Raw genomic sequence first — 57,194 nt, forward strand, 5'->3', positions numbered from 1 at the left:
CTCGACTTCGCCGATCCACATGCGGCCGGGATCTATCACACCGTCGCCGACGGAACCGCGACCGTGCACAACCGCGGCGACGAGTCGGTGGGGGTGCTCACGCTCGGTGTCGACGGCCCCCTCGATCTGGTGGTGATCGGGCCGGGGGAGTCGGCGCCGTTGCCGCCGGTGGACCTGCTCTGCTACGTTCAGCGGCCGCGGGCGGCCGGGCGGCCGGTCATCTTCGGTGCACTCTGGATGCGGGGCGGTCGGGCGATGCCCACGACGCTGCCGATCCCGAACCGCCGGGAATTCCTCGACCAGCGATATCTGACCCCGTGGAGTGCCGACTACACCGGCGGCTACACCCGTTCGGATCATCTCGACGCCGACGACGCCGGGGTGTCGTTCCAGTACCGGACCGGCGCGTCGACGCTGACCGTGCGCAACAGCGGTGACAGCTGGGTGGCGGTCAGTCGTAGCCCGGCGCGCGACGAGCAACGTGGTGGGCACGAGGACGGCGGGAATCTGACCGAGCTGCCGCCGGGGACCAAGGCCACCTTCGCCCTCGATGCGACTGCGGCCACCGGCCAGGTGTTCTCGATTCTCGGTCCGCGGACCGGTGGTTCACCGGGCCGTCCGCCGTATATGTCGGCGTCGGGGACCATCCATCCGGGGTGGCCGGGCCGTCCCGGCCTCGCCACCCGCTACGGGTCGATCGTGGTCATGCTCGGCTCGGTGGTCTATACGGCGGTGCCGAAACGGAATCTGTACCTGGCGTGGTCGGATCGCCGACGCGCACGCCGTGGCGGCAGCTGATCGGTCGTCGCCGAGCGCGGTCGGTCAGCCGACGTGGCGACGAAGTTTCGCCGACAGACGCGGGATGAGATCGCCGTCGGAGTCGACGCGTTCCTCGACGTAGGCGAGGTCGCCGTCCTCGACGAGACCGTACAGCCGCTTCGCGCCGCCGGTGCGTTTACCCGATTCGGTCTTGATGACGACGTCGGTGGCGAGCTCCCAGGCGGTCTGGTTCAGCGGGGTGCCGTAGAAGAGTTCGATCGACCCCTCGGCATGTGCGACGAGCAGTTCGATGCTGTCGTCCTCGCTGATCCGCCAGAAACCGGACTCACGCAGGTCGGGGCGCACGAAGTTGGCGTCGGCGTCGATCACCCAGGACCGTGCCTCCCAGGTGAGGAAGTTCTGACCGTCGTGTCCGACGACGATCTGCTGGGAGAAGAGGTAATCCTCCCCGGTCTCGGGGTCGTTCGCCTCGCCCTCACCGCGCCACACGCCGACCATGGGCAGCAGTCCGAGGAGGCCCGGGTGCAGGTCGGCACCCAGTCGCAGGTTGGCGGTGTCGGCGGCCAGCGGAAGATCGTCCCAGGTGGGGAGATTACGTTCCCGGCTGCCGGATTCGACGGCGCGCGCCTCGGCCTGGCCGATCGCCTCGTCGCCGGACCGGTGCCGTCCGGGTGTCACGCCGCCGGCGTCAGCGCCGGGGTCGGTGCTCACGACTCGTCGTTGACCAGGCGGTACAGGGTGTAGATCGCGAACCACAGGATCAGGACGGACGCAGCGCCCAGCAGAATTTCGAAGAAGAGGACCACGGGGATGATCTTACCGCCGCATCGTTGCGCGGTACGCATCGCGGGTGGGATTGCCGTCTGAATCACAGCGTGCCCGATCACGGACGCCGGAAATGCGACGAAGGGGCCCGATCACCTCGCGGCGACCGGACCCCTTCATAGGCATGGGTGCGACTAGCGCATCACTTGCTGACGGCGATGTCGTGCTCGTGCACGCCCGGGCCCTCGGGGCTGACGGTGGTCTCACCGTTGCCCACGGCGCTGAGCGCACGCAGCGTCCAGGTGCCGGGGGCGGCGAAGAACCGGAAGTCGCCGGTGGGGCTGGCGACGACCTCGGCGGTGAACTCACCGGTCGAATCCAGCAGACGCACGAAGGCGCCGCCAACGGGGTTGCCCGCACCGTCGGTGACCTGTCCGGTCAGGACGGTTTCCTTCTCGACGTCAACACCTGCGGGCAGTTTCTGACCCTGTTTGGGTGCAGCACACATAGTTACTTTCCTTCTCCGAGCTCAACCGGGACGCCGACCAGCGAACCGTATTCGGTCCAGCTGCCGTCGTAGTTCTTGACATTCTGGTGGCCGAGGAGTTCCTGCAGCACGAACCAGGTGTGGCTGGAACGCTCACCGATGCGGCAGTAGGCGATGGTCTCCTTCTCGCCGTCGAGGCCGGCCTCGGCGTACAGCGCGGCGAGTTCCTCGTCGCTGCGGAAGGTGCCGTCCTCGTTGGCAGCCTTGCTCCACGGCACGTTGATCGCGCCGGGGATGTGGCCGGCAACCTGGCTCTGTTCCTGCGGCAGGTGGGCCGGGGCCAGGATCTTGCCGCTGAACTCGTCGGGGCTACGCACGTCGACCAGGTTCTTGTTGCCGATGGCGTCGACGACCTCGTCGCGGAAGGCGCGGATCGAGACGTCCGGCTCGCCTGCCTTGTAGTCGGTGGCCGGGCGGGTCACGGTCTCGGTGGACAGCGGGCGTCCGTCGAGTTCCCACTTCTTGCGGCCGCCGTCGAGGAGCTTGACGTCGTTGTGGCCGTACAGCTTGAAGTACCAGTAGGCGTAGGCCGCGAACCAGTTGTTGTTGCCGCCGTACAGGATGACCTGGTTGTCGTTGGCGATGCCGCGCTCGGAGAGCAGTGCCGAGAACTGCTCGGCGTCGACGAAGTCGCGGCGGACCGGATCCTGCAGATCCTTGCGCCAGTCGAGCTTGATGGCGCCCTCGATGTGGCCGCCGTCGTAGGCCGAGGTGTCCTCGTCGACCTCGACGAATACGACGTTGTCGGTCTTCAGATTCTGCTCAGCCCAATCGGTGCTGACCAGGACGTCCGAACGTGCCATGGTGATTCCCTCCCATGCATTTCTGCGGGTTCTTGTGTGCGGGGTTTCGAAGGTTGCGGCGGATTGCCGAACCGGGGTGTGAAGCGGTGGGACATGCCGGGAGACGATGTCCCTGGGGATGGCGAGATGAGCGGCCGTGACGGGACCGGAAGGGCACGTCGACGCCAATGAGAGCACCGGCCGTCATCGACGGATCACGCGGACCGCGGGGGTCGGAGCGTCACCGTCAGCGGTGCATGCGACAGCAACAGTTGGCGACTCGACAGAAGTCGATCGCCCGGCGGCGGGTGAGCATCAACTCACGGCGCTGTTGCATGCCACGAGGGTACAACAGCGACGGAGTGTGCTTCGAACCCGTGGGGGCGTATCCGGGCGTCCGTGCTGTTCGGGGTTCAGAACTCGTCGAGGCGCAAGTGGGAGCGGCCGGTATCGGCCCGCAGCAGCAGGTCGCCGCCCAGGCTCTCGGCGCGCTGTGGCGCCAGTCCCCAGGGCAGCGGGATCGTTGGCAGTTCGAGCGAGAAGCGGGCCAGCACCGCCGACCGCATCTCCGGGGGGACGTCGTCGTCGGCGTGGCGTTCGGGGCCGGTGTAGAAGTCGGTGGCCCGTATCACCAGGCGTCCATCGACGACCAGTAGGTCGACCGACACGCTCACCCGCGCTTTCGGGCCATCGAAGGCCGATGCCGAGGGCGGATGCTGCGGATCATCTCCCGCGGACGGCGGGAGGGCGACGGTGCCGGTGAATACCACCCCCGACGAGCGGCTGGGAGCGCCGTCCTGTGGTCCGCCGCCACCGGCCTTGCCGTCGGGCGCGGGGGTGGAGACGGTGAGGTCGGTGATTCGTAGGTAGCGGGCCACGGTGACCGCGTCGAGTTTGGTGTACGCCGACACCGAGTCGGTGTCCACGACGTCGTCCGGGGCGAACCGGCTGCTCTGCACTCGCAGGGCGCCCAGCGTCGCCCCGAGTTCGCCGCGGCAGCCACCGAGTCCGGCACATCCGGGCAGTGGAACGTCGCGGGCGGCGATGATCGCGCCGGTGAACTCGCCCTGGGCAGCGTGGGTGAGGAACGGAAAACCCTGCAGCGTCACCTCGGGGTCGATGGTGACCCGGGGGGAGGCGGCGATCGCACGCGACATCTGGAACTCGCTGCGGGCGGCGACCGCGAAGTCGACGAGGGTGGCGACGAGCAGCGCCACCACCGCGCCGATCGCGGTCACGACCATGGTCCGGCGCACTCGCAATGACCGTCGAGAGCTGACCGGCTGGTCCGGTTCGCTCACGGATGCACCTGCCTTGTTAACAGCGAAACTCGCCAATGGCGCTATTCTGTCACCTATCGCGCACACGTCGGTAAGGCACCGTAAACAAATACGGTGGGCCGACGGGTGGCGGGGGTGGTCACTCGTCGAGGAGTCTCGCACGGCGACGATCGACCGCTGCCGGTTCCATCGAGGAACCGGCCTGGGAACCATGGATAGATCGGAGTGGCTGATGGATCTTCTTCTGTTGACAGCCGATCCGAACCCGGAAGCAGTGCTGCCGTCGCTGTCGCTGCTCCCGCATACCGTGCGGGTCGCGCCGACGGAGGTGTCCTCGCTCATGGAAGCGGGTAACTCCGACGTAGCGATCGTCGATGCACGCACAGACCTGGCCGCCGCGCGCGGCCTTTGTCGTCTCTTGGGTAGTACCGGTTCGGCGGTACCGGTCGCGGCGGTGCTGACCGAGGGCGGTCTGGTGGCGGTCAACGCCGACTGGGGTATCGACGAATTCCTGCTGCCGGCTACCGGCCCTGCCGAACTCGACGCCCGACTCCGGCTGCTGCTGGTGCGGACCCGCGGGGTGAGCGCCGAGGAGGCTTCCGGCAAGGTCACCCTCGGGGAACTGGTGATCGATGAGGGCACGTACACCGCCCGGCTGCGTGGCCGTCCGCTGGACCTCACCTACAAGGAGTTCGAGCTGCTGAAGTATCTGGCGCAGAACGCCGGACGTGTCTTCACCCGCGCACAACTGCTCCAGGAGGTGTGGGGATATGACTTCTTCGGCGGTACCCGCACGGTCGACGTCCACGTGCGACGTCTGCGCGCGAAACTCGGCAGCGAACACGAGTCGCTGATCGGTACGGTCCGAAACGTCGGCTACAAGGCGGTCCGGCCCAGTCGTGGTCGCGGGGCCGGGGCGAACGCCGGCGGCGAGACGCCGGCCGGCCCCGGTGCCGAAGCTGCTGCCGACGGTCTTTCCGCCGGTGACGATTTCGACGATGTCGACGGGCCGGATTCCTTCGACCAGGAGTTCACCGCCAGCAATGGGAACTGATACCGCCGGACCGATCGTCGCCGACCGGCTGGAGTCCGCCGACGTCGCGCGGGTCCGCCGCATCATCGCGGATGCGACTGTCGCCGATGGTGTTTCACCGCTGTCGGAGCAGGCCGTGGCCGCTGTCGACAGCCTCGCTCCGGCGGTGACGCATGTCGTCTCCGCGGCGGGATACGCCAACATCGTGCCCGGCCGCGACGGCGAGGCGACGATGATCGAGGCCGTCGTCGACCCGGCGTCCCGCCGCCTGGGTCACGGAAAAGCGTTGGTGACAGCGGCTTTCGTCACCGCAGCCGAGCTGTCGGCGCCCGGTGGTCCGGAGCCTCGGATATGGGCGCACGGGGATCTGCCGGGCGCGGTGGCGCTGGCCTCCTCCCTCGGATTGATGCGGTTACGTGAGCTGCTACAACTGCGCCGCGGACTCGGGAACGGGGCACCCGAACTGCCCGAACTCGTGGTCGATCCGTCGATGGTGGTGCGCACCTACGCCGGTGACGCCGACGACGCGGAGATCCTGCGGGTGAACAATGCCGCCTTCGACTGGCATCCCGAGCAGGGCGGATGGTCACCGGCCCAGATCGCCGAGCGGGTGGCGGCCCCCTGGTTCGACCCGGCCGGGTTGTTCCTGGCCTTCGACGCCGCCGACCCCGATCGTTTGCTGGGCTTCCACTGGACCAAGACACACGATGAGGACCTCGGTGAGGTCTACATCGTCGGTGTCGATCCGGCCGCGCAGGGGCGTGGCCTCGGCCGACTGCTGACGCTCGCCGGCTTGCATCATCTCGCCGACTCGGGCCGGCGGGAGGTCAATCTCTATGTGGAGGGCGACAATACCGCCGCGCTGCACACCTATGAGCGTCTCGGGTTCACCCGCTACGCGGTCGACGTCGCATACGGGCGCGCCTAGGGTCGCCGCTCGGCTCAGGGTGTCGGTGTCGCCGCCCGCCGGTGCGTCAGCCGCGGCAGCAGCAGATCCGCGACCCGACGGGCCTCAGCGGCCAGCGGCCATCCGGACAGGATCCAGATGTCGATCCCGGCCTGTTCGGCAACCTGATTCATCGCCGCGGCAACATTGTCGGCGCTGCCCACGAAATAGGTGCCAGTACCTTTGCCCGCCAGGTCGAACGGCGGTTCGGCGGAGGTCCAGGTGGTCAGTCCCGCAGCCATATTCGGGGCGAACTCGAGGAGTTCCCGGCCCGGAATCCGGCCGGCGCGCAGGGCGTCGATACGTCCCTGGACGAGCGGGTCCTCGCTGCTGATCTCGGCCAGCCCCGGATATCCGAAGCTGCGCAGATTGCGGTCGGCGGTCGCCAGCACGGTTTCCGGGCGGGTGTGGGCGAGTTGCCATTCGAAGCGGTTCCACGCCTCGTCGTCGGTGTCACGGACGATCACGCTGGCCAGCACGCCGAAGCGTAGTTCGCGTCCGCGGTCGGCGGCCGCCGACCGAACCCGGTCGAACAGGGCGGCCAGCGTGGCCGGGCCGGACATGAACGACAGATAGACGTCGAGGACGTCTGCGGCGTGGGCGATGCCTTCCGGGGATGCCCCGGTGCCCCACACCTGGATGCCGCCGGGTTGCCGCGGCCCGGGGATGGCGGGTTTGTAACGCGGTCCGTAACTGAAGAATTCGCCGTCGTAAGGTTCGGGGTCGTCGGCGTAGAGCCGTTTGACGGCCGACCAGTATTCGGCCGACAGCCGGTAGCGCTGTGCCTTCGAGGAGAACTGTCCGTACCGATGCAGTACCGCGTCGGCGCCGTTGACCTGGTTGTAGATGAGTCGGCCACCGGAATACTGGTCGAATACCTGGGCTTCCTCGGCCATCAGCACGGGCGGCTTGACGCCGGGATACTCCGGGACCAGAAACCGGAGGCTCTCGGTATCGGCGACCAGCGAGATCGCCTCGCGCGCAGTGGTCAACGCACCGTAGAAGCCCAACTCGTCCAGGGTGCGAGCCTGGTGTCGGAGCGCGGCGAAGGTGGGTTCGAAGCGATGGTCGGGTTCCCAGGGGACCTCGCCGTCGGCGGGGTTGATGTACCACAGGACCTCGGGGCCGGTTCCGGGGTCGCGGCCGGTCACCGTTCGTCGCAGAACTCGGTGATGGGCAGGCCGACGTGGCGGGATTCGCTGGGGACGTGGCCGAGCAGCAGGTCGCCGGGCTTGAGTTCGGTGACGTTGTTGACCGAACCGCCGGGGCCGAGCAGTCGCACATGCCAGTCGTCCTGCGCGATCACGTTGACGGTACGACCGTCGGGCGCGGCGGCGGTGACCGAGATCAGCGGGCGCCGTTCGATCTTCACCCGGCCGATGCGGACCTCGCGTACCTCGCCGGTGCTGCGGATGGCCAGGATGGGCTGGCCTGCCGCGAGTTCACTGACATAGCGGGTGCGGTTGCCCGGGGTCAGCACATAGGAGTGCACGGCGCCGGCGTTCCAGCGGAACGGCCGGGTCGGCATATACGGCAGCGGATGGGTCTCGCTGCAGGACAGGAACATTCCCGTCGAGAATGAGCCGATCAGGCAGCCTTCGTCCTTCTCCAGCAGCGAGCAGGTGTCGATGCAGGCGCGTTCGCCCATGCCGATGTGCTCGACTTTGGTGACGGTCAGTTCGGTGAGTTCGAGGCTGCTGGCAGTCGGTTTGATGACCTCCGCCAGGGTGGTCACGTCGTCGGCGTTGCGGGGGGTCAGGAGCAGGCCGTCGGAGCCGTGCTCGAGGACCAGTTTGACGATTTCGGCGTCCTCGATGTCGTTGACGACGGTCACCGTGCGTCCGCCGGAGTTCTCCGCGGCGGCGATGACGATCTCGAGGGGGATCTTGGTGGGGTCGGTGAAGGTGAGGACCGTCCACGCAACCTCGCGTACGGCGACGCAGGCGTCTCGTAGGGTGTCGGCGTCGGAGACGACGACGTGCACACCTGTTTCGGTGGTGCGCAGATCCGCGTCGGGTGCCAGACCGTGGTCGCGCAGGGCGAGGTCCACCTGACCGTCGAGGAGTTCGGCGGGGCCGGCGTAGATCTGGCGGACGGTCGGGGGTAGATCGCCGAGGAGGCTCAGATCGTCGGAGACGATGCCGTCGATGCGGTGATGAATGGCGGCGGCGACCACGGCGGCGACCTGCTCGCCTGCGACGCCCCGGGTATCGATCCAGGCGAAGTGGCTGCCACGTTCGACGGCGTCGGTGCTCTCGGGTGCCCCGACGATCGGGTCGATGTCGTCGGTAACGATCTGGTTGGTGCTCATGGCGATGTCATCCTCGGTGTTGACTGGTGAAGCGGTATGGGTGCTGGTACGGCAGCCAGGTTCAGGCGAATTCGAGTGCGGGAGTGTCGTTTCGCGGCGGAGTGGTCAGCCCGTGTAGGTGATCGGCGAGGGCGCGGGCGACTCGTTCGGGTTCGTGGGCGCCGAAGATCTGCCTGCCGAAACTGAGGCCTGCGACTCCCGACCGGCTGACCTCGATACCGAAGGCGATCGCGGCGTCGTCGTCGGGCGCGGTCGGGCCACCGGCGGCCAGCACCGGCAACGGACACGAGCCGACCACCTCGGCCATCGCGGCCGGGTCGCCGCTGTAGTCGACCTTGACCACGTCGGCACCGAGGTCGGTGGCGATCGCGGCGAGGTGGGCCAGCGTCCGGACGGATCGGGATTCGGCGATCGCGGGGCCGCGCGCGTACATCATGGCGAGCAGCGGCATGCCGAGGCGGTCGCACGCGTGCGCGGTCGCCCCGAGGTCGGCCAATTGCTGCGGTTCGGATGGCGACCCGACGTTCACGTGCACGCTGACCGCGTCGGCGCCCAGGCACAGTGCTTCCTCCACCGAACTGACCAGGACCTTGCTGGTGTCGTCGAGTGCCATGCTGGTTCCCGCCGACAGGTGGACGACCAGGCCGAGTCGCCCGAAGCGATGCGCGGCGATGGTGCGTGCGCGACCCTTGTGTACGACGATGGCGTCCGCGCCTGCGGTCGCGAGGGTCGCGGCGGTGCGGTCGGCGTGATCGTGGCGACCAAGGGGGCCGAGGGTCACCGAATGGTCGATGGGCACGATGAGGGCGCGTCCGGACGGGGATGAGAACAACCGTCCCAGGCGGAGTTCTTTGCCCGACAGGCCACGTCCGCATGCGGTTTCGCCAGGTAACATATGCGCTCCGAGACTTGTTGCGCTCTTACGTGACGAGATGGCTCTCGCGCTTTCGGAGCAGGCAAGTGGGTGATCGCTAATCAGGTTAGCCTATCCTTCTAATGGGCTGGCGACCGGACCGGCTCGGCGATGGAGTGAGATGACTTTCCCGATCGAGGACTACCTGACACGGATCGGACTCGCGACCGAGATCTCGGCGCAGACGCCGGTGGCCGGACACGCCGACCGGGCACACGTGATCGAGCGCATCGCCCGTGCGCAATATGCGGCGATACCGTTCGAGAACCTCGACATCCATCGCGGCATCCCGGTCACCGTCGCACCGTCGCAGATCGTCGCCGATCTCCTCGGTCGACGTCGTGGCGGGATCTGCTACCAGCTCAACGGCCTGCTGCTGCTCGCGCTGCGCGCCCTCGGCTTCGACGCCGCGGCCATCGGCGCCCGGGTGATCGTCGGGGGCCGACCCGGCCCGCCGCTCGGGCATATGGCCGTGCTGGTGGACGACGCGGGTGGACGGTTGCTCGTCGACGTCGGATTCGGTGGTGAGATGGTCTGTCGGACAATCAATCTCGATGACAACGCGATGCTCGACATTCAGGCCGGGCAGGGTTGCTACCGGCTCGAGTCGACAGTTCGTCAACTCGCCGACTTCGAGGCGATGGCCTGGTGGCACAGCACCTCGCCGCAGGCCCGCTTCACCGGATCGCTGATCGCCACCCTGGTGCGCGACGGCCGGCGCACGACGCTCGCCGGATCCGATCACCCCGACCGCTATCGCATCCTTCGGGCGCCCGCGGCGGCTGGTCCCGCCCTCGCCGACTCCGACGCCAGCGACTCCGACGACCGAACCGAGAGCCTGCTCGACGCCGCGTCGGCGAGGGCGGTGCTCGACGCCGACCTCGGCGTCGACCTCGGGGACCTGCCGCCCGGCGACAGCCGGGTGGCCGGGGTGATCGTCGCCGATCACTCCGGACGCCACGGTGTCGGGAACGGCAGTCCGAGGTAGACCTCGCCGAGTGCGCGCTGCTCGGCCTCGGAGTCGATCCACCGGCGCATCCGGGCTCGCCGCAGCTCCCAGCTGTAGGGATTGTCGTCGAAGCGGTGAAGGGTCGTGGTCAACGTCCAGGAGAACAGCTGTGCCTGCCAGATGCGGGGAAGTGCCGTCTCGCCGTAGGACTCCAGATGGGTCCGGTCGCGATGGCCGTAATAGTGGCCCAATGCGTGGGAGAGCACGCAGGCATCGGAGATCGCCAGGTTGAGGCCCTTGGCGCCGGTCGGGGGGACGATATGTGCCGCGTCGCCGAGCAGAAACAGCGAGCCGAACTGCATCGGCGTCGTCACCACGCTGCGCAGCGGCGCAAGGCTGCGGTCGAAGATCTCGCCGGTCTCCAGCTCCGGATGGTCGCTCGACCGGCTGCGACGTCGCAGTTCGGACCAGATGCGCTCGTCGGGCCAGTCGTCGAGGGTCGTGTCGGCCGGTACCTGCAGGTACTGGCGGGTGATCTGGGTGCCGCGCATGCTGTGGACCGACAATCCGTCCGGATGCGCGCAGTACATCCCCTCCGCGGTGGTCGGGGCGGTGCGGGCCAGGATGCCGAGCCAGGCGAACGGATGCGTCCGCGTCATCACCTGGGTGTCGGCGGGCATCAGGGTCGGGGTGATGCCGTGCGATCCGTCGCAGCCCGCGATGAAGTCGGCCTGGACCCGATGCCGGCGCCCCGCTTGGGTGTATTCGACCACCGGGGTGGCCGAATCCACCCCGGTGACCGCGACATCGGAGGCGCCGAAGACCATCGGTGCGCCGTCGCCGCGCCGCGCGTCGATGAGGTCGGCGACGATCTCGGCCTGGCCGTAGACGAAGGCGTTGCGGCCGGTCAGCGCGTGGAAGTCGAGGTGGTGGGTCTGTTCGTCCAGGCGGAGGTAGAAGCCATCGTGGCGCAGCGCCTCACGATGCAGACGGTCGGCGACGCCGAGTTCGGTGAGTACGTCGACCGTCGACTGTTCGATGACCCCGGCCCGGACACGTTCGCGTACGTAGTCCTCAGTCCTTGTCTCGACCACGATCGCGTCGACGTTCTGCAGACTGAGCATGCGGGCCAGGGTCAGTCCGGCCGGTCCGGCCCCGAGGATGACGACCTGATGACGTGTGGTGACCGTGTCCACGGAGGCACTCCCAACTGTATGAGCTTTGCCTATCCTAATTGCCGACGATCGGCCCCGGTCGGGCGCATCCAATTCACCTCTCGTTCACCACGCGTAGGGGACCAGTCCATCCGTGCCACCTAGTTTCAGATCCGACAGACCGGGCGTGGTCGCAAACCCGACATGCGACACCCGATACGAAAGGCACTCCCTCAGGTGAAACTCAAGCGGACCCCCACCATCGCGGCGATCTCCACCATTGCCGCCGTCGCCCTGGCCACCTCGGCGTGCAGCAGCGACGAGACCAAGAACATCACCGGCGAGGGCTCCACCGCGCAGCAGAAGGCGATGCAGCACTTCAGTGACCTGCTGGCCGAAGGCGGCGACGTCACCCTCGACTACACCGGCAGCGGTTCCGGCGACGGCATCAAGAAGTTCCTCAACGCCGACGTCGACTTCGCCGGCTCCGATTCGCCGCTGAAGCCCGAAGAGGCGGCCAAGGCCAAGACCCGCTGTGCGGGTAACGACGCATGGCACCTGCCTCTCGTCGTCGGTCCGGTCGCCATCGCCTACAACCTGCCGGGCATCGACAACCTGACCCTGACCCCCACCGTGGTCGCCGACATCTTCACCAAGAAGATCACCACGTGGAATGACCCGAAGATCGTCGCGCTGAACCCGGGCGTCGACCTTCCGGCACTCGCGATCGAGCCGGTGCACCGCAGCGACAGCTCAGGTACCACCGACAACTTCCAGAAGTTCCTGAGCAAGTCCGCGCCGGCGGCGTGGACCCTCGGTGCGGGCAAGACCTTCCTCGGACAGGGTTCGGGTGCGGCCAAGTCGACGGGCGTCGCCCAGGCCGTGCAGCAGGCCAAGGGCACTGTCACCTACGTCGAGTGGGGCTTCGCGACGCAGTACAAGCTGGGCGTGGCGAAGCTCAACTTCGGCTCCGGCCCGGTCGCCCTGACCGCCGAATCGGCCGGTAAGGCGCTCGACGCGATCACCTTCAAGACCCCCGGCAGCAAGGACCTCGTCGTCGACAGCGACGCCCTGTTCGCCTCGAAGGCTCCGGGCGCCTACCCGCTGGTGCTGACCCCGTACTCGATCGTCTGCTCGGCAGGCTATGAGAACAGTGACACCAGCGCCGCGCTGAAGGATGCCTTCACCAAGATCCTCAACGACGGACAGGCCGGCCTCGCCGAACTCGGCTACGTGCCGCTGCCCGCCGGGTACAAGAGCACCCTGCAGGGGACCATCGACGCGCTGACCGGCAACGGCGGCGGCAACGCCTGATCGGGACCACCCGTAGATGTCACGAGCGCGGAGCCGCAGCGTTTGCGGTTCCGCGTTCGTGGTTGAGACACTGACCGACGACACTGATGTGTCCACCAGATGGCAGGAAAGCCCCGGTGACCAGAGCCGAATCAATTGAGGGGCGTATGACCTCGACCAGCCGCGACGATACCGGCCACGTGCCCACGGGTACCGGCCCGTCGGCGTCGGGATCATCACCCACCGAACCGTCCACCAGCAACCTGACGAGTGGCGGACACCACCGCTTGGCCGACCAGATCTTCCGTTCGCTGGCGGTCGGGTCCGGCTTCGCCGTGACCGTCGTGATCGCGCTGATCGCAGCATTCCTGCTGGCACAGGCGATCCCGTCGCTCATGGACAACACCGAGAACTTCTTCACCTACACCGGCACCTGGCGGACGCAGGGTGAACTGGCCTTCGGTATCCCACAATTCTTCTACACGACGGTCCTGGTGTCGGCGATCGCACTGCTGATCGCGATGCCCGTCGCACTCGGCATCTCGGTGTTCATCACCGAGTACGCGCCGAAACGTCTGGTCGGACCCGTCGGTTACACCGTCGACCTGCTCGCCGCGATCCCGTCGATCGTCTACGGACTCTGGGGCATCCTGGTGCTCGGCCCGGCGATGGTGCCGGTCAATCGCTGGCTGGTCGACAATCTCGGCTTCCTGCCGTTCTTCCAGGAACCGACGAACCGCATCAACATGTCCACCGGCGGCACCATGCTGACCGCGGGCATCGTGCTGGCGGTGATGATCCTGCCGATCATCACCGCGGTGACCCGTGAGGTCTTCACCCAGACCCCCGTCGGCCATCGTGAGGCGGCATTGGCGCTGGGGGCCACCAAATTCGAGGTGGTCCGGCTGGCCGTGCTGCCCTTCGGTATGTCCGGCTACATCAGCGGCGCGATGCTCGGCCTCGGCCGCGCGCTCGGTGAGACGATGGCCCTGCTGTTGATCATGTCCCAGGTCGGTCCGATCGACTTCAACCTGATGGAGAGCGGGCAGACCTTCGCGACCAAGATCGCCAGCGACGCCGCCGAATTCGATTCGCCGGCCACTACGGGCGCCTACATCGCCGCGGGTCTCACCCTCTTCGTACTGACCTTCATCGTGAACGCGGCGGCCCGCTCGGTCGCCGGAAAGAAGGCATGACATGCCGCTCGACGCCGCAACCATCGAACCCGTCAAGCGTGTCCCGTCCGGGTTCATCCCCCTCTCCCGTCGTCGTCGCGTCACCGACAAGACGGTGCGCGTCCTGGTCATCGCCTCGCTGCTGATCGCGTTCGTGCCACTGGTCTGGCTGATCGTCACCCTGGTGGCACGCGGACTGGGCCCGATCCTCGACATCAACTGGTGGACCCAGCCTGAACCCGGGGCCAACGGCGGCGCCGCGAACGCCATCGTCGGCACCCTGATCCAGACCGCGCTCGCGGCGGTGATGGCCGTTCCGATCGGCATCTTCGTGGCCATCTACCTCGTCGAGTACGCCAACCGGGATTCCTGGTTCCCCAAGCTGACCACCTTTATGGTCGACATTCTCTCCGGTGTGCCCTCGATCGTCGCCGCGCTGTTCGTCTACGCGGTCTGGCGCACCACCCTGGGGCTGCCGCGGTCCGGGTTCGTCGTGTCGATCGCGTTGGTGTTGCTGATGCTCCCGCTGGTCATCCGGGCCACCGAGGAGATGCTCAAGATCGTGCCGCAGGATCTGCGGGAGGCGTCCTACGCGCTGGGTGTGCCCAAGTGGAAGACGATCATGCGGATCGTCCTGCCGACCGCGTTGTCGGGCATCGTGACCGGCGTGATGCTGGCCATCGCCCGCGTGATGGGTGAATCGGCCCCGGTGCTGATCCTCGTCGGAGCCACCCGGGCGATGAACTGGAATCCCTTCGAGGGCAACCAGCAATCGTTGCCGCTGATGATGTGGACCCAGTACAACAACGGCACCGACGCCTTCGACAAGGTGTGGGGCGCGGCCCTGACCTTGGTCATCCTCGTCGCGATCATCTATTTCGGCGCCAAGCTGATCTCCCGGCTGTTCGCCCCCAAGTCCTTCTGACCTCTTCGCAAGAAACGGATCTGCCATGGCCAAGCGCCTCGACATCAAAGACCTGAACGTCTATTACGGCGACTTCCACGCTGTGAAGGATGTGACCCTCGAAGTCCCTCCGCGCTGCATCACCGCTTTCATCGGGCCGTCGGGCTGCGGCAAATCGACCGTGCTGCGAACCCTGAACCGGATGCACGAGGTCACCCCGGGTGCCTATGCGACCGGCCGGGTGGCCCTCGACGGTGAGGATATCTATGGCAAGGGCATCGATCCGGTGAGCGTGCGCTCGACGATCGGCATGGTCTTCCAGCGTCCCAACCCGTTCCCGACGATGTCGATCCGCGACAATGTGGTCGCCGGCCTCAAGCTGCAGGGCGTGCGCAACAAGGCTGAACTCGACGAGGTCGCCGAACGCAGCCTGCGTGGCGCCAACCTGTGGGATGAGGTCAAGGATCGCCTGGACAAGCCCGGTGGCGGTCTGTCCGGCGGTCAGCAGCAGCGTCTGTGCATCGCGCGGGCGATCGCGGTGTCCCCGGACGTGCTGCTGATGGATGAGCCGTGTTCGGCGCTCGATCCGATCTCGACACTCGCGATCGAGGACCTGATGGGTGAGCTCAAGAAGGAGTACACCATCGTGATCGTCACTCACAACATGCAGCAGGCGGCCCGTGTCAGCGACCAGACGGCGTTCTTCAATCTCGAAGCCGTCGGTCAGCCCGGACAACTGGTCGAGATCAACGACACCGAGACGATGTTCTCGAACCCGAACAAGCGTGAGACCGAGGACTACATCTCCGGTCGTTTCGGCTGATCGCCACGCTCAGAGCGTCAGCAGAAGGACGACCAGCAGTGCGCTGAGTGCGGCGGTCGCGCCCAGATAGGCAAGAGTCCGGGGTCGATGCGGGAAGTATGCGTCCGTATCGGCCCCGGACTTTCTGTAGTCGGTCGCTGGGTTGTTGGACGCCGGATTGTTGGACGCCGAGGTGCCGAGATTGGGGGTTCTGTGGTGCCGCAACGAATCGAGAGCGCGCCCGGGACCATGGCGTTCAACCGCGGTCTCCGGGGAGGTGAACTGGTCATCCGGGCGCATAATCGCCACCCTAAACGGCTGATGACTGTGTGGTGAAATCGTGATGCGCCAATGCTGGGCGATGCGTTCAGGCCGCGGCTAAATCCACCTGAAAACCATTGTCGGGCAAGGCTATTGGAAGCCGGTGGCGCCCGACACAGCGTGTCGGGCGCCGTGATCTCCGACTCAGGAGACCTGCTGGAACTGCTCCGGGGTCTTGCCTGTCGCCTGGAAGACCACCCGGCGGCCGATGAGGACGGCGTGGTCGGCGAACCGCTCGTAGTAGCGGCCGAGCAGCGTCACATCGACGGCGGCCGCGGTGCCGTGCTGCCACTCGCGGTCCATCAGCACGGTGAACAGATGGCGGTGCAGGTCGTCCATCGCATCGTCGTCCTCCTGCAGACGCAGGGCGGCGTTGGGATCCTGGGTGTCGAGCACCTCGCGCGCGGTGTGGGCGAGTTTGACGGCCAACCGGCCCATCTCGGCGAAGTAGCCGTTGACCTCTTCGGGGAGGGCCTTGGCGGGATGCCGACGACGCGCGACCTTGGCGACATGCAGGGCCAACGCGCCCATCCGGTCGGCGTCGGCGACGATCTGGAAGCCGCTGACGATTCCGCGGAGATCGCTGGCCACCGGTGCCTGCAGAGCCAGTAGCGCGAAGGCCTGCTCCTCGGCCCGTGCGGTCATCTCGCTCATCCGGTCGTTGTCGCCGATGACCTCCTCGGCGATGGCGAGGTCGGCCTGCAGCAGAGCCTGGGTGGCACGTGCCATGGCGGCACCGGCGAGTTCACACATCTCGCCGAGAATCGTGTTGAGCGAGTGCAGCTGCTCCTGATACGCGGTACGCATGAACCCAGGATACTGCGTCGAGTGATCCGGGCCTCATCTTGACGGTGAACGGGCCATGAACGTGGCCTGTCCGCCGCTATGGCCAGGCCACGTCGGTGGGCCGGCCGGACGTGGCTCAGCTACAGGTCGTGTCGCCGGCGTTGGTGACGGCGAGGTCGTTCGGCAGTCGGGTCGGCGACGTCGACGCGGGCAGCTCGGTCACCGACAGGGTGCCGCCGACCTCGGGCGCCGAGTCCAGCCCGCCGCCGTAGTTGCTGCCGATGATCACCTCGACACCGGACTGGACCGTGTGATCGGGCTGGATGCTCGCCCCAGGGATCATCTTGGCGACGGTCGCCGCCGAATCCTCCTGACCGGGGCCGTAGCGCACGACGGTGTCGGACCGCTGTTCTGAGGCGTCGGCCACGCCGGTGACCTCGAAGCCGTTGGCGATGAAGGACTCCGACACCTGGGTGGCCAGGCCACTCTGGCTGGTGCCGTTGAGGACCCGCATCTCGACGTTGTACGGGTTCTGCGCGGTCGCGGTGACCGTACGCGGCCCGGCCGGTGCCGCCGGGGTCGACGGTGATTCGCTCGGTTTCGCCGACGACTTCTTCTTGCGCTTCGCCGGATGTTCTTGGGGGAGCGGCTCGTCGTCGATGATCGCGTTGAAGATCGCGTCGATGTCCTCGGTGCGCGGGATCTCGTTGTTCTGGCCGTCCTGACTCGTCCCGGAGGTGGGGACGGTGAGGAAGGTGACCCGGCCCGCGTCCATACCCTGCATCGACTTCGCCAGATCCAGCAGCGACTGGGTGTTCACGTTGTCCACGATGCTGTTCTCGATGAACGTGTTGACCAGCGAATTCAGTCTGCCTGGGCTGGACAGGATGTTGCCGGACAGGGTCGATCGCAGAAGCGACGACATGAACAGCTGCTGTCTTTTGATCCGGCCGTAGTCGCCGTTGCCCTCGGAGGCGATGTTGCGGGCGCGCACATAGTTGAGAGCGCGTTTGCCGTTCAGCTTCTTCTTGCCCGCCTTGGCCAGGATCTGACCGAGCTCATAGTCGTAGAGCGGGACGGTCGAGCAGACCTCGACACCGCCGATGGCGCGCACGACCTGTGCGAAGCCGTTGAAGTCCATCGAGATGAAGTGGTTGATGTTGAGGCCGCTCATCGCGGTCAGCACCCGCACCAGGCATTCCGGCCCGCCGAAGGCGTAGACGCTGTTCAGTTTGACGCTGCTCTCGGCCGACAGCTCGTCGCCGTAGTTGCGATTGTTGCTGTCCCACGATCGGCACGTCGGGCGATCGACCTGCAGGTCACGCGGGAAGGACACGGCCACCACACGGCTGCGGTTGGCAGGCACGTTCACCAGTAGGACCGTGTCGGAGCGGATGCCCTCGACGCTCGTCGCGTCGCCGGCGCCGATTTTGCCGTTCTGGCCGCTGCGGCTGTCGGTGCCGACGATCAGGTAGGTCTCGTCGCCGTACTGGGCGTCCTTGTTGCGGATGTTCTCGTCGTCGGGGTTGACGGCGTCGACGTTGCGCCAGTTGCCGTCCCAGACCTTCATCGCGCCCCACACGTAACCGGTGCCCACCAGCGCCATCACGCAGGCCAGGGCCACCAGGACGCGGCCGGTGATCTTCGCGCCACGGGCGATGCCGCGGCGTCGGTCGGCGGCACTCTCGGGATGGCGTTGCGGACTCGACCGCTGCGCGAGCGCGGTCGTCAGATCCGGGGTGCGCTGCAGCGGGGCAGAGGTTTCGAGGTCGGTCTCGGGTGCCGCCTCCGCTGGTGCGGTCGCCGACAGCGGGGTGATCGGCGCATGCGATTCCTGGGCGCGGGATTCCTCGGTGACGCGCCGGGCAGTGGTGCGATCGGACAGGTCGACCGGCGGGGCATCGTCGCCGGAGATGGTCGGTATCTTCTGCGTCGCGTCGTTGTCGAAGCGGAATACCGACGTCGGACGATCGTCGGGCGGGGGCTGGCGCCGATTGCGCACTCCCCGGTCGGGGGTCGGTCGGCCGGTCGGCCGGGGTGGCGGGGGAGCTTGTCTCGCTCCCGCATCGCCGACCTCCGCATTCATCTGCTCCATGAGCTCGCGGACGGTCAGCCGGGTACGTCCGCGGACGTACCGGTCCTGGGCCCGGGGCTCACGCAGGCTGCCCTCGCCGGGTGCACGTCGGGCGTTGGGATCCGGTGTTCTCGGTCCGCGGGCGGCAGGACTTTGGGCGGGTCGTGGTGATGTCGGTTTCGGGGAGTCGGGTGTGGCGGCCGATGGGGTGGCGGGCGCGCCCGGCGTTGGCTGGCCGGTGGGCGGGGGAGTGCGATCGTCGGCGGCCGACTGTCCCGACTCCGAGCCGAACATCTCCCGGAAGTCGTTGGAGTCACGATCGCGGCCGGCACGACGGCCGCGTCGGGAGCGCCGATCTTGCGCACCCGAGTCCGGGCCGTCCGGACCGTCGTCCGGTCCCGATGTGCGTCGACTCAACTTCTGCGATCCCTCACGCCCCGGTCATGAAACTCGCGGTATCGCAGGCCGGGGCTGATCGCGGCGATACGCACCATCGGATGGACCCGACAGGTCGGGACCTTCCGGGACATAGTACTGACATCACCTGAGAATCCGTCTCAGCCGGAGGCGTTGTGACAACCGTCGCGACCGGTATTCACCAGTGTTGAATTGCTAGCCGCCAGAGTGCATGATCTCGGCACCCGCGGGTACGACGTCCTCATCCGGGTCATCGAGCCAACCGTCGGGCAGCGCCACCTTGGCCGGCGAACCCTGACGCCCGCGCGGCCCGTGGCCGTCGCGGGGGAATGGTGCATCGGCGGGCAGTTCGGCGACCAGTTCGCGCAATTCGTCGACGGTGGTCACCAGCGACATCCGGCTGCGGATCTCCGAACCGGCCGGGAAGCCGCGCAGGTACCAGGCGACATGTTTGCGAATCTCGCGGCAGCCCTTCATCTCTCCGTGATGGGCGACGAGGAGTTCGCAGTGCCGCACGATGATCTCGGCGACCTCACCGAGGTTCGGCGCCGCCGGGGCGGGCAACCCGTTGAGTTCGGCGGCGAGTTCGGCGAACAGCCACGGCCGGCCGAGGCAGCCGCGGCCGATGACCACACCGTCGCAGCCGGTCCGTCGCATCATCGCGACGGCGTCCGCGGGTTCGAAGATGTCGCCGTTGCCCAGTACCGGTACGTCGGTGACGTGTTCTTTGAGCCGCGCGATCTCATCCCAATCGGCCTGACCGGAATAGCGCTGCGAGGCTGTGCGCGCGTGCAATGCGACGGCGGCCGCACCCTCTTCGGCGGCGATCCGGCCGGCGTCGAGGTGGGTGCGATGCTCGTCGTCGATGCCGATGCGGAACTTGACCGTCACCGGGATGTCGGTGCCCTCGGTAGCTGCAACCGCGGCCGCGACGATCTTGCGGAACAGCGTGCGCTTGTAGGGGATCGCCGAGCCGCCGCCCTTGCGGGTCACCTTGGGGACCGGGCAGCCGAAGTTCATGTCGATGTGGTCGGCGAGGTTCTCGTCGACGATCATCTTCGCGGCCTGATAGGTGTATTCCGGGTCGACGGTGTAGAGCTGCATCGACCGCGGGGATTCCGCCGGCGCAAACGTGGTCATGTGCATGGTGACCGGGTGCCGCTCGACGAGCGCTCGCGCGGTCACCATCTCGCAGACGTACAACCCGGAAACGGTTCCGGTCCGCGCGACTTCCAGTTCCCGGCACAGGGTGCGGAAGGCCACGTTGGTGACCCCGGCCATCGGTGCGAGCACGACGGGACTCGCCAGCTCGATCGAACCGATCCGCAACGGGGCCGGGGCCCCGACAGACGCCGAACCGGCGCCCTCGGGACTCACGCTGCTCGCTGAGGTGCGAGCGGGGCGAGCCTCGACGGGCGCCGGTGCGGTGGTAGAAGCCGTGATACTCAGGACGCCTGCTGCTCTCGCTTCTTGGCCTCGCGGGCGAGCGAACGATCGCGCATCTCCTCGAAGCGGGTGGCGTCCTTCTCCAACTGCTCGAGGAAGGTGGCGAGCTCCTCGCGGGTCTTCTCGCCCTCCGCGGTGAAGTCGTCGCGGCCGAAGACGTCCCACTTGCGCAGGACCGGCATGACGACCTCTTCGAGGTGCTGGCGCAGGTCGTAGATGCCGTGCTTGGCCATCAGGACGCCGTGGCGGCGGAAGTTCGGCATGCCCGCGCCGGGCATCTGGAAGTTGGTGACGATGTCGGTGACCGCGCGCAGCGTCTGATCGGGCGAGATGTCCATACCCGCGCCGCAGATGTTGCGGTAGAAGATCATGTGCAGGTTCTCGTCGGCGGCGATGCGCTGCAGCATGCGGTCGGCGATCGGGTCGTTGCACGCCTTGCCGGTGTTGCGGTGGCTGACGCGGGTGGCCAGCTCCTGGAAGGTGACGTAGGCGACCGAGTGCAGGATGCCCAGCTCGTCGGCGTGATCTTCGAGTTCGTCGACGCGTCCGGCGGCGGCCAACATCGGGTCGTAGCCGTTGGTCATGTGGATCATGCGCGCCTCTTCGAGGGCGACGGGGTCGACGCCGCGCGTGACGACCAGGTAGTCGCGCATCACGATGCCGTGGCGGTTCTCCTCGGCGGTCCAGCGACCGACCCAGTGGCCCCAGGCCGAATCCATGGAGAAGTTGTCTGCGATGACCCGGTGGTACGAGGGCAGGTTGTCCTCGGTGAGCAGGTTGGTGATCATCGCGGCCTTGGCGACCTCGTCGAGCTTGGATTGCTCGGGGTCGTAGTCCACGCCGCCGAGGGCCGCGAAGTTCTGGCCCTCGTCCCACGGGACGTAGTCGTGGGGGTTCCAGTCACGTGCGGTCTTCAGGTGCCGGTTGACGTTGTCCTCGGCGACCGATTCCAGCTCTTTGAGGAGCTCGAGTTGGGTCAGCTCGCGTGCCATTGATGTCCTCCGAAGGGTTGCTCGCGTATGTCGAAAATGTCCTGACGGCCCGTGGCTCGTTCGCGGGACGACGGTCCCGGGCTGCCTCGGCGCGGTGCGTTTGCCTGCTGCACCTTCGACCAAACAGCAGCCAGCCTACGTCACCCGACTTGCCTGCCCAAGTCGCCGAACGTCCCGGGTTCGTCGTCGGACTCACCCGCTCTGCCTACGGTGTCGTAACCCCCGCGGTCGACGTTACGCCCTCTTCGTCCTATTTGGTGGTGCGTTGATGCGGTGTGGCGTGTGAGAGTCGTCGCGTTCACGTGCGTGAGGCGGCGGTCGCGGACCGTCTGGGCCGGCCTCAACCGCGCGCGAACATGGCTCCGGTGGTGGTCATCCACTCCATCGCCGGTTCGTCGAGGGTGCCCGCCTGCTCGGCGCGCCGACACCACCGCATGGCGGCGATGCCGAAGCGCAGCGGGTTGTAGATGTCCTCTTCCCGCGACCACAGGCCGTCGCCCGCGTAGGTGAGGATGGTGATGTTGGTCGCGGTGATCGCCGACCCGTCGCCCGGGTCGCGCATCGGATTGTCGACCTCGCAGATTACGCGGCTGGTCGGGGCGTCGACGACGTGCCAGAGTGCGGGAAAGCCGGTCATGTGGCTGCCCGGGAATGCCGTCATGGTCTTCCAGATCCAGGCTCGGATCTCTTCCCGGCCGTTCATGGTGCCGAGGGCGTGCTCGATGTACTCGGCGTCGGGGGTGAACATGTCGGCGTAGCGATCCCAGTCGCCGCTGACCGCGATCTCGGCGACGGTCTGCTGGAAATCGGCGAATGCGGTCTCGAGTTCGGCCGTTGAGAAGGGGTGTTCCATATCCCGATAGTAGAACGTGTTCTAGTTTTCTGGGCGATTCCGGCTCGTTCAAGTTTCGCCCCGGACGAGGGCGGATGGGTAGCATTTCGGACGAGCCGACCCGGAGGGTGACCTCCTGCGGCGCAGCACAGTCAGGATCGATCGGAACATGTACCAGGTTGGGGACCTGATCGCGGGATACCGCGTACTCGGGATGCTCGGACATGGCGGTATGGGGGAGGTCTACCAGGCGGCCCACCCCCGGTTGCCGCGTGCTGACGCCATCAAGGTCCTGCGATCCGCCCACGGGGCCGATCCGGTGTTCCGGGCCCGGTTCGAGCGGGAGGCCGACATCGTCGCCCCGCTTCATCACCCGAATATCGTCTCCGTGTTCGACCGCGGCGTCGTCGACGGACGGCTCTGGATCGCGATGGAGTTCGTCGCGGGAACCGACGCCGGGCAGCTGATCGAGGAGCATGGGGCACTCGATCCGCGGCTGGTCGTGCAGATCGTCAACGGCGTCGCTGCCGGGCTCGACGCCGCGCATCGTCGCGGCATCATGCACCGCGACATCAAACCGGCGAACATCCTCGTCACACCTGGCGCCGATCCGCTCAAACCCGAGGCGATCAAACTGACCGACTTCGGCATCGCCCAGGCGCTCGACGAGGTGACCGCGCTGACCGGCGCGGGTACGACGGTCGGCACGATGCTGTATTCGTCGCCCGAACAGATCGAGGGCAAGCGGGTCGACGCGCGTAGCGACACCTACTCACTCGGTGCGACAGCCTTCGAATTGCTCACCGGCACACCGCCCTTCGATGCGCCTTCGCTCCACGGCCTGATGACCGCGCATATGTTCAACGATCCGCCACGGGCCACCTTGCGCAACCCGACGTTGCCGCCGGCGGTGGACGCTGTGCTCATCCGCGCCATCGCCAAGGACCCCGCGCGACGTTTCCAGACCGCAGGCGACTTCGCCGAGGCGTTCGGTGCTGCCTTCGACTCGCGCAACACCCTGGTCGGCCCGGTGCCCACACCGCCCCCACCACCGGTGAAACCGGGTGGCGGCCGTCGGCCCTCGTCGCCGGCCGGTGGTCCCGGACGGCCTGGGGGAGGGCCGGGTGTGGTGCCCGCCCGGCCCGCCTACTCCGGTGCGTCTCAGGGCGACGTATTGCGTTCGGTCGCCTCGCAATCGGGTCCGGCGGCAACCTTCGGCGGCGGTCCCGGTGCGGCGCCGGGTGCGCACGTCTCGAACCCGCGGATGCCCTCGGCCGGATATCCGGTGGTCACCCAGCCGAACGTCGGGGTACAGCCGGCGAATCCGCAGCCCGCCGCCCGCATCGCCGGCCGTCGACTTGTCGCGATCGGCGCGGTGGTCGTGTTGGTCGCGGCGGCGCTCGGGGTGGGTATCGCAGTGGTGCAGCGGTCGTCCAAACATCTGGCGGCGCCGGATCGTCCCGATGTCACGGTGGCCACCGAGTACGTCGAGGTCTCCTGGAATCGTGTCGACGGCGCGACCTCATATGTGGTGAAGCAGAACGACATCGAGATCTACGCCGGTGCGGGCAACAGCTTCCGCGCACCACTCCCGTTGCCCGGTAGCTACACGTATACCGTTGCCGCGCGCAGTGACTCGGTCCCGGGATCGGATTTCTCGCTGCGCTCGGACGCGGTGAAGGTGTTCCTGACCTGGCGCGGACTGCAATGGATTGCGGACCTGTACCCCGATCTGGTGCCGACGAGCCCGCTCAGCACCAACGGCTTCGACGAACTGTCCTGTTCGGGCGATGGAGGCAATCTCGCATTCGACACCACCGAGAAGTCGATGCTGTGCCACAAACGAAAGCCCGGCAGTGACCGGCTCGACGTGTACTCGGTGAAGATCTACGGCTACGCGGACGCGACCGAGGCTGCGGCGAGTGCCCGGTTGGCAACCCGGCGGCTACGGGCCGAGCCGTACACGACGGCGCAGGGCAATGCGGCGACCCGCTATCTGGATGACACCGCCTCCGAGGGTGGTTCGGCGATCGTCACGTTCGGTGCGGGCCCCCGTGATCGCACCTACCTGGTGGTGGCCGTCCCCGGTGGGAGCGCACGTGATGCGGCCGCAGTGCTGGCGAGGTTGCCGATCTGATGTCCGACTTCTCCATCACCCATCCGGCGGGCCCGACGGCTCGGGCGTCGCGCCGCCCGCGTTGGCTCCTGATCTCGGCCATTGCGGGTCTCGCGGTCGTGGCCCTGGTCGCGGGTTACCTCATCACGCGAGCGGTCACCGGCGCGGACGGCCCCGAAACCCCGGAAAACCTGCAATTGAAGGCGTTGACCGGGCAGGTCGAGGCCACGTGGGATGCGGTTGCCGACGCCGATTCGTACCAACTGCTGCGTGGTGATCGAGTCGTCTACAGCGGCCCGGCGCCCCACGGGATCGACGCGACCGTCACCGAGGGCAAGAACATCTATCGAGTGCTCGCGATTCGGCACGGCATCGTTTCCCCGCCCAGTGCCCCCGTCGAGGTCAGCGCGGGCCCCGGATGGGGGCTCTATGCGCCACTCATGGCGCAGTATCCGGTGCTGTTGCCGCAGGCCCCCGACGAGATCGCCTGGGAGGGTGCGCAGTGCGTCTGGATGCTCAACGGTGCCGAGTCCGAGCGCGGACCGTCGCAGACCGGGTCCGGTGATCTGCAGACGGTGATGCGGATTCGTTGTGCGACATCGAATTACCGGAACGCCTTCGGCGTGTTCTGGTTCGCCAGCAAGGACGCCGTCAACCGCAGCTTCACCGCCTACGCGCCGACCGGGCAGCCGATCAGATGGAGTCACGGCACCGGCGTCGTCGACACCGAGCAGGGCCGGGCGATGCTGAAGATCGCCGACGATCCCGCGCACGAACTGTCGGTGATCGTCATCGTGTCGACCTTCGAGAAGATGACGGTCGGCCAAATCGTCGAATTCGCGAATCGGATGCCTGTCCAGAGCGGCTGACCTCTCATCGGAGAAGGGCTCAGGCGGTGCGGATCATGCCCAGGACATTGTCCAGGGCGGTGGCGATATCGGTCGCCACAATCCGCCGAAGTGCTTGCTCGTCGAGATCGCCGATACCGATCTCGCCTGTGGTGAGCCGGTATTCGCGTTCCTCCTCAGCCGCTTCAATGACCAGGCGATCTCGGTCGTTCTCGATCCTTGCGAGCAGTGTATCCACGGCTTCGCGGCCGAAGGGGTCCCCTCCGGACAGTCCGGTCTGGATGAGTGTGTAAGCCCGACGTGTGCGGGTGGAGGCCGCGGCCGGCGATCCGTCGCCGGAGCGCAATCCCGCTGGGCGGTCGGTTCGGATCAATGCGGTGCGACGCCAGGATTTCGGGTTCGTCGCGGTGCAGTGGTGCGATGACCTGCCTGCGGCATCGGGGCCGATCGAGGTTTATGCGATTCCGGCGGTGGATCTGGGTAGGGCGATCGTGGGTGCGCTCCCGGCAGTGCGGGCCACCGCATCTGCGGGTGACCTGCTGGTTGATGCGGATGCTGGTGCGCGGGTTGGCGGCTCGCTGTTCGATGAGAACGAGGTTGAGCGGCCCGATCATCCGATCGTGTCCGCGGACTGTGTGTCGTCGGGGTTTCTGCAGGTGCGCGATGGGCGTGATGTCGAGCGGCTACTCGACCCGGCGTTGCCGCGTGTGGTGTGGGGCCGATTACGCCGACTATGGTCGCTACGTGGTGTCCGAGAGAGGGTGGCTGTCTGTTGACGCTGCTGGTATGCGGACCGTTCTGGATGCTTCGATTGGGCGCGTGGTCGCGGCGATTCGGGAGCGTCGGGGTGGCTGAAGGGGGTTTGTGGTGAGTGGTCCGGTGATACCGCCGTCGGGTGGTCAGCAGTGGTCTGGGGCGGTGCCGCCGTCGGGTGGTCAGCAGTGGTCTGGGCCGGGTCAGGTTGCGGGTTATGGGTTGCAGCCACCGGTGTTTGGTGGGCTGTCGGGTGGTGGTGTGTCTGGGTCGCCGTCGGGTGGGTCGTGGCGGGGGTGGCCGTGGGTGGTTGTGGTGGTGGCGGTGTTGGTTGTTGTGGGGGTGGTGGTGGCTGTGGTGATGGTTTCTGGTGGTGGGGGTGGTGATTCGTCGGCGGGTGGGTCGTCGTCGGTGGTGGTGTCGTCGCGGTCGGTGGTGGGTCCGGAGGGGACGTTGACGGTGCCGATGAGTGAGAATCCGGTGTCGGTGGATCAGTTGTGGAATCCGAAGTCGTTGCCGGATTCGGTGGCGGCGTCGATGCAGTTCGAGACGCCGGCCGAGCTTTGTGACGCGCAACCTCCGGTTGCGGTGTCGTGTCAGTGGGGCACGCCGTTGTGGACGAGCGGCACGTACGGTGGTCACGTTATCTCGGCGCGCTCGTCGTTTGATCAGATGTTGGCGAGCCCGAAATATTACGGGATTTCCGAGACCACGGTCGGTGGTAAGCGTGCAATTTTTTTGCATATCAAGGGGTATGAATTTAGTGAGGAATGTAATGTGGCGTGGGGGACCTCGACGGGTTTGATTATTGTGGGGATTGGTTCTGATGATGATGATAGTCGCGTGGATAATTGTGGTTTGGCGAAAAGGTGGGCGGAGCAGGTGCGGGCTTTGGCGCCGGCCTGACAGCGATCTGAGGTGGCCAATTCGCAATAGTTCCACGCTCGTGAGTAGGAACCGTCCGCGAGCGCTATTCGCAGGGCACCCTTACTGGGCGCGCCAACCGGGCGCGTGGTTGGTCGTGAATAGTGATGACCGCGTAAGCCATTGATGCGGCGAAGCCGGTAGCGCCGATCAGTAGCCGCGCACCGGGGCGCAGCAGTCCGAGTTCGCTGAGATGGGCGATGCCGATGGCGTGGTCGCTGACCGACAGATGCCCGACGGTACGACCGAAGTCCTGTAGACCGTCGGGAACAGCAACGCCGAGCCTACGGGTGATCAGGTCGGCGATACCTGCGCCCGCCATGAATCCCGGCAAGTAGTAGGTGACATCGGATGCGGTCACCCCGGCATCATCGAGGGCCTGCTGAGCGGTCGCCAGCGCCGTCCGGGCAGCGGTGAAGCTGAGTACCCGCAGCCACTGCGGATGCCGACCCGCGGCCGCGGTCACCGCACGGACCTCATCGGGGGTGGGCGGTGACGTCGACACCGGAAACTGTTGTCCCGGAAGCCGAAACGCCTCCTCGAACTCGGGGACCGAACCGGTCGCAATCGAATCCAGCGAAGCGAAACCGCCAGTGTTGGTGACGACGATCCCATGTCCCGCATCACCCAACAGCGCCACCGATCTGTTGTGGGCCAGGTGATGGCGCAGCCAATCGAAGCGGTCGAACCAATAGTGGTTGTCGGCGCCGGTCACCAGCACCGCACCCGCACCCCGCTGTGCGGTCAGCGCCGAAGCGGCGAGCTGCAATGCCGCTATCCCGCCACTACACGCCTGACGGATCTCCAGCGCGGTACCGGTGTCACCGATCGTGTGGCGCTGGATGTAGTGGTGCAACGGCCACATGACGCTGCCCTGGTAGACACTCCCCGCGTGGATGAGCATTCGGAAACAGTGCGTCGGCACCGAGCTGACCAGCATCGCTTCCCGACCGGCCTGTACCGCCATATCCGGTGGACTGATCGCCCCGGCCTCGGCGACCCCGGTCCACGGCCACTCGGCCGCTTCACGTTCGTCAACCAGCCCGGCCGCGCGAACATCGTCCAACGGTCGCGACTGCGGCAGATAGGTGCCTATCGAATCGAGGAAGATGTTGTCGCAACGCATTTCCCGGCCCCGCTCGCCTCAGAACCGCAGGGCCACATCGGGTCCATCGTCGGGAACGGACCTGTCGGACAGCGCGGCGCCGGCCATCTGCGCCAACCCCAGCAAATCGGCGGGGATCGCCTCGCTCTCGACGAGCGCGCGGATCGACTGTCGCAGCGGACCGTCGAGCCCATCCGTCATCCAGTCGGTGTATGCCGGCAGCAGGGTCGTCAGGGCGCCCAACTGGCGTGCTGCTCCGAGCTCACGCAACAGGATGGTCGAGGGTGCAGTCGGTGCGACGGCCGCGAGTCCGTCGGCGATGGCCCCGCGTAACGCGTCCGTATCGGCACGCGGCGAGCACCTTCGAGAGGTCCCGGTATCCGCCCCCCGATGAGTTCACTCGCGGTGTCGGTATCCATCCCCCTGATGACAGCGCGCCGTGCAGCGGCCTCGAACCCGCATGTAGGTTAGCAACACGGAAGGGTATTGCCGATCACAGCGGGGGCTGCTCAGCGGGGGAAGATCTGCCCGCCGATACCCGGATGCGTCGGTATCTGTGTGTTGGGGAGGAAATCGTGCGTACTGCCTTGGCGTTCTTCGCCACTTCGCTGATCGGCTTCGTCGTCTTATCCGTGCTCGTCCTGACCGGCGTCGTCGCACAGTCGAATGACGGATCCGGGATTGCCAACCAGGCCACCCGCGACCAGGCGCAGGTCGCCGCTGCGGCGACCGCACTCGCCGGCGCGCCAGGCGCCCGATACACCGGGGACGTCATCGTCGGCGGCGCGACGACGCGGGTGCGTGATCTGGTGGTGACCGCAGCCGGCGATGTTCAGGGGCAGGTCGCCGCCGACGGCCAGACTTTCGACTATCTGCAGATCGGAGATGCCGCCTACGTCAAAGCCGGCGCATCGTTCTGGATGTCGCTGCCGCGGTCGGAGACGGTCCGCGTCGACGCGGCCGCCGCCGCGGACAAGTGGGCTCTCGTTCCGCGCGGTTTCCTGGGCGTCGACCTAGGCCAGACATTGCGGCCTTCGCGGCTCGCTCTCAGCTCGGTGGACGATCGACTCGCCGAGTCTGACACGGATCCGCCGACGGAGGGTGCGCAACTCCCCGACGCACGGGTGGTCTCACGCCTCGACCCGCAGCAGGTCAGCAGTGACGCCCGAGATGATGGCGGACGGGCGATACACGTGGGCGAGAACACCTTCGACTTCGGTCCGGACGGGGTCCTGGTCGGGATTTCCGGCCCCCTCGGTCGGGCCGGTGGGACACAACCCGTGACGACCACCCGGCTCAAGGTCACCTTGGCGACCAAACATGATGTGACGACCTACTATTCGACGGTAGAGGGCCTCAAGGACCTGCTGTCACGGGTGCCGGCGCCGATGGTGGACATTCCGAAGCCGTCGGGCCGACTCGCCAGTTGTGCGCCGACCTACTGCCTACTGGAGTACAGCTTCGGCAACAGGGTGGAGGGCGCCGACCGGGGCACGGTGACCGTCCGTCAGACGTCCACGATGTCGGTGAACGGCGTGCCGGTGGGAACCTGTGCCCGCACCATCGAGATGCCGATCAACGGGCGCGGGGTCTCGTCGTGCCCGTTCGTCTACGCAAGCCCGCGCACCGAGTTGATCCGCTACAAAGCGGACAGCAACTTCGCGATTGCGGCACATGTGGAGAAGGACGTCAACGTGATCATCGAGGCCGTCGGGCGAGGCCGCCAGATCGCCACCGCCGCACCCGGACACTGGTATCCGGGCGGGTATAAGAGGTCCCCCGCGGCGCGTTCATACAATAGTCAGATCACCGGTGCGCCTTCGGGATTCGTCTACATGGTGGGAGACTTCCCGTTCGACGGGATGGAGCCTGACGGGACGCTGCTGGTGGCGGCCGCGCCGGGATATGACGCGCATCTGCTGCCCGACGGCACTTTCGACCCGCAGTGGGCAGGAACCAACGACCTCGTGGAACGGGCGAGGCGGGCACGAACGGCGGCCGGCGAACACCCGGTTCGCTGGGTATTCGCCGAGCAGCGATCTGCTGATGCGATGAAGAAACTCTTGGCCGACAACCAGGTGACCGGTGTCGAGATCGTCGTAATACCTCCGGCGCCGTGATGTCGGGCTGAGTCCGCATTCGTCGACCCGCCGCCGCGAGGTCGCTGTCCCAGCTCGCCGCTTGTCCGATATCGCCGAATCGACCTCGTGCAGACGCTCGGGTGGGCGCAGAAAGTGCGATTCCCGCTGACTCCTGCGGCATGATGGAAGGGTCCCGCGATCGGGACGGACTCATTGAGGAGTGGTGGCATGCAACGACTGAGCGGACTGGACGCGTCGTTCCTGTATCTGGAGACCAGGTCGCAGTTGATGCATGTGATCGGGTTGATCGAGATCGATCCGTCGACGGTGCCCGGTGGCTACTCGTTCACCAAGATGCGCGACGAGCTCAAACGACGTATCGCCGGCATGCCCGCGTTCCGCCGCAAACTCGACAACTCGATTCTCAACATCGATCACCCGGTGTGGATCGAGGATGAGGACTTCGACATCGAACGGCACGTTCACCGGGTCGCGGTGCCGGCGCCGGGCGGGGCGGCGGAGGTGACCGAGCTGGTCGGCCACCTGGCCGGGCAGACCCTCGACCGTGGCAAGCCGCTGTGGGAGCTGTGGATCATCGAGGGCGTTTCCGGCGGCCGGATCACCGCCATGCTGCGGATGCATCACGCCGGTACCGACGGTGTCACCAGCGCCGAGATGCTCGCCCAGCTGTGCACGCTGACACCCGAGGCGCCCGACCTGGACCCGGAAAAGGTGCGGGAGACGGCCGGACCGTTCTCCCGGACGTCGATCGCGGTCACCGGTGCGGTCAACTATCTTCTGGGTCGTCCGGTCGCGATGGCGAAACTGGTCCCGCAGACCGTCGGCGTCCCGATCGGCTGGCTGCGGCGGGCACGGGAGGACACCGCGATGCCCGCGCCGTTCCGCGCGCCGCGCACCCGGTTCAACGGACCCATCACCCCGCATCGCAGCATCGCGCTCAGTCAGTTGTCGCTCGACGATGTCAAGCGCGTCAAGAATCACTTCGGCGTCAAGATCAACGACGTGGTGCTGGCCATCGTCGGCGGTGCGTTGCGCACGTATCTGGAAGAACGTGGTGAGCTTCCCGATCAGCCGCTGGTCGGCATGATCCCGGTTTCGGTGCACGACGCCGACGACGCCAGTCTGATGGTCGAGGGCACGAACAAGGTCACCGGGATGTTCACCGTCCTACCGACCGACATCGAGGATGCGGCCGAGCGCATCGAGCGCACGGTCGAGCTGAGCCGCAAGTCCAAGGAGCACCACGCCGAGATCGATGCGAACATCCTGCGCGGATGGGCGCAGTTCGCACCGGGCACCACCATGTCGACGCTGATGAAGCTCTACGGTGACCGCAAGCTGGCGACGCTGCATCCGCCGGTGTTCAACGTCCTCATCTCGAATGTCGCGGGGCCGAACTATCCGATGTACTTCCTCGGGGCCAAGGTGACCGGGGTGTACCCGCTGGGGCCGATATTCCAGGGCCTGGGACTCAATATCACTGTGTTCTCCGCCGACGGACACCTCAATGTCGGGGTGGTGGGTTGTGCCGATCAGACCCCCGACACCGATGCCATCGCCGACGCCTTCGACGATCAGCTCAAACAACTGCTGGCCGCCTGCGACTGACCAGGGAACTGGTCGGCGGCGGTGCGCCGCCGGTCTCTCACGGCCGCTGTCATCCACAACCTGACTGTTTTCCTGCCGAGTGGCCCTCCTTCCGGTAGTATCGAACATGTGTTCGAGAAATAGGGGGTGGTTGCAGTGGAAGAAGTCGCAGTGGGAAAAGTCGCAGTGGGAGAGCCGAACGATGAGTACGAATCCGGCGAGAATCGTTCGGAAGCTGCCGAATTGGTGGCCAGCCTGCATGCCCTCATTGATCGGCTGGCCGCCACGGATCTGTCCCGCTGCACCGACGCGGAACTGGTAGAGGTGGCGCGCGCGCACGAGAAGGCGATGAATCGGCTCGTCCATGCCGGCGATCGCCAACTCGTGGAGATCTCCGATCGTGGTCTGCCACGCGCGATGGGGTACCGGTCGTTGTCGAACTTTCTGAATATCGAACTGCGCGTATCGGATCCGGGCCGACGCCGAGCGCAGATGAAGGCCACGGCGCAGTTCCGTCAGCTCGACGGCAGGCCCGCCGAAGCAAAGTATCCGGCGCTCGCCGCAGCCTTTGCCGAGGGTGCGGTGGGGTATGCACATGTGCGCACCGCCGTGGATGTGCTGGACGCGATTCCGGTCGCGGTGGAGCACGACAGGAAGCTTGCCGCGCAAGAGACCGTCGCGGAGTTGGCGGGCAAACACACCCCGGCCGAGATCGGACAGTTGGGCGCCCGGTTGCTCGCCCATCTCGATCCCGACGGCGACCTCGTCAACGATCGGGATCGCAAGCGTCGCCGCAACCTCTGGCTCAACCGGCAGGGGGTGGACAAGATGTCTAAGCTCACCGGCCATCTGGACCCGGAAACCCGTGGGCTGCTCGAAGTTGCGTTGGCGGCGTGGGCCAAACCCGGCCTCAACAACCCCGACGATCCCGACTCGCCGTGGGGGGCGGAGGAGCATACCGACGCCGAAGCGCGCAAAGCCGCCGCCGACCGGGACGCTCGGTCGCAGGCGCAACGCAACCACGATGCGCTGCGTGCCCTGTTGAAGGCGGTCCTCGAAGACGGGTTGTTGGGGAAAACGCATCGTGGGTTGCCTGTGCAGCTGATCATCAAGGTGGACTTCGAGGATTTGTGCCGCCACGCCGGTGTCGGGGTAACGGCTACCGGCTCGTTGCTGCCGATCTCCGACGTGATCCGGCTGGCCGCGCAAGCACAACCGTGGCTGTCGGTATTCGACGACGCCGCCGGTGTGCCCCTGTTCCTCGGCCGCGGCCGACGCTTCGCCTCCACCGGACAGCGCCTGGCCTCCTTCGCCCGGCCGGGCGGCGAATATTGTTCCGCACCGGGCTGTGACCAGCCCGCGACGCAGGTGGAGATGCATCACTCCAAACTCGACTTCGCCAAAGGCGGTCTCACCGACATCACCGAACTGGCCCCGGCCTGCCCAAAACACAATCGGATGGTCAGCGACCGGCCGGGCGACTACACCACCGGAGTGCATCTGGCCGGCCCCGATGCCGGTCGCACCTGGTGGCGGCGCAATGGTTCACCCGGGGCGCCGCCGAATCCGGCTCGGGTTCACCGGCTACCCGACGTCGGGCGCATCTACCACCAACGACTGAGCCAGGTGCGCACCAGGATTCACGGTCCGGCACACTCTGGCGAAGCCGGCCGGGAACCTCCGGCAGGGGCAAGCGACCGATACGACTACGCCGAAGTCATACCGCCGCCGATTTCGATCGTCGAGTCACGGCTGGCGTTGGCGATCGTCCTGAACCGACGTCGTACCGACGGAACGACCGGGGATAGGTGATGCCCGGTGACGTCGGAACGCGGACGGCGTTGTTCGCGGTGCACTGCCGAGGCCTTGGCCAGTCCCGATCCGGTACGAAGGTCGTGCTGGACTCGCACACCCGGCCAGTGAGCTGGATCGCATTCGATAGCTCCACGACCTCCGGATATCGGCCCGACGCCGCAGTCGTGCAACCATGGGAGGAGCGTTGGCCAGACGCGGAAGGGTGGGGGATCGACCGGTGGTGTCCAATACGTCGCTGTGGTTTGACGACGTGCCCGCGTCGTCGGCGGCCGCCACCACACCGATCGCCGACTTGGCTGCGCATCTTCGCCGCACGCATGTGCCCGGCTCGACGCAGGCACCCACGCCCGGCATCTCTGGCCCGATCCGGGTGCCGGGCGGTACATCCGGTCCGATCCGTGTGCCGGGAGGGTCCGGCCCCATCCGGCTCCCCGACGATGTCACGGCGACCTCGAAGATTCCCACGGTCACCTCGGCGTCGGCGCCACCGGAACGGCCCGCCGGCGACCTGGAGGGGTTCCTCGCCGGCGCCGAGAAGCAGATGCGCGCCCAACGCGCCACACCCGACGAGACGTTGCCCTGGTGGCGCCGCCCCCCGGCGCTGGTCGCGGCTGCGGCGGTTGTGGCGTTGGTCGTCGTCGGAATCGTCGTCGCGGGTGGGGGAGACGACTCCAGCACGCCACCTGCGCCGACCACGCCGTCGGTCGCCGCGGCCCCGCCGGCCGATGCCTGCCCGTCGGTGGATGGTTCGGTGGTCACCGGTCGCGACCAGGGGGATCAGACCTCCGGCGCGGGCGTGATCAAGGCCTTCAACTACGCCTACTATGTGATGAGGTCGGCGCGGTCCGCGAAACCGTTGGCCCCCAAGGCAACCAACGATGTGGCGTCGCTGCAGTCATACATCGACCAAATCCCGCCGGGCACGACGCACTGCGTCAAGATCACGCAGCTCGGGCCCGACCGTTATGCGGTGGACCTGACGGAATTTCCGCCGGGATCGGCGCCGGTGGTCTACCCGCAGCTGATCACCACCGAGAAGCGGAACGGCAGAATGTACATCACCGCGATCAAGCCGCGCGGATGACCGCTCCGTGGTGGCAGCAGTGATCGGCGTTCCGATATCGATCGATGCAGTGGGTTCGGGAGAAAGGCACGTGAACCGATGAACGAAGCACGCCAGGGCGACCCGCGCACCCGAGCAGAACATGCCGTCATCGTCTGCGGAACCGCCGGGGGTGTCGGCACATCGGTCATCTCCGCGCTGCTGGCCGAAAGCCGCGCCGCAGCGTCGCTCGGTCAAGGATCATGGTGGGTCGACGCATCCGGCAATGACTGCGACCTGGAGATCCGTCTACGCGGTAGTGGGGATCCGGAGCTGTTGCGGACGGGTGCGGGCACCGGGCTGTGGATCGCACCCGACGGTGCGCCGGTCACCGAAGCGGTTGTGCAAGTGTGGAACTCCGGAGCCGTCCCGGTTGTCGACGCGGGTGCGCACGCACTCACGCTGCTACCGGATCTGGTCGAGGATCCGCTACCGCATCTGACTCCGGTACTCGTGATCGGTCCGCGACCCGATCTGCTCAACAGGGCCCGGATGATCTTCGCGGAGTGGGCTCGGGTCGGCGTCCTGGAGCACACGGTGGTCGTGATCAACAGCCCGGTTCCCAGCGCAGATCAGGCGGGTCTGAACAGTCTGCTCACCGACGTCGTGTCCGGATCGGTCGCCGACGTCATCGGCATCGACTACGACCCGGTGCTCGGGGCGGGTACCGCGCTTGACGCCGAGGCGCAGGGCAGGCTGCTGTCTGGGACGCGGTCGGCCATCGCGGCGCTGGCCGCCGCGACCGCCGACCGTCGCTGATCAGTTCCCGCGATCGGGACCGGCCAGCTCATCCAGCCAGACCCGCGCCGACGCATCCGACGGCGACCGCCAGTCACCGCGCGGCGACAGTGAACCGCCCGAACCGATCTTGGGGCCGTTGGGCATCGCGGTCCGTTTGAACTGGTTGCCCATGAAGCGCTTCAGGAACACCTGAAGCCAGTGGTCGATGGTCTGCGCGTCGTACTCGTTGCGCCGGTCGTCGGCGATCATCTCCGACCACGGTCCGCGGGTGCGGTCACCCCACGCCTGCTGCGCGAGGTAGGCGATCTTGCCGGGCCGGTGGCCGAAGCGCGTCAGGTGGTAGAGGAAGAAGTCGTGCAGTTCGTAGGGGCCGACGGTGTCCTCGGTGCTCTGGACCCGGCCGTCCTCGCCGGGCGGTACGAGTTCGGGGGTGATCACGTCGTCGAGGATCTCGGCCAGTGTCGCGGTGGTGATCTCCGAGTACTCGCCGGTCGCGATCATCCACCGGATCAGGTGCTGGATAAGGGTTTTCGGGACAGATCCGTTCACATTGTAGTGCGACATCTGGTCACCGACACCGTAGGTGCACCAGCCAAGGGCAAGCTCGGACAGGTCGCCGGTGCCCAGGACAATGCCACCGTGATGATTGGCCAGCCGGAACAGCTTCGACGTGCGTTCACCTGCCTGCACATTCTCGAAGGTGACATCGTGTACCGGTTCGCCGTGGCTGAACGGATGATTGAGATCGGCCAGCATCTGCAGGCAGGACGGCCGGATGTCGAGTTCGGTTCCGTTGACGCCGAGTGAGTCCATCAGCGCATGGGAGCGTCGCAGCGTGGCTGTGCCGGTGGCGAATCCGGGCATTGTGTAGGCCAGGATGTTGGTCCGCGGGAGCCCCAGCCGGTCGAAGGCGTCGACCGCGACCAGCAGGGCCAGGGTGGAGTCGAGACCGCCGGATACGCCGATGACGATCTTGTCGATCCCGGTCGCGCGCAGCCGGGCGGCCAGACCCTGGACCTGGATGTTGCGCACTTCCCGGCAACGTTCGTCGCGATCGGCCGAGTCGGCCGGGACGAAGGGGAAGCGGGGCACCACGCGGCGCAGGGTGTCGTCGTCGGTCAGCTCACCGAAGCTGAACCGGATGCGCCGCAACGATTTCAGCTGGTCGCCATGGTCGCCTGCCTGATCGCGCAGGCTGATCATGCGCATCCGCTCTTGGCGCAGGCGATCCAGATCGACGTCGGCGCTGATGATCTGGTCGGTCATCGCGAACTGTTCGCTGCGGGCCAGCAGGGTGCCGTTCTCACTGATCAGGGCGTCGGCATCCCACGCGAGATCGGTTGTCGACTCGCCGTAGCCGGCCGCGACGTATAGGTGGGCGGCGACGAGTTTGGCCGAATGGCTGGTGCACAACGCCTTCCGGTATCCCTCCTTGCCGACGGTGACCGGACTGCCGGACAGGTTGGCCAAGACGGTTGCGCCGCCGAGTGCGGCCCAGGTACTCGGTGGGACCGGCACCCAGCCGTCCTCGCAGATCTCGACGTGCAGCGCGAAGCCGGGAAGGTCCTGTGCCTCGAAGACGAGGTCGTTGCCGAAGGGGACCTCGGTGTCGCCGATGATGACGGTATCGACGACGGCGTCGCGGGCCGCCGAGAAGTAGCGCTGTTCGTAGAACTCGCGGTAGTTCGGCACGTACGACTTGGGTGCGACGCCGAGCAGGGTGCCGTCGTGGATGACGGCCGCGCAGTTGAACAGTCCGTCCCCGACCACCAGCGGCAGCCCGACCGCGATCAGCGGCCGCAGCCCGGCACTGGCGGCGATGATGCGGACCAGTCCGGCGCGGCAGGCGTCGAGGAGTGCGTCCTGCTGCACGAGGTCGTCGACGCTATAGCCGCATAATCCGAGTTCGGGGAAGACGACGAGGCCGGCACCGTCGGCGGCGGCCTGCCGCATCAGGTCGATGGTGCGGTCGGTGTTGGTGGCGGGATCGGCCAGTGCGACGACCGGCACGGCTCCCGCAACGCGGACGAATCCCTGACTGTGGACGGACACAACGGTCAGCCTAGTGGGTCGTCGTGATCGGTCCGGTCAGGTCACCGCTGTCCTGCGCCGGTGTCGGCGGCTGGTCAGCCGACGGTAGCCGAGCCACACCGCGATGCCGACAGCGACGATCATCGCCAGCACCAGAACCGGTGCCAGCAGGGCGAACAACGCCAATGCGACGCTGCCCGCGTCCTCGATGCTGCTCATCACGGGCGCACCGACACCACCGCTGACCGCGTTGACGGGTGGCCGCAGGAGGGCCTTGGTGCCGTGTACGACGAGGGCGAGTACCACGCCGATAGCGATGGGGATCCACGCAGAACTGCTGAAGAACGATGCCGGATCGGTGACCACCGCCGTCTCCGACGCCGCGCCGGTGCCGAAGGCGATGCCGCCTGCGGTCGGTCGGATCACGGTCTGGATGGAGTCGTTGACGGTGTCGACCACCGGGATCTTGTCGGCGATCACCTCGACCACCAGCAGTGCGGTCAGAATCGCGAGTACCCAGCCGTTGGACAGCCACTGCGCGGCCGACGGCAGGTCGACGAAGTCGAGGTAGCGGCCGGCCAGACCCAACACGATCAGCGGTATGTAGGCGTTGAGCCCGGCGGCCAGCGCGAGGCCGCTTCCGGTCAGCAGTTCGAGCATCGATTCCTCGCCTCCCTCGTCTGTTCGCCCGCCGTCAGTCTCGCGGGACGCGAACACCGATCAGCCGGGCGTCGGCGACTGCGGCCAGACCCAACTCCGACCACGCGTCGCCGATCTCTAGGACCGCGTAGGTACTGGTCGGGAAACGGTCGATGGTTCCGGCTGGGTCCAGTGCCAGCGCGGTGTCTGGCATTCCGGGTTCATGTCCGACGACGAGTAGGGTGCGCGCCTGTTCCGGCGCATGCAGCCGGATGGCCTCCAGGATCTGGGCCGGCCCGCCGCCATAGATGTCGTCGAGGTAGACGGTCGGGGCGTCGATGCCGGTGCGGTCGAGGGTCTGCCGGGTGCGCGTCGACGTCGAGCACAACACCGCGTCGACGTGGATGTCCTCATTCGCGAGCCAGCGCCCGGCCAGCGCGGCCTGACGGCGACCGCGTTCGGCCAGTGGACGCCCATGATCGGCGACACCTGCCGGATAGTCCGATTTGCCGTGCCGCAACAGCACGAGCCGCCGCCCGGCGGCATCGACCGCTCGATGATCGGCGCCTGCCGCCGCGCTCATGCACTGCGCCGTTCGGCGGGGATCGACGCGGCGGTCGCCATCGTGCGCAACAGTGTCACGGTCGCCCGCCAGGCCGCGGATTCCTGTCCGCAGAATGCCGCGTAGTCCGCGTCGCCGGTGGCCTCGGCCTCCTCGGCCCGGATGTCGAACTCCAGGCTCTCATCGGCCGCGATGGTGATCAGCCCGGGGAGGGCAGACGGATCGGCACACGCCCGTTCGATGGTCGCGGCGTCGAGTGTGGTCAGTCGTTCCAGATCAGACCGGTATCGCATGGTCAGAATCTACGTCGATCCACCGACAGGTTGGGGGATCCACACCGTCGGGGCGACATCGGTGCGATGTCGAACGGTTGATCAACTGCGGTTGCCGGTCCCCACGGGTGCGCCCGTAGCCTGTAAGCGTGCATACCTGGGTTCCCGCGCTGCTGGCCGTGTTGGCCGCGCTGCTCATCGCAGGTGGCACCGTGCTCCGGCAGCGCGCCTCACGCGCCAGCGGCGCGGTCACGGCGGGTTGGTGGCTGGGGGCGGCGATCGCGCTGGCCGGATTCGCCCTGCAGGCCTCGGCACTGGGTCTCGGCACGATCCTGCTGGTCCAGCCGCTGATCGTGTTGGCCGTGCTGTTCGCCCTACCCTTCGAGGCGTGGGCCGACCATCGGCATCCGGCACCGGTCGAGTGGGCGTGGGGTGGTGTTCTGGTGGTCTGTGTGGTGACTTTCCTGCTGGTCGCGCACCCAGACCCGACTCATCGTCGCGCCGACGATCTGGTGTGGTGGGGGACTGTCGGCGGGCTGGTCGCCGGTGTCTTCGCCCTCGGCTACTGCGCCGAGCGCATCACGTCGTCGCATTACAAGGCACTCTTCTACGGGCTGGTCGCGGGCGCGCTGTTCGGGGTGTCGGCGCTGCTCATCAAGGCTGTGGTCAACCAGATCACCGAAGCCACCCTCAAGCCGCTGACCAATCCGGAGCTCTATCTGTTCGTCCTGGTGGTGGTGTGCGCGGTGGTCGCCCAGCAGAAGGGGTTCGGGGCAGGCGATCTACAGACCTCGTTCCCGTCGATGACGGTGATGGAACCCGCGGTCGCGATGGTCCTCGGCGTGCTGCTGCTGGGGGAGAGCCTGGCGGTGTCGGTGCCGACCGCACTGTTCCTCGGAATCGTGCTGGCCGTCATGATCCGGGCGGTCGTCGAACTCGCGAAGCTGTCCGCAGTGCGCGGCGAGGAGATCGAGGCCGAATCGGCCGCGTGCGCCGAAGAGCAGTCAGCCGCCTGACCCGATCGGGTCAGACGGCTGCTGTGATGAATCTCTCGTCGTCGGGTCAGCCCGCGGCGACCTGTTCGGCCTCGATGACGGCGACGACGGTGCCCGCCCATTCTTCGGCCTGCGCCGTCGGCTTGATGCTCGACGAGCCGTCGTGGCGGCCGTGTTCGCCGACCTGAACCGCGCCGCGCTTGGTCAGCATTTCGGCGATGATCTCACCGCCACGGTTGAAGGTGTCGTCGTAGACGGTGTCGCCGAGTCCGAAGACGGCGAACCGCAGGCCGTCGAGATCGGGCTCCACGCTGTCGAGTTCTTCCGCGAAAGGCGCAGCACCGGTCGGCAATTCGCCTTCACCGTAGGTTGCACAGACGACGATCAGGAAGTCGTCGGCGCTGAGGTCCTCGACTGCGAACTCGCTCATGTCGTAGACCGAGGGATCGTGGTCGGCGGGGAGGACGTCGGCGATCGCGTCGGCGACGAGCTCGGAGGTGCCGGTTTCAGTGCCGTACAGAATAACGACCGACAAGGTGGGGCTCCTTTCGATGAAGCGTGATAAGGCCCTGAACATGCAGTGGTCAGAGATCAGGGGCGAGGGTACCCTCACCCTGCCCTACGAGGGCAAATCCGGTCCAGGGGACAAAGTCCTTGCAAAATTACTTGCATGTCCTACTATTGGGTGACACAAGCCATAGTCCCCGATCCGATTGCAAGGTGATCTCCCGTGTCCGCAGACGTTTCCGTCCCGTCGATCCCGCACTACCTCAACGGCAAGCGCGTGCCTGCCGAGGGCGGTCGATTCGCCGACGTGTTCAACCCGAGCACCGGTGCTGTGCAGTCGAGGGTGCCGCTGGCCACGACCGATGAGGTCGCGGCGGCCGTCGAGACGGCCAAGGCCGCGCAGGTGGAGTGGGCGGCGTGGAATCCGCAGCGCCGCGCCCGCGTGCTGATGCGTTTCGTCGACCTGGTCAATAAGAATGCCGACGAACTGGCCACCATGCTCTCGCTGGAGCACGGCAAGACCCATCCCGACGCGCTCGGCGACATCCAGCGTGGCCTGGAGGTGATCGAGTTCGCGATCGGCATCCCGCACCTGATCAAGGGTGAGTTCACCGAGGGCGCCGGTAGTGGCATCGATGTCCACTCGATCCGCCAGCCGCTCGGCGTCGTCGCCGGTATCACCCCGTTCAACTTCCCGGCGATGATCCCGCTGTGGAAAGCCGGCCCCGCGCTGGCCTGTGGCAACGCTTTCATCCTCAAGCCGTCCGAGCGCGATCCGTCCGTCCCGGTGCGCCTGGCCGAACTGTTCACCGAGGCGGGTCTGCCCGACGGTGTCTTCCAGGTGGTACACGGCGACAAGGAGTCGGTCGACGCCCTGCTCGACCACCCCGACGTCAAGGCGCTCGGCTTCGTCGGCAGCTCCGACATCGCGCAGTACATCTATGAGAACTCGGCGAAGAACAGCAAGCGCGCACAGTGCTTCGGTGGTGCCAAGAACCACATGATCATCATGCCCGACGCCAACCTGGACCAGGTCGTCGATGCCCTGATCGGCGCGGGCTACGGCAGCGCCGGTGAGCGCTGCATGGCCATCAGCGTCGCGGTGCCGGTCGGCGAGCAGACCGCGGATCGGTTGCGCGCCAAGCTGATCGATCGGGTCAACGCCTTGCGCGTCGGCCACAGCCTGGACCCGAAGGCCGACTATGGGCCACTGGTCACCGCCGCCGCCCTCGATCGTGTCCGTGGCTACATCGCCAAGGGCGTCGAGGAAGGTGCCGAGCTGGTCATCGACGGCCGCGAGCGTGGCGCCAACGAGCAGACCTTCGGCGACGAGGACATCTCGGGTGGCTTCTACCTCGGCCCCACCCTGTTCGACCATGTCACCAAGGACATGACCGTCTACATCGACGAGATCTTCGGTCCGGTGCTCCAGATCGTGCGTGCCCACGACTACGAGGAGGCCCTCGCGCTCGCCTCCGATCACCAGTACGGCAACGGCGTCGCCATCTTCACCCAGGACGGCGATGCTGCCCGTGACTTCACCGCCCGCGTCGAGGTCGGCATGGTCGGCGTGAACGTCCCGATCCCGGTTCCGGTGGCCTACTACACCTTTGGTGGCTGGAAGCGGTCCGGCTTCGGCGATCTCAACCAGCACGGTCCGGCGTCGATCAACTTCTACACCAAGACCAAGACGGTCACCACGCGCTGGCCGTCGGGTATCAAGGATGGCGCCGAGTTCGTCATCCCGACGATGAACTGATCGGCGGTCGAGACACACCATGACGACGTTTGCCGGTATCGATGCCGGATTGGATGCCGACGAGCGGGTGATCGTGGAGACGGCGGCGGCCTTCGCCGCCAAACGGCTCGCCCCCTTCGCGCTGGAATGGGATGAGTCCAACCACTTTCCGGTTGCCGAGCTGCGCGAGGCCGCGCAGCTCGGCATGGGTGCGATCTACTGCTCCGAGGATGTGGGCGGTAGCGGGCTGCGCCGGTTGGACGGGGTGCGCATCTTCGCCCAGCTGGCCTACGCCGACCCGGCGGTCGCCTCCTTCCTCTCCATTCACAACATGTGTGCCTGGATGGTCGACGCCTACGGCACCGACGAGCAGCGGGCGCACTGGGTGCCGCGGCTGGCCGCCTTCGACACGATCGCCAGCTATTGCCTCACCGAGCCGGGCGCCGGTTCGGATGCGGCCGCACTGGCGACGCGGGCCGAACGCGTCGGCGACGACTATGTCCTCACCGGCGTCAAACAGTTCATCTCCGGTGCGGGATCGTCGGATCTGTACGTGATCATGGCGCGCACCGGTGGCGCCGGCCCGAAGGGTATCTCCACCTTCCTGGTCGAAAAGGACCTTCCGGGACTGAGTTTCGGGGCGCAGGAGCACAAGATGGGCTGGCATGCGCAGCCCACCGCGCAGGTCATTCTCGACGAGGTTCGGGTGCCGGCCACGGCGCTGCTGGGCGGCGAGGAGGGCCTCGGCTTCGGTATCGCGATGAACGGGCTCAACGGCGGGCGGCTGAACATCGCGGCGTCGTCGCTGGGTGGTGCGCAGGCGGCTTTCGAGAAGGCGGCGAAGTATGTGGCCTCGCGGCGTGCCTTCGGGGCCGCCCTGGTCGACGAACCGACCATCCGGTTCACACTGGCCGAAATGGCCACCGCATTGCAGACCAGCAAGCTGATGCTCGAATATGCGGCGACGGCGCTCGACAACGATGCACCCGACAAGGTCGACCAGTGCGCGATGGCCAAACGCTACGTCACCGACAGTTGTTTCACCGTCGCCGATCAGGCGCTGCAGTTGCATGGCGGCTACGGGTATCTGAGCGAGTACGGAATCGAGAAAATCGTCCGCGATCTCCGAGTGCACCGCATCCTGGAGGGGACGAACGAGATCATGCGCGTGGTACTCGGCCGGTCCATTGCCAGCCGCTTCCGCGAATCATGAACCGCCACAACAACTAGAGACTGAGAAACAGGAGTATCGACAATGACGACGATCGCCTTTCTGGGACTGGGCAACATGGGCGGTCCGATGGCCGCGAACCTGGTCAAGGCCGGACACACCGTGAACGGCTTCGACCCGGTCCCCGAGGCGGTTGCCACGGCCCAGGCCAACGGCATCACCACCTTTCCGGCCGCGGTCGAAGCGGTGGCCACGGCTGAGGTCGTGATCACCATGCTGCCCAGCGGCAAGATCGTGAAGGGTCTCTACGCCGACATCCTGCCCGCCACCCCGACGGGAGCCCTGTTCATCGACAGCTCCACGATCTCGGTCGCCGATGCCCGCGATATCCATCGGCTGGCCAACGAAGCGGGGTTCGCGCAGATCGACGCACCCGTCTCCGGCGGGGTGAAGGGTGCGACCGCCGGCACCCTGGCCTTCATGGTCGGCGGTGAGGATGAAGCCTTCACGCTGGCGCGCGGAACGCTGGAACCGATGGCGGGCAAAATCATCCACTGTGGTGCCGCCGGTGCCGGGCAGGCCGCGAAGGTCTGCAACAACATGGTGCTCGCCGTGCAGCAGATCGCGGTCGGCGAGGCCTTCGTACTGGCCGAGAAGCTGGGTCTCTCCGACCAGGCGCTGTTCGACGTCATCACCGGCGCGACCGGCAATTGCTGGGCCGTGCAGACCAATTGCCCGGTCCCCGGCCCGGTACCGACCTCCCCGGCGAACAACGACTACAAGCCGGGCTTCGCCACCGGGCTGATGAACAAGGACCTCGGTCTGGCGATGGATGCAGTCGCCGACACCGGTGCCCGCGCACCGCTGGGCACCCACGCCGCCCAGCTGTACCGCAGCTTCGCCGAGCAGCATTCCGACCTGGACTTCAGCGCGATCATCACCTCGCTGCACTAGGCGCCGGTTCTCTCGATCACGGTGGCTTTTCTCCCGAAAACCGGGAGAGGAGCCACCGTGATTGGTTTCGTCCTCAGAAATCCCCGGCGTGCTGGCGCAGTGACTGGATGGCGTCTACGAGACCGGTGATCTGCGCCCCGCTCATCCCGACGTCGGCGAAGACCTCGTTGTTGAGGGTGGTGGTGGCGTCTTCGACGGTCGACCGCCCCAGATCGGTGAGTTCGACGAGCGTCGTGCGGCCGTCGGTGGGGTGGGGGACCCGGCGTACCAGGCCGTTCTCCTCGAGACGCCGAATGGCGTGGGTGACGCTGGTGACGTGAACCTGCAGGCGGTCGCTGGCCTTGGTGATCGGCAGCCCGCCCTGCCGCGAAAACGCCAGTAGTCGTAGGAGTTCGAAGCGCGAGAAGCTCAGATCATAGGGCCGCAATGCCGCTTCGACCCGGGCGAGCAGGATCTGATGTGCTCGCATCACCGAGGTGACGGCGACCATGCCCTCGGCGACATCACCCCATCCGGCTCGGGACCAGTTGTCCCGGGCTTCGTCGATGGGGTCGAAACTCATACTGCGGCCGGCCATGAAATCACCCTAATCGGACTGGTCGGCCGATGGTGGCGTGGCGCGCCAGCCGTCGATGACCGCCATCGCGGCGGCGACCGGGTCGGCGCCGGTGGGGAAGTGGTTGGCGAGCAGCAGCATTGCCATACCGTGGACCTGGGCCCACAGCGATGCTACGACGGTGTCGACGTCTGCGGGGCGGAAGAATCCGGCCTCGATGGCCTGCCGTACGCCGTCGCGCAGCGGGGCGATGGCGCGTGCGGCGGCGGCCTGGGATTCGGGTGTGGGTTCGACGTTGGACAGTGCGTCGGTGAACATCAGCTCGTAGAGACGTGGATGTTCCAGTGCCCAGGCCACATACGCGGTGCCGAGCGCGGTGAGGTCGTCCCCGCCGGCCTGTTGCGCGGCGAAGGAATCGAAGGCGTGCACGAGGACCGCGCGGACCAGTCCCTCCTTGTTGCCGAAAAGGGAGTACACGGCGGTCGTCGATGTGGCGGCCGCATGGGCGATCTCCCGGACCGACAGCACCCCGACGCCCCGGCTCTCGACGGCCGCCACCGCTTCGGCGAGCAGCCTGGCGCGGAGCTCGTCGTTGTGCACCTTGGGTCTTGCCACATCGCCGATTGTTTCATAACATCGTTCTGTAACGCCGTTACTAAACAAACCCTGAGGTCAGCGATGTCGAAAGCTATTGCCGCCCGCTTCACGAATCAGACGCCACCGCCGGGCACCGCGATGTTCCTCATCGGGATGCGCGTCACCCGGCCGTGGCGGTTGGGGGCCTGGCTGGCCGTATTCCTGGCGATGCCCCGGATGCTCTGGCATCTCCACAGGCATCCGGATGCGGGCATGCTCTCCGGTCACCTGTACGTCGGTCGCTCGCTGATGCTGGTGTCCTACTGGCGGTCCGCCGACGACATCCAACGATTCGCCGCAGCCGGCGACGCCCCGCATCTCGCGGTGTGGCGCAGATTCACCGGTCGGTACGCCGGAACCGGATCCGTGGGCATCTGGCACGAGACCTATGTCATCGGCGAGCACGAGAGTGTCAGTAGCGGGATGTCACCGTGGGGACTGACCGAGGCGGTCGGATGGCGGCTGGTCGGCGCAGGCACTCAGACGGCGGGGACCCGGCTGCGGGCGTCGGCGGCCGAAGCGCGCTGATCCGGTGGTCAGCGGTTGTCGCGCAGGAGGCTGTCGATGGCCCCGACGATCGTGTCGACCAGGTCGCCTGCGGTGTGCTCGGTGAGTTCGCCGCGTTGCTCGTCGCCGCGCATCATGATCGCCGATTCGACGAGCCGGAACGGCAACAGCTTGCGCTTGTCGTCGGGATCGCCGAGTGCGGCAGCCGCCAGGGATGCGTAGATCTCTGCCAATTCGATTCGTGCCGTGCGGAATTCGGCGAAGGACTCCTGGTGGACCTCGGGTAGGAGGTAAAGCGCGCCGAGGTTCCATTGGCTCTCAGCGAGTTGGGTGACATCTGATCGGGCGAGATCGAGGAGCCGGTCGCGTGCGGGCCGGTCGTCGGCGAGCAGGCTACGCGCCAAGTCGAGCGGGGCGGCGACGGTCGTATCCAGGAGTGCGACGAGGATGTCGTCCTTGGTGGCGAAGTAGTGGTAGATCGACGCCTGCCGGATGCCCACCGCATCGGCGATGGTGCGCGTAGAGGTGGCGGTGAAACCCTGCCGGGTGAATAGTTCGGCGGCGGCGTCGAGGATCTCGTCGCGGGCGCTGGCGGCATCGCGTTTGGGTTTGACGAGGCGTGGCCGCCCGGGGCCGGAGGGGGCCCGGCGGGCGCCGGATCGGGTGGTCATGCGAGTCCTTCTTCATCGAAGTTCTGCTGAGTGGTGTGCTGCGAGTGTATCCCCGATTGCGGATAGTTGTTGTGTGGCAACACTCCTCGCGACCGCCCTGACAAGGGGGTGATCGACGGCGACGGCCCCCGACCAGCCTTCGGTAACACAGCCGTAGCACGCGTTTGCGGTCCGGAAACAAATCTGTCATTCGACAGAAATCGCGAGACGGTTATCTATCGAGCGACAGGTAAACCGCTCAACGGGGAGCCCCCACCGAGTTAGGAATCACCAACGATGACCTCAACCGATTCTCGTCCCGCGACGAGCCCGGCCGCATCCACCGACGAGCCGACACCGACCACCGGACATGACGCCGACGACCTCTCCGCCTTCGGCTACGACCAGCAGTTACACCGATCGCTGGGCAAGTTCGCCTCCTTCGCGGCCGGCTTCTCCTTCGTCTCGATCCTGACGACGATCTTCCAGCTCTTCGGTCTGGGTTTCGGCTTCGGCGGTCCGGCCTTCTTCTGGACCTGGCCCATCGTCTACGCAGGCCAGTTTCTGGTTGCATTGTGTTTCGCCGAGATCGCCGCGCGCTACCCGATCTCGGGTGCTATCTACCAGTGGTCACGACGTCTCGGCGGTGAGGTCATCGGCTGGTTCGGCGGCTGGTTCATGATGATCGCCCAGATCGTGACCGCCGCCGCGGCGGCCATTGCACTGCAGGTCGTGCTGCCGTCGGTGTGGTCGGGCTTCCAGATCATCGGCGACGATCCGACCCTGACCTCCACCAGCGGTGCCGCCAACGCGGTGCTGCTCGGCTCGATCCTGCTCGTCGTGGTGACCGCCATCAACTGTGTCGGGGTGTCATGGATGAGCCGCGTCAACAACATCGGCGTCTGCTGCGAACTCGTCGGCGTCGTCGCGGTGGTGCTGGCCCTGTTCACCCACGCCAAGCGAGGTCCCGACGTCGTCTTCGACACCGGAATCCCCGGGCAGCAGCCGGGCTACATCTGGGCTTTCATCGTCTCGGGCCTGATGGCCGCCTATGTGATGGTCGGCTTCGGTTCGGCAGGCGAACTCGCCGAGGAGACCCGCAATCCGCGTCGCGTCGCCCCGCGCACCATCCGCCTGGCACTGACCGTCTCGGCGATCGGCGGTGGTCTCATGCTGCTCGGCGCGTTGATGGCGGCCCCGACGCTGGATGAACAGCTCGCGACCGGCGGTCTGCCCTACGTGCTCGACTCGGTGCTGGGCAGCTTCTGGGGCAAGGTGCTGCTCTGCGACGTCGCGGTGGCGATCCTCATCTGCACGCTCGCGATCCAGACCGCCTGCTCGCGGCTGATGTTCTCGATGGCGCGCGACGGCCGCCTGCCGTTCTCCAAGACGCTTGCACATGTCAACTCCCGCACCGGAACACCGATCGCGCCGGCCATCCTGATCGGTGTGCTCTGCATCGCCATCCTGGTGGTCAACGTCGGCAACTCGGCGATCTTCGCAACCCTGGCCAGCGTCTGCATCATCCTGATCTATCTCGCCTACCTGGCGGTCACCGGACCGATGCTCTACCGCCGCCTGCAGGGCTGGCCGCGGGGCGCGGCGAACGCGGTGACCACCGACGCCGAGGGCCGCAAGCTCTTCTCGCTGGGTCGCTTCGGATTCATCGTCAACCTGCTCGCGGTGATCTACGGCGCGCTGATGGTCGTCAATCTGTCCTGGCCGCGCGCCGAGGTCTTCGACCCCGCGGGTGAGATGCCGATCCTGCGCTGGGCCGGACCGATCTGCATCGTCGCGACCGTGGTCGTCGGCATCATCTGCTTCCCCCGCGGCAAAGAGCATCCGAAGCCGGTCACCGTCGGCGAATGACCGCCGACCGTCGGCACCGAACCACCCCCACCTCAAGGAGTTTCACGATGAGCACCACCGTCGAAGCAAGTACGGGCACCACTGCGGGCGCTCGCGACCACGCCCGATCGCAGGCCAGGGCGATCACCGACTCGATGCCGGTCGTCCCCGCGTCGAACTGGCCGACTCCGCCCGCAGGCGTCGATCCGGCAACGCTGACCTGGGCCGAGACCGTCCCCGGTGGGCGCTACACCGCCAAGGTCCTCGCCCGCGGTACCCGGATTCGGTTGCATGACGTGGCAGGTGCGGCCTGTGCCCACCTACTGCTGTGGCGCGCCGACGCCCCGTGGGAGCGACTCAACGTCGCCGACACGGTGAAGGTGCCGTGGCAGGCGTATGTGGGGACCGGACATCCGCTGCTGTCGGATCAGGGCCGGGTGTTGGCGACCGTGGTCGCCGACGACTCGACCCGCCACGACGCGCTGTGCGGTACCACCACTCTCGCCGCCAATACGGCGAAATATGGTGACGGACACGTTCATTCCGCCAGTCCCGCGGGACGTGAGCTGCTCACGCTGGCCGCCGCCAAACACGGTCTGACCCCGACCGACGTCGCCCCGTCGCTCTCCTTCTTCCACGGGGTACGGGTCGCCGACGACGGTTCGCTGAACTCGATCGGCACTGCCGGTGCGGGGAAGAGTGTCGATCTGCTCCTGCATCTGCCGTGCATCGTCGCCATCGCCAACACCGCGCATCCGCTCGACCCGTCACCGACCTTCGACACCACCTCCATCGAAGTCCTTGCCTGGCAGGCGAAGAACGACCTCGATGCACTGCTGGCCGGCGTCGCCGACGCCGATCCGGAGTATCAGCGCGCCGTCGCCAACTCCGAGGACGTCTGGGCCGCAGCCCGTCTGTGACCGGCCGACCCGACCATCTGCGTATCCCAAGGAGATTCACCATGACCACACGCACCGCTACTCCGGCCGGCGAACTCGCACTCGTGCCCGGCACCGTCGTCTACGACGCCGAAGTCGGCGACCGTGGCCCCTGGTCGGGGGTCGTCGCCGCAGGTGACGTCCTGACCATCGTCGACCTGTACGGCAATCAAGCCGTCGACACGCTGTTCTACGGCGCTCACGATCACCGTCTTCGTTACTCGGCGCAGACCACGATCGCCGCGCAGGGCAACATCTTCCTGACCACCGGCACCGTTATCCGCGACCAGGAATCCAACCCGCTGATGACGATCGTCGCCGACGAGGTCGGCAACCACGACACCGTCGGCGGCGCCTGCTCGCAGGAATCCAACACACTGCGCTACGGCCATCACACGAAACATCAGCATGCCTGCGTGGAGAACTTTCTCATCGAGGGCAGCCGACACGGGCTGGGTAAGGCCGATCTGGTCGGCAACGTCAACTTCTTCATGAACGTCCCGGTCGATCCCGACGGCGCGCTCGGGATCGTCGACGGATTGTCGGCGCCCGGAAAGCGTCTGGCGTTGCGCGCCGAGGTCGACACCCTGGTGTTGATCTCCAACTGCCCGCAGATCAACAACCCGTGCAACGGATTCGACCCGACGGCCGTGCGCGTCATCGTGACCCGCCCCGCCTGATCCCCACCCGTCTCGCCGCTCACCACCATCGAGGAGACCACCACCATGGCCACCATCTCCGTGCTCCGATCCGGTCCGATGACCACCATCCAGGACTGGCCCGGTCGCGTCGGCTACTGGAAGATCGGCGTCCCACCGTCGGGACCCATGGACGACCTCTCGTTCCGGCTCGCCAACGCCGCGGTGGGTAACCCCGACGACGCGGCCGGTCTGGAGATCACCCTGGCCGGCCCGGCATTGAGCTTCGCCGAACCGGCCGTCGTCGCGGTGACCGGTGCCCCGGTCACCGTCCGGGTGGCCGGAAAGGTGGTGCCGCAGTGGGTTCCGGTCACGGTGAACGCCGGGGAGACCCTCGACATCGGGTTCGTCGGGACGTTGGGGATGCGTGTGTACGTCGCGGTGGCCGGTGGCATCGACGCCCCCGACTACCTGGGTAGCCGGGCGACCTTCACAATGGGTCGGTTCGGCGGCCGCGACGGGCGTGCCCTCGCCGACGGGGACGAGCTGACGACCGCCGGATCGGTCACCGGTCCGGCGCGGCGGATCCTCACCGAGGAACAGCCCGCACTGACCAACGCGTGGCAGCTGGCGGTCACGGTGGGGCCGCACGGTGCCCCGGAGTTCTTCACCGAGGAGGACATCGCCGACCTATTCGAGGCCGATTACGAAGTGCATTTCAACTCCGACCGCACCGGGGTTCGGCTCGTCGGCCCGCAGCCGCGATGGGCGCGCACCGATGGCGGGGAGGCCGGACTTCACCCGTCCAACATCCACGACAACGCGTATTCGGTCGGGGCATTGGACTTCACCGGCGACACGCCCATCCTCCTCGGTCCCGACGGTCCGAGCCTGGGCGGATTCGTCTGCCCGGTGACCGTGGTGAGCGCCCAGCGGTGGAAGTTGGGGCAGCTCAAGCCCGGTGACACGATCCGCTTCGTCCCGGTGCGCGCCACCCAGACGGCGTCACCGTCGGAGCTCGGCCTGGCGCGGCGGGCCAGCTTCGGCCACGTGCTGTCCACCGGCGGTGACGACGACAACGGCATTCTTGCCACCACGACCACCGCAGACGGCACCACCGCGGTGACCTATCGGCGCAGTGGTGACGACAACATCCTCGTCGAATACGGTGACATGCGCCTCGATCTGGCGCTGCGGGCGCGGGTGCATGCGCTCGGCGAACGCATCGACGGCGAGCGGCCGCGCGGTCTGGTCGATCTCACCCCGGGGATCCGGTCCTTGCAGGTCAAGGTCGATCCGGACGTGATGAACCAGACGCAGTTGCTGGAGTGGCTGACCGAGTGTGAGAGTCAGCTGCCAGCCGCCGAGGACCTCGTGGTCCCCAGTCGCACCGTTCACCTGCCGTTGTCGTGGGACGATCCCTCGACCCGCGAGGCCATCGAACGCTACATGCTCGGGGTGCGGTCGGATGCGCCGTGGTGCCCGTGGAACATCGAGTTCATCCGGCGGATGAACGGCCTGAACTCGGTCGACGACGTCTACCGCACCGTCTTCGACGCGAGCTACCTGGTGCTGGGTCTGGGCGACGTGTACCTCGGTGCGCCGGTGGCGGTTCCGCTCGACCCGCGGCATCGGCTGGTCACCACCAAGTACAACCCGGCCCGCACCTGGACCCCGGAGAACGCGGTGGGGATCGGCGGCGCGTACATGTGCATCTACGGTATGGAGGGGCCGGGCGGATACCAGTTCGTCGGCCGGACGACACAGGTGTGGAATCATCGGCATCCGCTGCCCGCGCCCGGTTTCGATCCCGAACATCCTTGGCTGCTGCGCTTTTTCGACCAGATCAGGTGGTATCCGGTGGAGGCCGACGAACTGCTCGACATGCGTGCGGATGTCGCGGCCGGTCGTGGTGACTCGACGCGCATCACCGAGGGCACCTTCTCCCTCGCCGACCACCAGCGATTCCTCGACGCCAACGCCGACGACATCTCCGCGACCCGGTCGGCCATGGAGATCGCGCGGGCCGAAGAACGCCGACGTTGGGCGATGCGCGGCGAATTCGCCAATAGCCCAACAGGTTCGGCTGACCAATCCAGTGCGCTGACCGACGACACCGAAGGGAAGGTCGCATGACCCGCATCGACGACATCTACGCCCGCCTGACCGAGCGACCGGAGGTGTTCATCACCATCCGGCCACAAGCCGAGGTCGCCGAGGAGTATGCCCGATCGCTGGCCGCTGGGGGAGTGCTCGCCGGGATGCTGCTCGCCGTCAAGGACAACGTCGACGTCGCCGGGCTGCCGACGACGGCCGCCTGTCCCGGCTTCGCCTACACGCCCGATACCGACGCCGCGGCGGTGCGGGTTCTGGTCGCCGCAGGTGCGGTGGTGATTGGCAAGACCAATCTCGACCAGTTCGCCACCGGTCTCGTCGGCACGCGCAGTCCCTATGGGGTGGTGCGGAACTCGCGACGACCCGACCGGATCTCCGGCGGATCGAGTTCGGGATCGGCGGTCGCCGTCGACCTGGGTTTCGCCGACATCGCGATCGGCACCGATACCGCAGGCTCCGGCCGGATACCCGCTGCGCTGCAAGGGATCGTCGGGGTCAAGCCGACCGTCGGCGCCATCTCCACCGACGGGGTCGTCCCTGCCTGTGCCAGCTATGACACCGTCACCATCATGGCCGCCGACCTGGACGTGGCGGACCGGGCAATGGGCGTGATGGCGACCGCGCCGGGGCCGCGGCCATTCGCCACCGACGTAGCGCTCGCGGCCGGGGAGCGGCCGGTGATCGCGGTACCCGCCGAACTACCGGAGCTCGACGTCGACTGGCGGGCCGCATTCGCCGACGCGGTGTCGCGTGCCGAAGCCGCGGGCGCGATCATCAAGACCATCGATCTGAGTCCGTTCCTGGCTGCCGCCAAACTGCTGTACGACGATGCGCTGGTCGCCGAACGTGCCGACGCCGTCGGCGACTTCATCGCGGACGCAGACGAATCCGCGGGCCTGGACCCGACTGTCGCGGGCATCATCTCGGCGGCCGACCGGTTCGGTGCGCTCGACCTGCTGCGTGCCCGGCGCCGGCTGGCCGACCTGCGTGCCCAGGCGATGGGTGAGTGGGGCGAGGCCGCCGCCCTGCTGCTGCCCACCGCCCCGGCGCACCCGACCATCGCGCAGGTGCAGGCCGACCCGGTGGCGGTGAACTCACGGATGGGGACGTACACCAATTTCTGCAATCTCTTCGACCTGTGCGGGCTGGCATTGCCTGCCGGTGAGATCGACGAGGGGGACGGCACCCGGGCGACCTTCGGCATCACGCTGGTCGGCCGGGCGCATACCGACGCGGTGCTCATCGACCTCGGGCGCCGGTTCTTGGGGACCTCCGCAACCGAATCGTCGTCGACGTGGGTGGAGTCGGTGGCGCCGACGGTCGACCTGGCGGTCTTCGGCGCCCATATGCGGGGCGGTCCGCTGACCCATGAACTGGCCGACCGTGGCGCGCGTTGGTCCGGCGAGATCCGGACCGCGCAGGCCTACCGGCTCGTCGCCCTGGACACGGTCCCACCCAAACCCGGTCTGATCCGAGATCCCGATGCCGGACGTGCTATCGCCGGGGAGCTCTGGCGGCTGTCACCGGCCGCGCTCGGTGCCTTCCTCGCGGCATTGCCTGCCCCGATGATGCTGGGCCGCGTCGAACTCTCCGACGGCCGGTGGGTGACCGGATTCGGCTGTGCGGCCGATGCGGGCGAAGCGGGAGAACAGCTCGACCGCGACCGCTGGTAGCCGGTCGGCCTCGGTGCATGAGGTCGGACATATCCCACGATGTGGACAGGCAGCTGCGGTGATTGCGGGGCCCGGCGTCGGATCGCTTTCGACGTGAACACAGGTCTGGACCCGCCGGATGGGCGGGTCGCGACATGGCTTCCGGAGGCGGCATCGGTGGTGGCGCGGGTGTGCCCGTTGGGGTCCGCGGGCGGCAAAACACGCAGCACAATCGATATGCTTCGGTGAGCTAATCAAATCTTTCGGGTGGGTTGTTAAGCCGCAGTTGATAATTCGACCGACCTCCTACTTGGCGGTAAGTGGTTCAGTTGACCAGCATTCGTGCACGTCGCACCGGCTCCCGGCTTTCCTCAACGTGTATGCAATTTTCGATCCGCGATGCTTAACTAGCGGTCGTTAAGGTTGCTTTAAGGAAAGTTGGACGCATGACCCAGTTGTCGCGCAATGCAATTCGGCGTTCGGAGAAGGAAGCTCGACGCAAGAACCGCAAAGACAAGCGCGGCCACCGCGTCGCCGCCGCGGCGGTCGCGGTCGCGGGTGTCGCGACGCTCGGCGCCGGGCAGGTCATGGGTCCGGCGCCTGCCTACGCGCTGGAGATCCCGGAGATCGACAACCCGGCGGGCCAGCTGGGGTCGATCATCGGACAGCTGGCCAACAACAGCTTGGCGCAGGGGCTGGCCCAGAGCATGCGAATCCAGCTGTGCGCAACAGGTGCCACCAGCGGTGGCGCGGATTGCTCGATGTCGACCGGGACCGGAATCGCTCTGGTCATGCCCGACCGGTTGGAGCTGATCCCGCGCGTGGATGCCGATGGTGAGCAGGATGCGCTCTACAAGGAGATCGCCGGTTACCTGAACAACCCGCCGGTCGCGCCGAATCCGGCGGACTATCAGGGCGGAATCCTGAATCCGAAATACAACTTGGCCAACACGCAGTACCTGCTGGCGAAGGCTGCTTACGACGTTGCCGCCGCCCTGGTGGACGATCTCGGCGGCATCAGCATCCCGATCCCCGGTCCGCCCGGGACCACGGGCACCGCCCGGGTGATCGGCGACGGATTCCAGTTCGCGCTCGCACACAAGGGTGGTCAGGCGACTGCGATCGCCTACCTTCCGGTGAGTGTGGCCACCGCGGGCGCCAGCGACGGGCGCACCGCCGTCTCATTCGCGCTCGTCGGTATGGCCAATGCGTGGACCACCGACGAGATCCCGGTGACGATCCTCGGTGACAACACCATCGGCCCGGGGGCCGGTCTCTCGCTCGGCTCCATCCCGGCGGTGCGCAGCGTCGGCTGCTACGGCGGACTGACCGGCGCATATGCCGAAGGTGTTGGCGCGTGTGGAAATGTGCTGGGCACCTTCGACTTCCGCTGGAATGCGGTGAACAACGAGGTCCAGTTCGGCCTGACCAACCCGCTCGGGCTACTCGACGATCCGACCGGGGTGTTCGGTGAGATCATCTCCGACCTGTTGAGTGGCCAGCCGTTGAGCCTGAGCCCGGACCTGGCGCGACTGTCCATCGGTGGCGACTACAGTCTCATCAGCGGCAACTTCCTCCGCTTGACCAGCGACTACGGATTCACCAGAGAAGTCACCATCGGTTGGCTCGGACAGGAGCTGGTGCTGTTCCCCACCGTCGACATCAACGGTGACCCGGACCGGCCGAACTACATGGGCTTCCCGGTCTTCAAGGCAGGCGAACTCGATACCTCGCAGATTGTGCCGGTCTTCGACATTCCCGACTTCGACATCCCGTTCGGAGATCTGCTGGGCGTCACCTCGAACCCGGCGTCGACGTTGAGTGCTCCGGCTCCGGAAGCGCGCACACTCGCCACGCCCGTCGAGGACAGCGTCGCCGAGCAGAGCGACGACGCGGCCCCCACCGAGGAGTACGTCGGGCGGCACCGGGCGCCGGAGTCGGCTGTCGCCGAGACGCCAGAAGCTGAGACCCCAGAAGCTGAGACCCCCGACGCTGAAACCCCCGACGGCTCGACCGAGACCGGTGGTGAGTCAGATGATTCGGGCAGCGAGTCCGGTGGCAGCACCGAGAGCGCCGACGAGAGTTCGGACGACGCAGGCTCGGACAACAGTTCGGACCACGACGGTAGCTCGAACGACGGTGGCTCGAACGACGGTGGCTCGAACGACGGTGGCTCGAACGACGGTGGCTCGAGCGACGGGGGCACCGACTGACCCGTTCCATCCAGGATCGAATGCCCCCGTCGCGACCCCGTCGCGTCGGGGGCATCTCACTGTCGATCGTCGACGCGTCGATCGGTCAGCGCCACCATCCATCCACCGGATGAACTACCGGCAGGCGTTTGTTCGGCCGACTGGACTGCGGATATGGCTACAGTGGAGGCCATCGAAGCCCGCCCGACGAAGGAGCATGTCATGGCCACCGACCCGGCCAAGAGCAAAGCCGTCGTCCAGGTCGTCCGCCAGCATCCGGGGATGAGTCTGGTCGCGATCTCGCCCGCCATCGTCGTCTTCGCGCTCGCCTGGTGGTTGGTGAATCCGTTCGTCGCGATCCTGCTCGCCATCGTCGTCCTCGGTGGCGGGTACTACCTGCTCACGCGGGCGAAGTAGGGCCCTGGGTGTCCACGCGTGTCGATGCCTGGATCTGGGCCATCAGACTGACCAAGACCCGCTCGGCAGCAGGTGCGGCATGCCGCGGTGGCCACGTTCGGGTCAACGGCAACCCGGCGAAGGCTGCGCAGCCGATCGTGCCGGGCGACGAGGTCCGGGTCCGCCTCAACGGCCACGAGCGGATCGTCGAGGTGACCAAGCTGATCAGCAAACGCGTGTCCGCGCCGGCTGCCGCCGAATGCTTCATCGACCGCAGTCCACCTCCGCCACCCCGAGAGATCCTGGCCAGCCAACCCCGACGTGATCGGGGTGCGGGCCGGCCGACCAAACGGGAACGTCGCCGGCTCGACCAGTTGCGTGGCGGCTTCCTCATCGCATTCACCGCGATCCTCGCGCTGCTCATCGCGGGCTGCTCCTCGGATGAACCGGCCGCGGATCCGGCGGCCCCGGCCGGACCGCAGGCGCCCGGTCGTGCCGGCGCCGGACCGTTCTTCGGTGAATGCGGCGGCGTGACGACCGCCGAGGTCTCCCAGATCACCGCCTTCGGGCAGCTGGTCAACACCGTGAACAACTCCACGGTG

General features: G+C 66.9%; 54 protein-coding genes and 1 pseudogene (2 of these 55 only partly in view). 30 read left to right on the forward strand and 25 right to left on the reverse strand.

Annotation, left to right across the window (positions count from 1 at the left end):
* On the forward strand, positions 1–798 hold the 3' portion of the coding sequence (locus tag QSJ18_RS07095) for a hypothetical protein (RefSeq protein ID WP_286325628.1). It extends 543 nt beyond the left edge of the window; 798 of the gene's 1,341 nt are visible here — the last part of the coding sequence; the start codon falls outside the window, past its left edge; the stop codon is at positions 796–798.
* A 24-nt stretch (positions 799–822) separates the two neighbouring features.
* Here the strand turns inward: QSJ18_RS07095 and QSJ18_RS07100 are convergent, their stop codons facing one another.
* From QSJ18_RS07100 to QSJ18_RS07115, 4 genes are all read right to left on the reverse strand, one after another.
* Positions 823–1,491, reverse strand: coding sequence for a heme-binding beta-barrel domain-containing protein (locus QSJ18_RS07100; RefSeq protein ID WP_286325629.1), 669 nt, complete (start codon positions 1,489–1,491; stop codon positions 823–825).
* A 256-nt stretch (positions 1,492–1,747) separates the two neighbouring features.
* Positions 1,748–2,053 carry a DUF1416 domain-containing protein gene (locus QSJ18_RS07105; RefSeq protein WP_286325630.1) on the reverse strand — a complete coding sequence of 102 codons (306 nt, stop codon included), beginning with the start codon at positions 2,051–2,053 and terminating at the stop codon, positions 1,748–1,750.
* A gap of 2 nt (positions 2,054–2,055) precedes the next feature.
* Positions 2,056–2,895, reverse strand: coding sequence for a sulfurtransferase (locus QSJ18_RS07110; protein ID WP_286325631.1), 840 nt, complete (start codon positions 2,893–2,895; stop codon positions 2,056–2,058).
* A 392-nt stretch (positions 2,896–3,287) separates the two neighbouring features.
* On the reverse strand, positions 3,288–4,118 hold the full coding sequence (locus QSJ18_RS07115) for an LmeA family phospholipid-binding protein (RefSeq protein WP_462476018.1): 831 nt from the start codon (positions 4,116–4,118) through the stop codon (positions 3,288–3,290).
* Positions 4,119–4,386: 268 nt separating this feature from the next.
* Here QSJ18_RS07115 and QSJ18_RS07120 point away from each other — a divergent pair, with 268 nt between their 5' ends.
* On the forward strand, positions 4,387–5,208 hold the full coding sequence (locus tag QSJ18_RS07120) for a winged helix-turn-helix transcriptional regulator (RefSeq protein WP_286325634.1): 822 nt from the start codon (positions 4,387–4,389) through the stop codon (positions 5,206–5,208).
* A complete protein-coding gene (gene mshD / locus QSJ18_RS07125; protein ID WP_286325636.1) occupies positions 5,198–6,115 on the forward strand; it encodes a mycothiol synthase in 918 nt (305 codons plus the stop codon). Before QSJ18_RS07120 ends, mshD begins: the two co-directional genes overlap by 11 nt.
* A gap of 14 nt (positions 6,116–6,129) precedes the next feature.
* On the opposite strand, the gene QSJ18_RS07130 is transcribed toward mshD, so the two are convergent.
* The 3 genes from QSJ18_RS07130 to QSJ18_RS07140 all read right to left on the reverse strand — a co-directional run bounded on the left by QSJ18_RS07130 (position 6,130) and on the right by QSJ18_RS07140 (position 9,339).
* Positions 6,130–7,284: an LLM class flavin-dependent oxidoreductase gene (locus QSJ18_RS07130; RefSeq protein WP_286325637.1), complete on the reverse strand. Its 1,155-nt coding sequence runs from the start codon at positions 7,282–7,284 to the stop codon at positions 6,130–6,132.
* Positions 7,281–8,444: a 3-dehydroquinate synthase II family protein gene (locus QSJ18_RS07135; protein WP_286325638.1), complete on the reverse strand. Its 1,164-nt coding sequence runs from the start codon at positions 8,442–8,444 to the stop codon at positions 7,281–7,283. Before QSJ18_RS07135 ends, QSJ18_RS07130 begins: the two co-directional genes overlap by 4 nt.
* A gap of 61 nt (positions 8,445–8,505) precedes the next feature.
* Positions 8,506–9,339: a 2-amino-3,7-dideoxy-D-threo-hept-6-ulosonate synthase gene (locus QSJ18_RS07140; protein ID WP_286325639.1), complete on the reverse strand. Its 834-nt coding sequence runs from the start codon at positions 9,337–9,339 to the stop codon at positions 8,506–8,508.
* 139 nt (positions 9,340–9,478) lie between these two features.
* Here QSJ18_RS07140 and QSJ18_RS07145 point away from each other — a divergent pair, with 139 nt between their 5' ends.
* Complete coding sequence (locus QSJ18_RS07145) at positions 9,479–10,345, forward strand: arylamine N-acetyltransferase family protein (RefSeq protein WP_286325640.1); 867 nt, start codon at positions 9,479–9,481, stop codon at positions 10,343–10,345.
* Here the strand turns inward: QSJ18_RS07145 and QSJ18_RS07150 are convergent.
* Positions 10,303–11,502: a 4-hydroxybenzoate 3-monooxygenase gene (locus tag QSJ18_RS07150; protein ID WP_286325641.1), complete on the reverse strand. Its 1,200-nt coding sequence runs from the start codon at positions 11,500–11,502 to the stop codon at positions 10,303–10,305. The two genes, QSJ18_RS07145 and QSJ18_RS07150, sit on opposite strands and share 43 nt — an antisense overlap.
* Positions 11,503–11,697: 195 nt before the next feature.
* On the opposite strand from QSJ18_RS07150, the gene pstS reads away from it, so the two are divergent.
* From pstS to pstB, 4 genes are all read left to right on the forward strand, one after another.
* The gene (pstS, locus tag QSJ18_RS07155) at positions 11,698–12,774 is read left to right on the forward strand and encodes a phosphate ABC transporter substrate-binding protein PstS (protein WP_286325642.1); all 1,077 of its coding nucleotides are present in this window, start codon (positions 11,698–11,700) and stop codon (positions 12,772–12,774) included.
* 146 nt (positions 12,775–12,920) lie between these two features.
* Positions 12,921–13,949, forward strand: coding sequence for a phosphate ABC transporter permease subunit PstC (gene pstC / locus QSJ18_RS07160; RefSeq protein ID WP_286325644.1), 1,029 nt, complete (start codon positions 12,921–12,923; stop codon positions 13,947–13,949).
* Between the two features lies 1 nt (position 13,950).
* Complete coding sequence (gene pstA, locus QSJ18_RS07165) at positions 13,951–14,853, forward strand: phosphate ABC transporter permease PstA (protein WP_286325645.1); 903 nt, start codon at positions 13,951–13,953, stop codon at positions 14,851–14,853.
* Between the two features lie 25 nt (positions 14,854–14,878).
* Positions 14,879–15,655, forward strand: a complete 777-nt coding sequence (gene pstB / locus QSJ18_RS07170) for a phosphate ABC transporter ATP-binding protein PstB (protein WP_286325647.1) — start codon at positions 14,879–14,881, stop codon at positions 15,653–15,655.
* Between the two features lie 9 nt (positions 15,656–15,664).
* Here pstB and QSJ18_RS07175 read toward each other — a convergent pair whose 3' ends face one another.
* From QSJ18_RS07175 to QSJ18_RS07200, 6 genes are all read right to left on the reverse strand, one after another.
* A complete protein-coding gene (locus QSJ18_RS07175; protein ID WP_286325649.1) occupies positions 15,665–15,934 on the reverse strand; it encodes a hypothetical protein in 270 nt (89 codons plus the stop codon).
* Between the two features lie 165 nt (positions 15,935–16,099).
* On the reverse strand, positions 16,100–16,762 hold the full coding sequence (phoU, locus tag QSJ18_RS07180) for a phosphate signaling complex protein PhoU (protein WP_286325650.1): 663 nt from the start codon (positions 16,760–16,762) through the stop codon (positions 16,100–16,102).
* 115 nt (positions 16,763–16,877) lie between these two features.
* Positions 16,878–19,232, reverse strand: coding sequence for an LCP family protein (locus tag QSJ18_RS07185; protein WP_286325651.1), 2,355 nt, complete (start codon positions 19,230–19,232; stop codon positions 16,878–16,880).
* A gap of 195 nt (positions 19,233–19,427) precedes the next feature.
* The gene (gene dusB / locus QSJ18_RS07190) at positions 19,428–20,609 is read right to left on the reverse strand and encodes a tRNA dihydrouridine synthase DusB (RefSeq protein WP_286325652.1); all 1,182 of its coding nucleotides are present in this window, start codon (positions 20,607–20,609) and stop codon (positions 19,428–19,430) included.
* A 68-nt stretch (positions 20,610–20,677) separates the two neighbouring features.
* On the reverse strand, positions 20,678–21,670 hold the full coding sequence (locus QSJ18_RS07195) for an acyl-ACP desaturase (protein ID WP_286325653.1): 993 nt from the start codon (positions 21,668–21,670) through the stop codon (positions 20,678–20,680).
* Between the two features lie 340 nt (positions 21,671–22,010).
* Complete coding sequence (locus QSJ18_RS07200; protein ID WP_286325654.1) at positions 22,011–22,523, reverse strand: nuclear transport factor 2 family protein; 513 nt, start codon at positions 22,521–22,523, stop codon at positions 22,011–22,013.
* 148 nt (positions 22,524–22,671) lie between these two features.
* On the opposite strand from QSJ18_RS07200, the gene QSJ18_RS07205 reads away from it, so the two are divergent.
* The gene (locus tag QSJ18_RS07205) at positions 22,672–24,639 is read left to right on the forward strand and encodes a serine/threonine-protein kinase (protein WP_286325655.1); all 1,968 of its coding nucleotides are present in this window, start codon (positions 22,672–22,674) and stop codon (positions 24,637–24,639) included.
* A complete protein-coding gene (locus tag QSJ18_RS07210) occupies positions 24,639–25,487 on the forward strand; it encodes a fibronectin type III domain-containing protein (RefSeq protein ID WP_286325656.1) in 849 nt (282 codons plus the stop codon). Before QSJ18_RS07205 ends, QSJ18_RS07210 begins: the two co-directional genes overlap by 1 nt.
* Before the next feature lie 19 nt (positions 25,488–25,506).
* On the opposite strand, the pseudogene QSJ18_RS07215 reads toward QSJ18_RS07210, so the two are convergent.
* Positions 25,507–25,761, reverse strand: a pseudogene (locus QSJ18_RS07215) (hypothetical protein); the annotation flags it as partial.
* A gap of 13 nt (positions 25,762–25,774) precedes the next feature.
* Here QSJ18_RS07215 and QSJ18_RS07220 point away from each other — a divergent pair.
* Positions 25,775–26,242, forward strand: coding sequence for a hypothetical protein (locus QSJ18_RS07220; protein ID WP_286325802.1), 468 nt, complete (start codon positions 25,775–25,777; stop codon positions 26,240–26,242).
* A gap of 283 nt (positions 26,243–26,525) precedes the next feature.
* The gene (locus QSJ18_RS07225; protein ID WP_286325657.1) at positions 26,526–27,125 is read left to right on the forward strand and encodes a DUF3558 family protein; all 600 of its coding nucleotides are present in this window, start codon (positions 26,526–26,528) and stop codon (positions 27,123–27,125) included.
* Between the two features lie 64 nt (positions 27,126–27,189).
* On the opposite strand, the gene QSJ18_RS07230 is transcribed toward QSJ18_RS07225, so the two are convergent.
* Positions 27,190–28,269 carry a 3-oxoacyl-[acyl-carrier-protein] synthase III C-terminal domain-containing protein gene (locus tag QSJ18_RS07230; RefSeq protein ID WP_286325658.1) on the reverse strand — a complete coding sequence of 360 codons (1,080 nt, stop codon included), beginning with the start codon at positions 28,267–28,269 and terminating at the stop codon, positions 27,190–27,192.
* 18 nt (positions 28,270–28,287) lie between these two features.
* Positions 28,288–28,518 carry a hypothetical protein gene (locus QSJ18_RS07235; protein WP_286325659.1) on the reverse strand — a complete coding sequence of 77 codons (231 nt, stop codon included), beginning with the start codon at positions 28,516–28,518 and terminating at the stop codon, positions 28,288–28,290.
* A gap of 305 nt (positions 28,519–28,823) precedes the next feature.
* On the opposite strand from QSJ18_RS07235, the gene QSJ18_RS07240 reads away from it, so the two are divergent.
* The 5 genes from QSJ18_RS07240 (at position 28,824) to QSJ18_RS07260 (ending at position 35,613) form a co-directional block, all read left to right on the forward strand.
* On the forward strand, positions 28,824–30,368 hold the full coding sequence (locus tag QSJ18_RS07240) for a Tox-REase-5 domain-containing protein (protein WP_286325660.1): 1,545 nt from the start codon (positions 28,824–28,826) through the stop codon (positions 30,366–30,368).
* Positions 30,369–30,557: 189 nt separating this feature from the next.
* Positions 30,558–31,958, forward strand: coding sequence for a WS/DGAT/MGAT family O-acyltransferase (locus tag QSJ18_RS07245; RefSeq protein ID WP_286325661.1), 1,401 nt, complete (start codon positions 30,558–30,560; stop codon positions 31,956–31,958).
* Between the two features lie 165 nt (positions 31,959–32,123).
* Positions 32,124–33,749 (forward strand): HNH endonuclease signature motif containing protein, encoded by a 1,626-nt coding sequence (locus QSJ18_RS07250; protein ID WP_286325662.1) that lies wholly within the window; start codon positions 32,124–32,126, stop codon positions 33,747–33,749.
* Positions 33,750–33,969: 220 nt separating this feature from the next.
* Positions 33,970–34,836, forward strand: coding sequence for a hypothetical protein (locus tag QSJ18_RS07255; protein ID WP_286325663.1), 867 nt, complete (start codon positions 33,970–33,972; stop codon positions 34,834–34,836).
* A 78-nt stretch (positions 34,837–34,914) separates the two neighbouring features.
* A complete protein-coding gene (locus QSJ18_RS07260; RefSeq protein ID WP_286325665.1) occupies positions 34,915–35,613 on the forward strand; it encodes a hypothetical protein in 699 nt (232 codons plus the stop codon).
* On the opposite strand, the gene QSJ18_RS07265 is transcribed toward QSJ18_RS07260, so the two are convergent.
* From QSJ18_RS07265 to QSJ18_RS07280, 4 genes are read right to left on the reverse strand one after another with little or no spacing between them, the layout of a single operon-like run.
* Entirely contained in the window at positions 35,614–37,647 is a 2,034-nt protein-coding gene (locus QSJ18_RS07265; RefSeq protein ID WP_286325666.1) for an NAD(+) synthase, read from the reverse strand.
* Positions 37,648–37,683: 36 nt separating this feature from the next.
* Positions 37,684–38,286, reverse strand: a complete 603-nt coding sequence (locus QSJ18_RS07270; protein WP_286325668.1) for a DUF4126 domain-containing protein — start codon at positions 38,284–38,286, stop codon at positions 37,684–37,686.
* Between the two features lie 34 nt (positions 38,287–38,320).
* The gene (locus QSJ18_RS07275; protein WP_286325669.1) at positions 38,321–38,848 is read right to left on the reverse strand and encodes a SixA phosphatase family protein; all 528 of its coding nucleotides are present in this window, start codon (positions 38,846–38,848) and stop codon (positions 38,321–38,323) included.
* A complete protein-coding gene (locus QSJ18_RS07280) occupies positions 38,845–39,120 on the reverse strand; it encodes a hypothetical protein (RefSeq protein WP_286325670.1) in 276 nt (91 codons plus the stop codon). The genes QSJ18_RS07275 and QSJ18_RS07280 overlap by 4 nt, the downstream gene beginning before the upstream one ends.
* Before the next feature lie 128 nt (positions 39,121–39,248).
* Between QSJ18_RS07280 and QSJ18_RS07285 the strand changes: the two genes are divergently transcribed.
* Complete coding sequence (locus QSJ18_RS07285) at positions 39,249–40,115, forward strand: DMT family transporter (protein ID WP_286325671.1); 867 nt, start codon at positions 39,249–39,251, stop codon at positions 40,113–40,115.
* A gap of 46 nt (positions 40,116–40,161) precedes the next feature.
* On the opposite strand, the gene QSJ18_RS07290 is transcribed toward QSJ18_RS07285, so the two are convergent.
* Entirely contained in the window at positions 40,162–40,629 is a 468-nt protein-coding gene (locus QSJ18_RS07290; protein WP_286325672.1) for a flavodoxin domain-containing protein, read from the reverse strand.
* A gap of 195 nt (positions 40,630–40,824) precedes the next feature.
* On the opposite strand from QSJ18_RS07290, the gene QSJ18_RS07295 reads away from it, so the two are divergent.
* Genes QSJ18_RS07295 through mmsB form a run of 3 tightly spaced genes read left to right on the forward strand, consistent with a single transcriptional unit; the run spans position 40,825 to position 44,464 of the window.
* The gene (locus QSJ18_RS07295) at positions 40,825–42,360 is read left to right on the forward strand and encodes a CoA-acylating methylmalonate-semialdehyde dehydrogenase (protein WP_286325673.1); all 1,536 of its coding nucleotides are present in this window, start codon (positions 40,825–40,827) and stop codon (positions 42,358–42,360) included.
* 19 nt (positions 42,361–42,379) lie between these two features.
* Positions 42,380–43,552, forward strand: coding sequence for an acyl-CoA dehydrogenase family protein (locus tag QSJ18_RS07300; RefSeq protein ID WP_286325674.1), 1,173 nt, complete (start codon positions 42,380–42,382; stop codon positions 43,550–43,552).
* 42 nt (positions 43,553–43,594) lie between these two features.
* On the forward strand, positions 43,595–44,464 hold the full coding sequence (gene mmsB, locus QSJ18_RS07305; protein ID WP_286325675.1) for a 3-hydroxyisobutyrate dehydrogenase: 870 nt from the start codon (positions 43,595–43,597) through the stop codon (positions 44,462–44,464).
* Positions 44,465–44,537: 73 nt separating this feature from the next.
* Here the strand turns inward: mmsB and QSJ18_RS07310 are convergent, their stop codons facing one another.
* Both QSJ18_RS07310 and QSJ18_RS07315 read right to left on the reverse strand, forming a co-directional pair.
* Positions 44,538–45,041, reverse strand: a complete 504-nt coding sequence (locus QSJ18_RS07310; protein WP_286325676.1) for a MarR family winged helix-turn-helix transcriptional regulator — start codon at positions 45,039–45,041, stop codon at positions 44,538–44,540.
* Positions 45,042–45,050: 9 nt separating this feature from the next.
* On the reverse strand, positions 45,051–45,635 hold the full coding sequence (locus QSJ18_RS07315; RefSeq protein WP_462476007.1) for a TetR-like C-terminal domain-containing protein: 585 nt from the start codon (positions 45,633–45,635) through the stop codon (positions 45,051–45,053).
* 63 nt (positions 45,636–45,698) lie between these two features.
* Here QSJ18_RS07315 and QSJ18_RS07320 point away from each other — a divergent pair, with 63 nt between their 5' ends.
* Positions 45,699–46,184, forward strand: a complete 486-nt coding sequence (locus QSJ18_RS07320; RefSeq protein ID WP_286325677.1) for a DUF4188 domain-containing protein — start codon at positions 45,699–45,701, stop codon at positions 46,182–46,184.
* An 8-nt stretch (positions 46,185–46,192) separates the two neighbouring features.
* Here the strand turns inward: QSJ18_RS07320 and QSJ18_RS07325 are convergent, their stop codons facing one another.
* Positions 46,193–46,834, reverse strand: a complete 642-nt coding sequence (locus QSJ18_RS07325) for a TetR/AcrR family transcriptional regulator (RefSeq protein ID WP_286325678.1) — start codon at positions 46,832–46,834, stop codon at positions 46,193–46,195.
* A 276-nt stretch (positions 46,835–47,110) separates the two neighbouring features.
* Between QSJ18_RS07325 and QSJ18_RS07330 the strand changes: the two genes are divergently transcribed.
* From QSJ18_RS07330 to QSJ18_RS07365, 8 genes are all read left to right on the forward strand, one after another.
* Complete coding sequence (locus tag QSJ18_RS07330; protein WP_286325679.1) at positions 47,111–48,682, forward strand: amino acid permease; 1,572 nt, start codon at positions 47,111–47,113, stop codon at positions 48,680–48,682.
* Between the two features lie 47 nt (positions 48,683–48,729).
* Complete coding sequence (locus QSJ18_RS07335) at positions 48,730–49,581, forward strand: urea amidolyase associated protein UAAP1 (protein WP_286325681.1); 852 nt, start codon at positions 48,730–48,732, stop codon at positions 49,579–49,581.
* 41 nt (positions 49,582–49,622) lie between these two features.
* Positions 49,623–50,279 carry an urea amidolyase associated protein UAAP2 gene (locus QSJ18_RS07340; RefSeq protein WP_286325682.1) on the forward strand — a complete coding sequence of 219 codons (657 nt, stop codon included), beginning with the start codon at positions 49,623–49,625 and terminating at the stop codon, positions 50,277–50,279.
* A 45-nt stretch (positions 50,280–50,324) separates the two neighbouring features.
* On the forward strand, positions 50,325–52,373 hold the full coding sequence (locus tag QSJ18_RS07345; RefSeq protein WP_286325683.1) for a 5-oxoprolinase/urea amidolyase family protein: 2,049 nt from the start codon (positions 50,325–50,327) through the stop codon (positions 52,371–52,373).
* Positions 52,370–54,025: an allophanate hydrolase gene (gene atzF / locus QSJ18_RS07350; RefSeq protein WP_286325684.1), complete on the forward strand. Its 1,656-nt coding sequence runs from the start codon at positions 52,370–52,372 to the stop codon at positions 54,023–54,025. Before QSJ18_RS07345 ends, atzF begins: the two co-directional genes overlap by 4 nt.
* A 425-nt stretch (positions 54,026–54,450) precedes the next feature.
* Positions 54,451–56,217 (forward strand): hypothetical protein, encoded by a 1,767-nt coding sequence (locus QSJ18_RS07355; protein WP_286325685.1) that lies wholly within the window; start codon positions 54,451–54,453, stop codon positions 56,215–56,217.
* Positions 56,218–56,418: 201 nt separating this feature from the next.
* On the forward strand, positions 56,419–56,613 hold the full coding sequence (locus QSJ18_RS07360; protein WP_286325792.1) for a hypothetical protein: 195 nt from the start codon (positions 56,419–56,421) through the stop codon (positions 56,611–56,613).
* Between the two features lie 8 nt (positions 56,614–56,621).
* Positions 56,622–57,194: the 5' portion of a DUF3558 family protein gene (locus QSJ18_RS07365; RefSeq protein WP_286325686.1), read on the forward strand. It continues 306 nt past the right edge of the window; the window shows 573 of its 879 coding nt (coding positions 1–573); its start codon is at positions 56,622–56,624; its stop codon lies off the right edge, out of view.

The organism is Gordonia heveisoli, assembly GCF_030315745.1.
Lineage (GTDB): Bacteria > Actinomycetota > Actinomycetes > Mycobacteriales > Mycobacteriaceae > Gordonia.

Bases quoted from the DNA above. Each gene is read 5' to 3' on its own strand.
- QSJ18_RS07105 (WP_286325630.1), bottom strand. From the start codon at position 2,053: ATGTGTGCTGCACCCAAACAGGGTCAGAAACTGCCCGCAGGTGTTGAC.
- QSJ18_RS07110 (WP_286325631.1), bottom strand. From the start codon at position 2,895: ATGGCACGTTCGGACGTCCTGGTCAGCACCGATTGGGCTGAGCAGAAT.
- QSJ18_RS07115 (WP_462476018.1), bottom strand. From the start codon at position 4,118: ATGGTCGTGACCGCGATCGGCGCGGTGGTGGCGCTGCTCGTCGCCACC.
- QSJ18_RS07120 (WP_286325634.1), top strand. From the start codon at position 4,387: ATGGATCTTCTTCTGTTGACAGCCGATCCGAACCCGGAAGCAGTGCTG.
- mshD (WP_286325636.1), top strand. From the start codon at position 5,198: ATGGGAACTGATACCGCCGGACCGATCGTCGCCGACCGGCTGGAGTCC.
- QSJ18_RS07135 (WP_286325638.1), bottom strand. From the start codon at position 8,444: ATGAGCACCAACCAGATCGTTACCGACGACATCGACCCGATCGTCGGG.
- QSJ18_RS07140 (WP_286325639.1), bottom strand. From the start codon at position 9,339: ATGTTACCTGGCGAAACCGCATGCGGACGTGGCCTGTCGGGCAAAGAA.
- QSJ18_RS07145 (WP_286325640.1), top strand. From the start codon at position 9,479: ATGACTTTCCCGATCGAGGACTACCTGACACGGATCGGACTCGCGACC.
- pstC (WP_286325644.1), top strand. From the start codon at position 12,921: ATGACCTCGACCAGCCGCGACGATACCGGCCACGTGCCCACGGGTACC.
- pstA (WP_286325645.1), top strand. From the start codon at position 13,951: ATGCCGCTCGACGCCGCAACCATCGAACCCGTCAAGCGTGTCCCGTCC.
- pstB (WP_286325647.1), top strand. From the start codon at position 14,879: ATGGCCAAGCGCCTCGACATCAAAGACCTGAACGTCTATTACGGCGAC.
- QSJ18_RS07175 (WP_286325649.1), bottom strand. From the start codon at position 15,934: ATGCGCCCGGATGACCAGTTCACCTCCCCGGAGACCGCGGTTGAACGC.
- phoU (WP_286325650.1), bottom strand. From the start codon at position 16,762: ATGCGTACCGCGTATCAGGAGCAGCTGCACTCGCTCAACACGATTCTC.
- QSJ18_RS07195 (WP_286325653.1), bottom strand. From the start codon at position 21,670: ATGGCACGCGAGCTGACCCAACTCGAGCTCCTCAAAGAGCTGGAATCG.
- QSJ18_RS07200 (WP_286325654.1), bottom strand. From the start codon at position 22,523: ATGGAACACCCCTTCTCAACGGCCGAACTCGAGACCGCATTCGCCGAT.
- QSJ18_RS07205 (WP_286325655.1), top strand. From the start codon at position 22,672: ATGTACCAGGTTGGGGACCTGATCGCGGGATACCGCGTACTCGGGATG.
- QSJ18_RS07210 (WP_286325656.1), top strand. From the start codon at position 24,639: ATGTCCGACTTCTCCATCACCCATCCGGCGGGCCCGACGGCTCGGGCG.
- QSJ18_RS07230 (WP_286325658.1), bottom strand. From the start codon at position 28,269: ATGCGTTGCGACAACATCTTCCTCGATTCGATAGGCACCTATCTGCCG.
- QSJ18_RS07245 (WP_286325661.1), top strand. From the start codon at position 30,558: ATGCAACGACTGAGCGGACTGGACGCGTCGTTCCTGTATCTGGAGACC.
- QSJ18_RS07260 (WP_286325665.1), top strand. From the start codon at position 34,915: ATGAACGAAGCACGCCAGGGCGACCCGCGCACCCGAGCAGAACATGCC.
- QSJ18_RS07270 (WP_286325668.1), bottom strand. From the start codon at position 38,286: ATGCTCGAACTGCTGACCGGAAGCGGCCTCGCGCTGGCCGCCGGGCTC.
- QSJ18_RS07275 (WP_286325669.1), bottom strand. From the start codon at position 38,848: ATGAGCGCGGCGGCAGGCGCCGATCATCGAGCGGTCGATGCCGCCGGG.
- QSJ18_RS07280 (WP_286325670.1), bottom strand. From the start codon at position 39,120: ATGCGATACCGGTCTGATCTGGAACGACTGACCACACTCGACGCCGCG.
- QSJ18_RS07300 (WP_286325674.1), top strand. From the start codon at position 42,380: ATGACGACGTTTGCCGGTATCGATGCCGGATTGGATGCCGACGAGCGG.
- mmsB (WP_286325675.1), top strand. From the start codon at position 43,595: ATGACGACGATCGCCTTTCTGGGACTGGGCAACATGGGCGGTCCGATG.
- QSJ18_RS07310 (WP_286325676.1), bottom strand. From the start codon at position 45,041: ATGGCCGGCCGCAGTATGAGTTTCGACCCCATCGACGAAGCCCGGGAC.
- QSJ18_RS07320 (WP_286325677.1), top strand. From the start codon at position 45,699: ATGTCGAAAGCTATTGCCGCCCGCTTCACGAATCAGACGCCACCGCCG.
- QSJ18_RS07325 (WP_286325678.1), bottom strand. From the start codon at position 46,834: ATGACCACCCGATCCGGCGCCCGCCGGGCCCCCTCCGGCCCCGGGCGG.
- QSJ18_RS07330 (WP_286325679.1), top strand. From the start codon at position 47,111: ATGACCTCAACCGATTCTCGTCCCGCGACGAGCCCGGCCGCATCCACC.
- QSJ18_RS07335 (WP_286325681.1), top strand. From the start codon at position 48,730: ATGAGCACCACCGTCGAAGCAAGTACGGGCACCACTGCGGGCGCTCGC.
- QSJ18_RS07340 (WP_286325682.1), top strand. From the start codon at position 49,623: ATGACCACACGCACCGCTACTCCGGCCGGCGAACTCGCACTCGTGCCC.
- QSJ18_RS07345 (WP_286325683.1), top strand. From the start codon at position 50,325: ATGGCCACCATCTCCGTGCTCCGATCCGGTCCGATGACCACCATCCAG.
- atzF (WP_286325684.1), top strand. From the start codon at position 52,370: ATGACCCGCATCGACGACATCTACGCCCGCCTGACCGAGCGACCGGAG.
- QSJ18_RS07355 (WP_286325685.1), top strand. From the start codon at position 54,451: ATGACCCAGTTGTCGCGCAATGCAATTCGGCGTTCGGAGAAGGAAGCT.
- QSJ18_RS07360 (WP_286325792.1), top strand. From the start codon at position 56,419: ATGGCCACCGACCCGGCCAAGAGCAAAGCCGTCGTCCAGGTCGTCCGC.